This is a genomic window from Thauera humireducens (assembly GCF_001051995.2).
GTDB classification, from domain to species: Bacteria; Pseudomonadota; Gammaproteobacteria; order Burkholderiales; family Rhodocyclaceae; genus Thauera; species Thauera humireducens.
The window spans coordinates 4070061-4126355 of record NZ_CP014646.1; the positions used below are offsets into that span (position 1 = coordinate 4070061).

Consider the following 56295-nt stretch of genomic DNA (forward strand, 5'->3'; position numbering starts at 1 on the left):
GACAAGGGGAATTTCATGAGCAGTCCTTCGCAGGCCGTCCAGACCGATCCGCAGTTCAGTGCCGAGGAGCGCGCCGCCGTCTATCGGGCCATCCACACCCGGCGCGACGTGCGCGGCCAGTTCCTGCCCGACCCGATCCCGGACGAGGTGCTCGCGCGCGTGCTGACGGCCGCCCACCATGCACCGTCGGTCGGCTTCATGCAGCCGTGGGACTTCGTGCTGGTGCGCTCGCGCGAAGTGCGGCAGAAGATCCAAGCCGACTTCCGCGCCGCCCATGCCGAGGCTGAGCTGATGTTCGAGGAAGGCAAGCGCGACACCTATCGCAAGCTCAAGCTCGAGGGCATCCTCGAGGCGCCGGTCAACCTGTGCATCACCTGCGACCGCAGCCGCAACGGCCCGGTGGTGATCGGCCGCACCCACATCGGCGCGATGGACGTCTACAGCGCGGTGTGCGCGGTGCAGAACCTGTGGCTTGCCGCCCGCGCGGAGGGCCTGGGCGTGGGCTGGGTCAGCATCCTGCATCAGCAGACCCTGCGCGAGGCGCTCGGCATTCCGCAGGACATCGTGCCGATCGCCTATCTGTGCATCGGCTACGTCAGCCATTTCTATGACAAGCCCGAGCTGGAGTCGGCGGGCTGGCTCAAGCGCATGCCGCTGACCGAACTGCTGCACTTCGACGGCTGGCAGGGCAGGGCGGACGAGGCGGGCGAGCGGCTGGTCGACGAGATCGGGCGGGTGTGGCCGATCCTGAAGTAGGGGTTTCGACCGCGGCGGCCGTGCTCGACGCCTTGCCCTGGCAGCGGCTCAAGATTCAGTCGGATAGGGTGGCGAGGAAGTCGCCCCAGGCCTCGATCGGCAAGGGCCTGCCGAACAGGTAGCCCTGATAGAACTCGCAGCCGTGCAGCCGCAGGAACTCGCGTTGCGTCGGCGTCTCGACACCTTCGGCGATCGTCTCGAGGCCGAGTGCGTGGCTCATCGACAGGATGGCCAGCACGATGGTCTCGCTGCCTTCGTCCTCCGTCATGTCGCGGATGAAGGACTGGTCGATCTTGAGCTGGGCGAAGGGCAGGCGCTTGAGGTAGGACAGCGAGGAGTAGCCGGTGCCGAAATCGTCGAGTGCGAACTGGATGCCGAGCGTGCGCAACTGGTTCATGCGCGCCACGGTTTCGTCGAGATCCCCCAGGATCACGCTTTCGGTCAGCTCGAGCTTGAGCCGGCTCGGGTCGATGCCCGCGCCTTCGACCGTACGGCGCACCATGGCGAAGAAGTCCGCCTGGTGGAACTGCCGCGCGCTCACGTTGACCGCGATCGAAAGCTGGCGGGTTGCCGGCGCCTGTTGCCACTGCGCGATCTGTGCGCAGGCGGTGCTCAGCACCCACTGGCCGATCTGTACGATCAGGCCCGTGTCTTCGGCCAGCGGAATGAACTCGGCCGGCGAGATCATCTTGCCGTCGGTGCCTGGCCAGCGGATCAGCGCCTCGGCACCGGCGAGCCGGCCGTGGCGGTCGACCTGGGGTTGATAGACGAGGCGGAAGCTGCCGGCCTGCAGGGCTTCGCGCAGGCCGATTTCCATGCGTGCGTGGGCATCGACGACCGCCTGCATTTCCGGATTGAAGAAGCGGATGGCGTTGCGTCCTTCTTCCTTTGCCCGGTAGAGCGCGACTTCGGCCTGCTTGAGCAGCATCTCGGGTGCGACCGCCTTGCCGCGGAACAGGCTCACGCCGATGCTCAGGGTAGCGTAGTGAGGCTCGTCGCCGTTCTCGCCGAGTGCGTAGGGCGCATCGAGTTCGGCGTGCAGCTTCCGCGCGATGAGCTCCGCGCGCGCGATGGCGTCGTCCTGATTGTCGCCGATGTTCTCGATGACGATGGCGAAGTCGTCGTCGCCATGGCGGGCGACGGTGTCGTCCTCGCGCATGGCGGCGCGCAGGCGGTTGCCGAGTTCCTTCAGCAACTGGTCGCCGCTGGCATGGCCGCGCGAGTCGTTGAGTTGCTGGAAGCGGTCGACGTCGAGCAGCATCAGCATGCCCCAGGCTTCGCTGCGACCACTGCCGCGGATCGCCTGCTGCAGGCGGTCGCGCAGCAGGGCGCGGTTGGGGAGCCCGGTCAGCGCGTCGTAGTAGGCCAGCCGGTGCAGCAGCGCCTCGGACTGCTTGCGCTGGGTGATGTCTTCCTTGACCGCGACGTAGTGCGTGATGGTGCCGTCGGGCTGCTTGATCGGCGCGATCGTGGCCAGTTCGAGGTAGCTCGCGCCATCCTTGCGCGTGTTGTGGAACTCGCCGCGCCAGACCTCGCCCCGCAACAGCGTGGCCCACAACTCTTCATAGGTCTCGCGTGGCGTGAGGCCGGCATTGAGGATGCGCGGATTGCGGCCGATCGCTTCCTCGCGCGAGAAGCCGGTGATGCGGCAGAAGGCCTCGTTGACGTATTCGATGCGGGCGTTGGTACCGGTGATGACGATGCACTCCGGGCTCTGTTCGATCGCCATGGACAGCTGCCGCAGCTCGGCGTCGCGCCGTTCGATCTCGGTCGCCATGCGATCGATGCCGGCCGTCACCTCGTCCAGTTCGCGCACCGAGGTGCCCGTACCGATGCGCGTGCCGAGGCTACCGGCAGCGATGCGTGCGACCGCGTCGCGCACGCGGACGGCCCACACCTCGATCAGCTGGTAGATGTAGAGCCGCGCGAGCAGCGCAGACAGGATCGTCACCGCCGCCAGCAGGGCGAGGTGGAGCTGGAAGCGGCGGTCGACGGCGTCGAGTGACTGCTCGAGCGGGGCGCCGATCGTCATCAGGCCGCTGTCGGGCGCAAAGCCGGGTGCCGCGACACCGTACAGGCGCCGCATGCCGTCGAATCCGGGCAATTCGACAATCCCATTGCCTTCGGTCTGCGCCCGACGCAGCACGGCGAGCTGTTCGGGCGGGAGCACATGGTCGCGCCAGCGATCCGCATCAGGCTGGTGGGACAGGATCTTGCCTTCCATGCTGATCAGGCTGGCTTCCCAGCCCGGAGGCAGCTTGAAGTCGTCGATTAGCCGATCCACCCAGTCGAGCGAGATCGAGGCGAACAGCACGCCGCGCACCTCGCCCTGTGGTCCGTGCAGCGGGTAGCCGAACGCCATGCCCGGCTTGCCGGAGATGCGGCCGACGATGAATTCGCCGTAGGTGATGCCTCCGCCCCGCATGCCTGCCTGGAACCAGGCGCGATGGGCGACATTGATCGCCTCGCCCGTCGATTGTGCGCTGCAGAACAGGCTGCCGTCAGGCAGGGCTGCGCCGATGTTGGTGAAGTCGTCGCGCGATATCAGCAGGCGCTGGGCGATCTTGTCGCAACTCGTGCCGTCGAGCGACTGCAGGTCGTTCGACCGCGCCATGATCCGCAGCACGAACTCAACCATCTGATGGGCGCCGAGCGCTTCGCGCCGGGCGGCGGCGAGGCGCTGCTCGATCTCCGCATGTGCGCGCTCGACAGCCTGCGTGCGCCGTTCCTGGTAGTCGACTAGCACGAACAGGAAGAGCGGCAGCACGGCGAGACCGATGGTCAGCCAGAGTCGCAGGTGCAGCGAATTACGCGTCATCTCGTCCTTGGCATGGTTGGGTGGTCGGGGGCTGATTCAGGCACGGGGCGTCGCCAGCCCGCAATGTGCCCCAATTTGGGCAATCTGTCCCGTACGACGCTGGGGTGCTTGCCTAGTGCGTCACACTTCGCATCTTGCACCAAGGCGGTGGCTTTCGGCGGCGTCGTGTCTCTGCGATCGTCATAACGGCCATGCCCACAGCAGCATCGGCACCCCGACCGCCACCACTACGATCTCCAATGGCAGGCCCAGCTTCCAGTAGTCACCGAAGCCGAAACCGCCCGGGCCGAGGATCAGGGTGTTGTTCTGGTGGCCGATCGGCGTCAGGAAGGCGCACGATGCGCCGATGGCCACCGCCATCAGGAAGGCGTCGGCATTGACGCCCAGCGCGGAGGCGGTACCGATGGCGATCGGGCACATCACGGCGGCCGTGGCGGCGTTGTTCATCAGGTCGGACAGGCACATGGTGACGACGAGGATCAGGAGCAGGCCAGCGACGGCGTGGCCCTGCGCCACATTGTCCATCAGCAGGCGGGCGATCAGGTCGGCGGTGCCGGTCGCTTCCATTGCGCCCGCGACCGGGATCATGCTCGCTAGCAGCACGACGATGGGCCAGTCGATTGCGTCGTAGACCGCACGTGGCGGCACCGTGCTCAGGACCATCGAGGCGAGCACGCCGAGGGCGAACGCCACTGCCGCCGGCAGCACGTCGAAGGCGGCGACGACGATTGCCAGCACCATGATCGACACGGCTTCCCACGCCTTGCGCCGGTCGGGGATGTAGAGCTCGCGCGCGGCGAGCGGCACGCAGCCCTTGTCGGCAGCGAATTCCGCGATCGATTCGGGTGGTCCCTGCAACAGCAGCAGGTCGCCGGGCTGGATGGCGATCCTGCGCAGCCGCTTCATCGAGCGCCGTCCCTCGCGCGAGAGCGCCAGCAGATTGATGCCGTAGCGGGTGCGCAGCATGATGTCGGTGGCCGAACGCCCGGCGAGCGGCGAGCCGGGCAGTGCCGCAAGTTCCATCAGCACGATCTCGCCCGACTTCGCGGCGGGCGCCTTGTCTTCGTCCTCCTCCCTCTCGTCACCGGGCTTCGTTGCTGCCTGCGGGCCGGATTGCGTGCCCGCTTCAGGCCCGTCGGTCTTCTCCGGCTTGACGGCCTCCTCCAGCTTCAGGCCCAGGATGGACAGCACGTCCGGCAGCGAGTCGGCCTCGGCCTCGATCATCAGGATGTCGCCGGCGTGGACCATGCGTCCCGGATTGGCCGCGATGAGGCGGACTTCCTTGTGCACCACGCCGACGATCTGTGCGTCGACATCGGCGAGCGCCTCCTCGATCTCGCGCAGCCTCAAGCCGGCGGCCTTGCTGTCCTCGGGGACACGCACCTCGGTGATGTAGGCCCCCGATTCGAAGCCCTCGATGCCCGCCTGCTTGCGCGCCGGCACGAGCCGCCAGCCCACGAGCGCGACGAGCAGGATGCCGGCCAGGGCCACGGCGAGCCCGACCGGGGTGAAGTCGAACATGGCGAAGCCGCCCTGTCCGGCGGCGGCGCGGAAGCCCGACACGATGAGGTTGGGCGGGGTGCCGATCAGGGTCGTCATGCCGCCGAGGATGGTGCCGAAGGCCAGCGGCATCAGGATCTGCCCGGGCGCGAGCCCGAGCCGGTCGGACAGGTGGATTGCCACCGGCATCAGCAGGGCCATGGCGCCGACGTTGTTCATGACGCTCGACAGCAGCGCACCGAGGCCCATCAGCGCGGCGAGGCTGAGCGTGCGACCGGCCTTTGCCGGCAGGATGGCGCGCGCCAGCGCATCCACCGCGCCGGAAGTCTGCAGGCCGCGGCTCAGGACCAGCACGCAGGCGACGGTGATGACGGCGGGGTGCCCGAAGCCCGCGAACGCGTCGCCGGGCTCGACCAGGCCGCCGAGCACGCAGGCGAGGAGCGCACCGGCGGCCACCATGTCGTGCCGCCATCGGCCCCACAGGAAGGCGCCGACGGTCGCGGCCAGGATGGCGAGGATCAGCAGCTGCTCGGGTTTCATCGGCGCCTCGGGTGCTCATGGCGGGCGTAGGGGTGTTCCCGGCCCGCCGCTTCCCCGGGGCGCGCCTGCTTCCAATATAGATGCCCGGCGCATGCCGGGTAAATGACGAAAAGGCGGCCGGGGGCGATCGATGCCCCCGGGCGCGGGCTTACTCGGTATCGAAGCCCAGCAGGCGGCTGTCGATGATGCGGCGGGCAACCGCGTCGGGCACATTGGCTTCCCAGTCACCGCGGCCGCGGCGCAGGCCTTGCAGCACCTCGGTGACGTCGATATGCAGGTGGCCGTCGTCGTGCGGATGAACGGCCACGAGCTTCTTGTTGGTCACGAGGTGGGCGAGCAGGTGACGCAAGTTCTCGGGCACCTGGACGTTGTCGAGCGTGACCAGTTCGTCCGGCTGCGCGCCCGTCGGTCGTGAGGGATAGACGTACACGTGGGTGTTGTCGGGGAAAAGCTTGCCGAAGGCTTCGAGGATGCCGCCTTCCAGACCCTCGTAGTACTTCTCGTCGAACAGGAAGTTGAAGTCGCGCACCGACAGCACGATGCCGATCGGCTTCTGCGTGTAGCGCCGCAGGTAGGCACGCAGGCGGAAGAAGCGCACGTAGTCGGAGATCATCACCGTGTAGCCCTGCGAGGTGAGCAGGTCCACGCGGGCAAGGAAGTCGGCGCCGTCGACGTTGTCGCCGCTGATCAGCGAGTTCATCGTGATCTCGGCCAGCTGCAGGATGCTGGTCTCGTCGACCGCGGCGAGCTGGCTGAACTGCTTCAGGCCGGAGGCCATCATGTCCACATTGACGCAAGTCACCGGCTTGAAGCTGCCGCGCATCACCATCACCGGCTTGCGGTAGAACAGCTCGCCCGGCACCACGACCTCGCCGTCGGGGTTGAACACCACCGCGCGCGTCAGCCAGCTGCGGATCAGGTGCAGGTTCATCAGGCGGTTTTCCACTTCCTCGAAGTAGGGGCCGGAGAAGTGGATGAGGTCGACCTCGATGCGCTCGGGCGTGAGGCCGTCGCCCAGGCCCTCGACGATCCATTCGGGCTGGTCATGGTGGAAGAAGGCGCCGTGGATCAGGTTCACGCCGAGGATGCCGAGCGCCTCGGACTGCTGCGCGTTGGTGTCGTCGAGCATGCGCACGTGCAGGATGACGTCGCTCGGCGCCGCGCCCGGATGCAGCTGCAGGCGCACGCCGATCCAGCCGTGGCATTCGTTCTTCTGCTTGAAGCTGCGCGCGGTCACCGTCGCCGCGTAGGCGAAGAAGGTGGTGTTCTTCGGCCGGATGTGGGCGAGGCGGTCCACCACCTGGGTGAACTCCTTGTCCAGCATCTGCAGCAGGCGGGCGCGGCTGACGTAGCGGTCGACGTGGCCGTAGATGTCGTCGCTGACGGCCATGTCGTAGGCCGACATGGTCTTGGCGATGGTGCCGGCGGCGGCACCGACCTGGAAGAAGCGGCGGGCCACTTCCTGCCCGGCGCCGATCTCGACGATGGAACCGTACTTGAACTTGTCGAGGTTGACCGCCAGCGCCTTCTGGTCGGTGGTCAGGATGGTGTCGCGTTTGCGCATCGGTGCGTTCCTTGATGAGCGGGGCCGCGGGGCGGCCTTACTTGAGCTTGAAGCCGCGGTTGTGCAGCGCCTCGACCAGGCGGTCGCGTCCGGACAGCGTCTGTGGGCCGGCGATGCGCTTTGCCGAATGCACCGCCCAGGTGCCATGCACGTTCATCTGCTGTTCTTCGTAGAAGCGCGCCATGGTGGCGTTGTAGGCCTCGATGCCCGGTGCCTGGACCTCGAGCGAGTATTTCTCGTGGTGCAGCACCACCGACTGCGGCGGCCGCGGCTTGACTGCCGCGGGCTGGGCCGGGTCCGGGTGGCCGACGCACATGCCGAACACCGCGACCACGCCGGGCGGCAGGGCCAGCAGTTCGGCGACCTTCTCCGGCTGGTTGCGCATGCCACCGATGTAGACCGTGCCGAGGCCGAGCGACTCGGCCGCAGCGACCGCGTTCTGGGCCGCCAGCGCGGCGTCGATGACGCCGACGAGGAACATCTCGGTGTAGTCGAGCGCCTCCGCCGGACGGCCCGTCTTCTCGGCAAGATGGCGCAGACGGGCGAGATCGGCCAGCCACACCAGCTGCAGCGGCGCGTCCTTCACGTGCGCCTGGCCGCCGGCGCACTCGGCGAGCGCGGCACGGGTTGCCGGATCGCGCACGGCCACCACGCTCCATGCCTGCAGGTTGGAGGAGCTGGCAGCCGATTGTGCTGCGGCGATGATCGCGGCGAGTTCGTCGTCGGCGACGGGATCGGGCAGGTAGGCGCGTACCGAGCGGTGATCGAGCAGGTGGTCGATGAGCGGCGAGCTGGCCGCCCGAAGCGAAAGGCCGAGATCGCCATAGCGGGCGCGCAGGCGTTGCGGGTCGAGAGACATGAATCACTCCGGATGCTGCGGGAAAACCACAAGTATATTGGCGCAAGGCGACGCTTCGGCGATCCTCCCGCGGCAGGGGAAACGATTGCGTGCGCTGGTCGCCCCGCCGCGGCGGGTGCAAACGGGCAATGCGGATTTGATCTCGATGCAGGAATTACGTTAACGTCAACGTAATGTGGCGCCCGGCGGGCTTGTGCCCGTCCGGACGCCACCGGTTTCGATCACAACGAGGAGAGGGAATACCATGAGCGCTGTCGCCGAATTCATCGCCGCACGCGACTTCCTGTTGCAGCACCGCAGCGATTACGCCACTGCCTACGCCGGCTTCAAGTGGCCGAAGCTCAAGGAGTTCAACTGGGCGCTGGACTACTTCGACGCCATGGCCAGGGGCAACGACAACCCGGCGCTGTGGATCATCGAGGAGGATGGCCGCGAATCGAAACTGAGCTTCGCCGAGATGTCGGCGCGCTCGAACCGGGTCGCCAACTGGCTGCGCAAGCAGGGCGTCAAGCGCGGCGAGCGCATCCTGATCATGCTCGGCAACGAAGTGCCGCTGTGGGAAACCATGCTCGCCGCGATCAAGCTCGGCGCGGTGGTGATCCCGGCAACCACGCTGCTGACCCCCGAGGATCTGGTGGACCGCGTCGAGCGCGGCCAGGTCAAGCACGTGGTGATCGGCAAGGCCCACACCGACAAGTTCGAGAACCTGCCGGGCAGCTTCGGTCGCATCGCCGTGGGCGGCGCGCCCGCCGGCTGGAAGGCCTTCGAGGAGGCCGCGGCCGAATCCGACCAGTTCACCCCGGACGGCGTGACCCGCGTCGACGATCCGCTGCTGCTGTACTTCACCTCGGGCACCACCTCCAAGCCCAAGCTGGTGCTGCACACCCACCAGTCCTACCCGGTCGGCCACCTGTCGACGATGTACTGGATCGGCCTGAAGCCCAACGACCGCCACATGAACATCTCCTCGCCGGGCTGGGCCAAGCACGCCTGGAGCTGCTTCTTCGCGCCCTGGAACGCCGGCGCCTGCGTGTTCCTGTACAACTACAACCGCTTCAACGCCAAGGCTCTGCTCGACGTGCTGGTGAAGTACGAAGTCACCACCATGTGCGCGCCGCCGACCGTGTGGCGCATGCTGATCCAGCAGGATCTGGCCTCGGTCAAGACCAAGCTGCGCGAGCTGATCGGCGCCGGCGAACCGCTCAACCCCGAAGTCATCGAGCAGGTGCAGAAGGCCTGGGGCATCACCATCCGCGACGGCTTCGGCCAGACCGAGACCACTGCCGAGATCGGCAACACGCCCGACCAGCCGCTCAAGCCCGGCTCCATGGGTCGCCCGCTGCCCGGCTACAAGATCGCCCTGCTCGATGTGGACAGCAACCCGGTGACCGAGGGCGAGATCTCGCTGGTGCTCGGCGACAGCCGTCCGGTCGGCCTGATGGTGGGCTACTCGGGTGATCCGGCCAAGACCGCGGAAGTGATGCGCGATGGCCACTATCGCACCGGTGACGTCGCCAGCATCGACGAGGACGGCTACATCACCTACGTCGGCCGCGCCGACGACGTGTTCAAGGCCTCCGACTACCGCATCAGCCCCTTCGAGCTCGAGAGCGTGCTCATCGAGCACCCGGCGGTGGCCGAAGCTGCGGTGGTGCCGAGCCCGGATCCGGTGCGCCTGGCGGTGCCCAAGGCCTTCGTGATCCTGGTCGCCGGCCAGGAGCCGAGCAAGGAGCTCGCCAAGGACATCTTCGCCTTCACCCGCGAACGCCTGGCCCCGTACAAGCGCATCCGCCGCCTGTCCTTCGCCGATCTGCCCAAGACCATCTCGGGCAAGATCCGCCGCGTCGAGTTGCGCAAGGCCGAAGAGGCACGGGGCGAGAACGCGCGGGGCGAGCTGGAGTTCTTCGAGGAAGACTTCCCCGAGCTGAAGGGCTGATCGCGGCCCGCACAAGGGGGCGATGATGCGCCCCCGTACGGCCGGCATGCTGCTACAATGCCGGCTGTGGCGGGTCTCCCCGCATTGCAGCGCGGTGAACCTGGTCAGGGCCGGAAGGCAGCAGCCACAGCCGTTCCCTGCAAGTGCCGGGGGTCGGGCTCGCCACCCCGAATGCAACAAGCCGAAGGGCGCTCCGATGTGGGCGCCCTTCGGCTTTTCTGCGTGTCGTTCAAGCCTGGTCGTTCAGGCGAGCAGGCTGTCCATCAGCATCATCGCCACGAAGCCGACGATCAGGCCGCCAGTGGCCAGCGTCTCGTGGCCGCGACGGTGCGACTCGGGGATGATCTCGTGGCTCACCACGAACAGCATCGCGCCGGCCGCGCCCGCAAGGCCCCAGGGCAGGATCATCGCGGACGCCGACACCATCACCGAACCGGCGACCGCCGCGATCGGCTCCATCAGTCCGGACACCGCGGCGACGCCGAAGGCGAACAGGCGGCTGTAGCCGGCCGTCACCAGTGCGATGGCGACGATCAGGCCTTCGGGCACGTTCTGCAGCGAGATGCCGGTGGCGACGGCGTCGCCGCTACCCGCGCCAGTGCCGTTGAGACCGGACGCGACGCCGATCGCCAGGCCTTCGGGGATGTTATGCACCGCGATGGCGAACACGAACAGCCAGACCGCGGTGCCGGTGCGCGAGCCGTCGGGCGCATGCGAGTGGGGCAGGGCGCGATCCATCGTCAGCAACAGTGCAGCACCGATGGTGAGGCCCACGGCCACCAGCAGCGCCGCGCCGGTCTGCCCCATGCCTTGCGCCTGGGCGGCACCGAAAGCCGGCAGCAGCAGCGAGAACACGCTCGCAGCCAGCATCACGCCGGCGCCGAAGCCGAGCAGCATGCCTTGCGCACCGTCGCTGATCCTGCGCATCACCAGCAGCGGCACGGCGCCCAGAGCGGTAGCGGCGGCGGCCATGGCGCCGCCGGACAGCGCGCCGGACAGCGGCAGGTTGAAACCCTCCAGGCCGCGCGCGGCCTGCGCGAACAAGACCGCGAAACCGGTGAGCGCGATCAGCCAGCCGGCGAGCGCGCGCAGGGCGCCGGCCGGACTGGCGGGCAGGAAATGCAGGCGGGCGACTTTGGCAACCATGATCGGACTCCTTTCGATCTGCATACGTCACCACCGGTCGGGGCAACGCACGAATCAGTGATCCGAGTATGGAGTCCATCCGCCGATAGGGCAAATTGAAAGCTCGAAGTCGGTCGATAGGGCATCGGTATCGGGGCGCGTCAGCCGGGTCGCCGGTAGCCGCCCGCCACGCCGCGTGGCGACATCACGAATTGCCACAACTGGTTGCTGCGCGCGCGGAAGGTGCCGGCGCAGGCGAGCAGGTAATAGCGCCACATGCGGTAGAAGCGCTCGCCGTAGCGTGCGGCGAAGCGCGGCCAGGCCGCTTCGAAGCGGGCATGCCAGGCCATCAGCGTGCGGTCGTAGTCGGCGCCGAAGTTGTGCACGTCCTCGACGACGAAGCAATCCTCCGAGGCGTCGCAGACCTGGCCGAGCGAGGGCAGGTCGCCGTTGGGGAAGATGTAGCGATCGATCCACGGATCGGTCGGCGTGCGCCGGACGTTCTTGCCGATGGTGTGCAGCAGGAACAGACCCTCGTCCTCGAGACTGCGCCGGGCCATCTCGAAGAAGGCGCCCTGGTTTTTCGCGCCGACGTGCTCGAACATGCCCACCGAGGCGATGCAGTCGAAGCGTTCGCTGCCGCCACGGTTGAACTGGCGATAGTCCTGCAGCCGGAGGGTCACCGGCAGGCCGGTGCAGCGGGCCTGGCCGAACTCTGCCTGCTCGCGTGAGATCGTCAGGCCGACGCAGTTGACGCCGTAGTGTTCGGCGGCGAACTTCATCAGGCTGCCCCAGCCGCAGCCGATGTCGAGCAGCCGCATGCCGGGCCGCAGTTCGAGCTTGCGGCAGACGAGGTCGAGCTTGGCCGCCTGCGCGTCTTCCAGCGTATCGGCCGTGGCCCAGTAGCCGCAGGTGTAGGCCATGCTCGGGTCGAGCATGGCCTCGAAGAAATCGTTGCCAAGGTCGTAATGCACCTCGCCGACCTGCCAGGTGCGACGCAGGCTCTGCAGGTTGAACAGGCGCGCGCGCAGTCCCTGCACCATCAGCGCCGTGGTTCCCACCTTCTCGTCAAGGCGGGCGAGCAGCACGCGGGCGATGAATTCGTCGACCTGATCGCAATCCCACCAGCCCTCCATGTAGCTTTCGCCCAGGCCGAGGCTGCCGCGTGCCAGGATGCGTTCGGCGGTCTGAGGGTGGTGGATGCGCATGTCCCACGGGCGCTCGCCGTCGATCTCGATGTCGGCCTGGGCAAGCAAGCGGGCCATGGCGCGCAGCGCCGGATCCTGCTCCCTTGGCCTGAGGGGGCGGCGCGCGCCACTCTGGTGCGCGGGGCGTGGCTTGCGGGCGTGCGCTTCGCTGGGCTTGTGCATGCTCTCCATCCTGTACTCCCGGCCGTGTCAGGGTTTGAAGTCTGGAAGCGGAAGAAGGAGATCTTCGCCATCCAACTCCGCCCGGACGTCAAGCAGGAATCGGGCCGTTCCGTGCGTGCGGCGCGCGGCTCAGACGGTCAGGGCGAATTCGGCGCACACCGTGCACAGCAGATCGAACAGGGCGTCGATATCCCGGGTAGTCGGATTCATGTGCGGGGTCCTCCGTGCAATGCCGGATAGCGCCGGCTGACGACTGCAGCATAGGCAGCAGCGTCGGATAGATCCAATCGATACGCAGGATGTTCGAAATTGTCTTGAGCTATCGGGTAGGGGAACGGCGGGGCGACGATCGGCGCCGGACGCCCGTCAGGGCTCTGCTAGAATCGCCCGCCATGAGCTATCAGGTCCTTGCGCGCAAGTGGCGGCCGAAGTCCTTCGGCACGCTGGTCGGTCAGGAGCACGTCGTGCGGGCGCTGACGCACGCGCTCGCCACGGGCAGGCTGCACCACGCCTGGCTGTTTACCGGGACGCGCGGCGTGGGCAAGACCACGATCAGCCGCATCCTGGCCAAGGCGCTGAACTGCGAGACCGGCATCACGCCCGAGCCCTGTGGCGTCTGCGATGCCTGCCGCGCCATCGACGCCGACCGCTTTCCCGATTACGTGGAGATGGATGCCGCGTCCAACCGGGGCGTCGACGACATGGCGGCGCTGCTCGATAAGGCCGTGTATGCGCCGGTGCAGGGGCGCTACAAGGTCTACATGATCGACGAAGTGCACATGCTCACCGGTCACGCCTTCAACGCCATGCTGAAGACGCTGGAGGAACCGCCGGAGCATGTGAAGTTCATCCTCGCCACCACCGATCCGCAGAAGATTCCGGTGACGGTGCTGTCGCGCTGCCTGCAGTTCAACCTCAAGCAGATGCCGCCCGGCCATATTGTCGACCACCTGACGCGCATCCTACAGGCCGAGGAGGTGCCCTTCGAGCCCGGCGCGCTGCGCCACATCGCCAAGGCGGCCAACGGGTCGATGCGCGACGCGCTGTCGCTGCTCGACCAGTCGATCGCGCACGGCGCGGGCAAGGTCGAGGAGGAGCAGGTCACCCACATGCTGGGCACGGTCGGCGACGACCATCTGTACGCCGTGCTCGACGCACTCGCGGTCGGGAACGTGACCGACCTGCTCGCGGTGGCGGACGGCATGGAGGCGCGCAGCCTGTCTTTCGATGCCGCGCTGCAGTCGCTGGCGACGCTGGTGCATCGCATCGCGCTGGCGCAGTACGCGCCGGAGGCGATCGCAGACGAGGCCGAGCGGGCCCGCATCGGCTCCTATGCCGGCGCCTTCGATGCGGAGTTCCTGCAGCTCGCCTACCAGATCGCGATTCACGGCCGTGACGAGCTGCCGTTGGCGCCGGACGAATACACCGGCTTCACGATGACGTTGCTGCGCCTGCATGCATTCCGCCCCGATCAGCCTGCGGCGCTCGGCGGGCCCGGCGTCGCGCCGGCGGGGGGCGGTCAGGCACGCAGCCTGCCGGCCGCAGCGTCCGCAAGTCCGGGGGGAGCGCAGGGTGCGCTCCCGGGCGGGGCGAGGGCGTCGTCTGCGGTTCCCGCGGCGGAGGGCGGAAGTCCGGCGGTTGGCGTGCCTGCGCCACAGCCCGCTCGCGTAGATGTCTCCCCGCCTGCGGCCCCTGTGCCCGCTGCGCCGCTGGTCGAGAAGGCTGAGCCGGCGCCCGTCGTTCCCGCAGCGAGTGCGCCCGCGAAGGCCAGCGATAACGATGTGCCTCCTTGGGAGGACTTGCCGCCCGAGGCGTATGCAGACGATTACGGCGCGACAGCGGCTGCGCCCGCGCCCGTGCGGACCTTGCCTGAAGCCACGACACGCTCGCGCGGTCCTGAGCCGGCGCAGGCGACGGCTGCTGCTGACGTCGAGCCTCCTCCGGCGCTATCCGCGGCCGCTGTTGCCGCACCGCCGGTCGCTGTTCCCACCGTTGCCGGCCGGGCTTCGTCGGGCGGCGGTGGCGATGTCGCATCCCTGCTTGCAATGGGGGACTGGCGTGGCATCATCCGCGCGCTCGAACTCGGCGGGCTCGTGCGCGAGCTTGCCCAGCATTGCGAGTGGGTCGATTGCGTCGAGGACGAATTGCAGTTGCGCCTGTCGACGGCGCATCGCCATCTGCTGGACATGAACCGCGCTGCGGTCGACCGTCTGCAGGATCTGCTCGGTGGGGCCACGGGGCGTGCGATGCGTGTGCGCATCACTATCGGCGACATTGCCGGCGAGACGCCGGCCCAGCGCGACGAGATCGAGCGCCGCGCGCGCCATGCCGAGGCGGTCGCAGCGCTGGAAGCGGACCCCTTCGTGCGCGAACTCATCGAACGCTTCGATGCCACCCTCGTCGAAAACACCGTGAAGCCGCTTTGACGGCCGCGGCGCGACGGGCGTGGTGTCAAGACTCTTTTCAAACAGCTCAATAACCTGGAGTGTCCAAGATGATGAAAGGCGGAATCGCCGGGCTGATGAAGCAGGCCCAGCAGATGCAGGAAAACATGAAGAAGATGCAGGAGCAGCTTGCTTCGGTCGAGGTCGAGGGGCAGTCGGGCGCCGGCATGGTCAAGGTGCAGATGACCTGCAAGTACGATGTGCGCCGCGTCTCCATCGACGCGGCGGTGATGGACGACAAGGAGATGCTCGAGGACCTGGTCGCGGCGGCGCTGAACGATGCCGTGCGCAAGGTCGAGGCGACCACGCAGGAGAAGATGTCCGGCTTCACTTCCGGCCTGAATCTGCCGCCTGGCATGAAGCTGCCGTTCTGAGCCTGCAACGATGACGCCATCCAGCCTCGACGAATTGATCGAGGCCTTGCGTTGCCTGCCGAGCGTCGGCCCGAAATCCGCTCAGCGCATGGCCTACCATCTGCTGCAGCGCGACCAGCGGGGCGCTGCGCGGCTGGCGCACGCGCTGGCGCACGCGCTGGAGGTGCTGCGTCACTGCGAGCGCTGCAACAACTTCAGTGAGGAGGCCGTCTGCCCGCGCTGCGCCAATCCGCGGCGCGACGCCTCGCTGCTGTGTGTCGTCGAGATGCCGGCCGATCTGGCCATGATCGAGCAGACGCAGTCCTACAACGGGCTGTACTACGTGCTGATGGGGCGGCTCTCGCCGCTCGACGGCATCGGGCCGCGCGAGCTCAAGCTCGACAAGCTCATCGGTCGCGCGACCGACGGCAAGGTGCAGGAAGTCATTCTCGCCACCAACTTCACCAATGAAGGCGAGGCCACGGCGCATACGGTGGCGACGCTGCTGACCACGCGCGGGCTCAAGGTCAGTCGCCTGTCCCGCGGTGTGCCGGTCGGGGGCGAGCTCGAGCACACCGATACGGGCACCATTGCGCAGGCCCTGGTCGAGCGCCGCGCCGTGTAAGAAGGTTGCTGCGTCGCAGCATATCAGGCCGCTGCTGCGGCTTTCCGACGCGGGAATGCCGCCCGGAAAGCCTTGTTACGACTGGTGATCCGCCCTTCGTGCTTTCTCTGCTGCAGTGACTCCGTTATAATTCCGCAGTTATTTGTATCCGGGTCTTTCGTTTTCCTTTTTGGGAAGAGGGTCATGAGCGTTGATCAAAAGATGGACAGCAGCCGCCGCACCTTGCTGCTGGCAACGTCCGCCGCGGGCGGTGTTGCCGCCGTGGCAACGGCCGTGCCGTTCGTTGCCAGCCTGACGCCGTCCGAGCGTGCCAAGGCAGCCGGTGCGCCGGTCGAAGTGGATGTGGGTAAGCTCGCTCCGGGCGAGATGATGACTGTGGAGTGGCGCGGCAAGCCGGTGTGGATTCTGCGCCGTACGCCCGAGATGCTGGCTTCGCTTGAAAAGACGGACGGTAAGGTCAGCGACCCCGAGTCCGACAAGCCCATGCAGCCGGGCTACGCCAAGAACAAGCACCGCTCGATCAAGCCGGAATACCTGGTCGCGGTCGGTATCTGCACCCACCTCGGCTGTTCTCCGTCCGAGAAGTTCAAGATGGGCGCCGAGAGCGGCATGGGCGCTGACTGGCCCGGTGGTTTCCTGTGCCCCTGCCACGGCTCGATCTTTGATCTGGCTGGTCGCGTGTACAGCAGCATGCCCGCGCCGGACAACCTCGAGATTCCGCCGCACCAGTACCTCGCGGATACCACCATTCTTGTTGGCGAAGACGGGAAGGCATAAGCGATGACCACCAAATCCCAGGCTGTGCTGAACTGGATCGACGAGCGCTTCCCGCTGACGTCGTCCATCAAGGGGCACCTCACCGAGTACTACGCCCCGAAGAACTTCAACTTCTGGTATTTCTTCGGCTCGCTGGCGCTGTTGGTGCTGGTGATCCAGATCCTGACCGGTATCTTCCTGGTCATGCACTACAAGCCGGATGCCTCGCTGAACGCAGCGGGTGTGCCGGTGGCCTTCGCCAGCGTCGAGTACATCATGCGCGAGGTGCCGGGTGGCTGGCTCATCCGCTACCTGCACTCGACCGGTGCCTCGGCCTTCTTCGTCGTGGTCTACCTGCACATGTTCCGCGGCCTGCTCTACGGTTCCTACCGTAAGCCGCGCGAGCTGATCTGGATCTTCGGTACCCTGATCTTCCTGGTGCTGATGGCCGAAGCCTTCATGGGCTATCTGCTGCCGTGGGGGCAGATGTCCTTCTGGGGCGCCCAGGTCATCGTGAACCTGTTCTCGGCGATTCCGGTGATCGGCCCCGACCTGTCGCTGGTCATCCGCGGCGACTTCGTCGTGTCCGATGCCACGCTGAACCGCTTCTTCTCCTTCCACGTCATCGCCGTGCCGCTGGTGCTGATCGGTCTCGTCGCTGCGCACATCATCGCGCTGCACGAAGTCGGCTCCAACAACCCGGACGGTGTCGAGATCAAGAAGAAGAAGGATGCGAACGGCATTCCGCTGGACGGCATTCCCTTCCACCCGTACTACACGGTCAAGGATATCGTTGGCGTCGTGGCCTTCCTGTTCTTCTTCAGCGCGGTGGTGTTTTTCGCGCCGGAAGCGGGGGGGTACTTCCTCGAGTTCAACAACTTCCTGCCTGCCGACCCGCTGACGACGCCGCCTCACATTGCGCCGGTGTGGTATTTCACCCCCTTCTATTCCATCCTGCGTGCGGTCACCTACCCGCTGTTCGGGCTGGATGCGAAGTTCTGGGGTGTCGTGGCCATGGGCGCGTCGGTGGTGATCATCGCCTTCCTGCCCTGGCTGGACCGCAGCCCGGTGAAGTCGATCCGCTACAAGGGTCCGATCTTCAAGATCGCGCTGGTCATCTTCGTCATCTGCTTCTTCATCCTGGGCTACCTGGGCGTGCTGCCCCCGACCCCGGGTCGTACGCTGGTGTCGCAGATCTGCTCGGTGCTGTACTTCGCGTTCTTCCTGCTGATGCCGTGGTACAGCAAGCTCGACAAGTGCAAGGCCGAACCGGAAAGGGTGAACTTCAAATGAAAATGCGCGTGATCAATCTCATCAAGCGTGCGGCGGCGGTGCTGCTGTTCGCTCCGGCGGTGGCGCTGGCGGCAGGTGCTGCGGTGCACCTCGACAAGGCGCCGGTCAGCACCGATCCGGCAGCGCTGCAGCACGGCGCCAAGCTGTTCGTCAATTACTGTCTGAACTGCCACAGCGCCTCGTTCACGCGCTACAACCAGTTGCAGAACATCGGCCTGTCCGAGCAGATGATTCGCGACAACCTGATGTTCACCGGCGAGAAGGTGGGCGATCTGATGAAGATCGCGATGCAGCGTGAAGATGGCAAGGTGTGGTTCGGCAAGGCGCCGCCCGATCTGACGCTGGTTGCACGTGCGCGTGCTTCCGGTGACGGCAGCGGGGCCGACTGGCTGTACACCTACCTGCGCCAGTTCTACCGCGATCCGGCGCGCCCGACGGGCTGGAACAACGTGATCTTCGCGAACGTGGGCATGCCGCACGCGCTGTGGGAGCTACAGGGCGAACAGGTCGCCAAGATCACCCAGAACGCGGATGGCACGACCACGACCGTGCTCGAGCTCGCCAAGCCCGGCAAGCTGTCGGTCGAAGAGTACGACAAGTCGATCGCCGACCTCGTGTCCTTCCTGGTCTGGATGGGCGAGCCGGTCGCCGAGAAGCGCAAGTCGATCGGCACCTACGTGCTGATCTTCCTGGCGGGCCTGTTCGTGCTGTCGTACGCACTGAAGAAGAACTACTGGAAGGACATTCATTGATCGGAATGGCAACCGGCCGCGAGGCCTGTTGATGCAGTCCTGACCCAGACGCACCACGCGGAACCGCGTGGTGCGCTTTTGCTTTTGTATCCCCGGAGTGGCAACACCATGATGAACCTGTATTCCGGCACGACCGATCCCTTCAGCCATCGCTGCCGGATCGTCCTGTTCGAGAAGGGCATGGATTTCGAAGTCATCGACGTCGATCTCTACAACAAGCCCGAAGACATCGCCGTCATCAACCCCTACAACCGTGTGCCGGTGCTGGTCGACCGCGATCTCGTGCTGTACGAGTCGAACATCATCAACGAGTACATCGACGAGCGCTTCCCCCATCCGCAGCTGATGCCGCCCGACCCGATCATGCGTGCGCGTGCGCGGCAACTGCTGCACACCTTCGAGCACGAGCTGTTCTCGCACCTCGAAGCCCTGGAGGCCAACCAGAAGGGCGTGGAGAAGAGCCGCGCCCACGTGCGCGACCAGCTCACCCAGCTCGCACCGATCTTCACCAAGCAGAAGTTCATGCTGAGCGAGGAGTTCTCGATGCTCGACGTGGCCATCGCGCCGCTGCTGTGGCGCCTCGAGCACTACGGTATCGAGCTGCCGAAGGCGGCGGCGCCGCTGATGAAGTACGCCGAGCGCATTTTCAGCCGTCAGGGTTTCATCGACGCGCTGACGCCCTCCGAGAAGGTGATGCGTCGCTGACCTGCCAATCCCCGACGTCGCCGGCCGCGTCTCGCGGCCGCGGCGTCGCCTGCTGGAAGACACATGAGCACCGTATCGACCAAGCCTTACCTGATCCGCGCCATCTGGGAGTGGTGTGTCGATCAGGGCTTCACGCCCTACGTCGCCACGCTCGTGGACGCCCAGACGCGCGTCCCGCCGGGTTATGCACGTGACGGACAGATCGTGCTGAACCTGTCGCCCGATGCGACGGGGCAGTTGCAGATCGCGAACGATTTCATCACCTTCCAGGCCCGATTCGGTGGGGTCGCGCATTCGCTGGTGGTGCCGATTGCCAACGTGATCGCCGTCTATGCGCGCGAGAACGGGCAGGGCATGGCCTTCGAGACCGAGATCTCGGGCGAGGAGGCCGGCGTCGATGCGGATGAGCGGCCGGGCGAGATGCCCGACATCGTCGAGGACATGGCCGACGCGGCTGCCGCGGCAAAGGCCGAGGCGCCCTCGGGTGATGAGCCTCCGCGCCGTCCTCGTCCCTCCCACCTGACCGTCGTGAAGTGAGACACCCCATGGCCAGTCTTGAATGGAGCGAGAAGCTGGAAAACGGCCTCCCGCGCATGGATGACACGCACCGCGAGTTCGTCGAGCTGTACAACGTGGTCGCCAACGCCGGACCGGACGCGTTCCTCGCTGCCTACGATGCCTTCGTCGCGCACACCGAGGCCCACTTCGCCCAGGAGAACCGATGGATGGAGGCGGTGAATTTCCCGGGTTGCCATCGCGCCGAGCACGACCGTGTGCTGGCGGTGCTGCACGACATCCGCAAGCGCGTCGCTGCGGGTGACACCTTCTTCGCCAAGCGCCTGGTGCAGGAGTTGCCGGCCTGGTTCGACCATCACACCAACGGCATGGATGCCGCGCTGGCTTTCCATTTGCAGAGCGTTGGCTATGACGTCGACAGCGGTACGTTTGCGAATGCCGAAGGCGCCGTAGGGCAGGCCGCATCCGGTTGCGCCTGTGCGACGCTGACCGCCGAAAGCGACGCCGAGAAGAAGGCCTGCGCCTGATTCGCGCTGCCGCGTTGCTGCACGTGTTTCAATCCAGGAACGGAAAGACCACTGGCGGCCGCTGACCCTCGATCAGGGCGGTGAGCGCGGCGGCCGAGCCGCAGGCGAGCGTCCATCCCAGGGTGCCGTGGCCGGTATTCAACCACAGGTTGTCCAGCCGGCCGCGCCCGATCAGGGGCAGATTACCCGGCGTTGCGGGGCGTAATCCCGCCCATGGCGTCACCTGCGTTTCGTCGATCGCGCCCGGGAAATGGGTCCGCGCCCATTCGAGCAGCGGCTCGATGCGCTCGGGCCGGATCGTCGTGTCGAAGCCGGCGAGTTCGGCCGTTCCCGCCACGCGAAGGCGATCCCCCAGCCGCGAGCAGACGATCCGGCGCGATTCGTCGGTCAGGCTCACCACCGGCGCCCGGTCCGGTGCTGCAAGAGCGGCCGTGATCGAATAGCCCTTCACCGGATAGATCGGTACGCGTTGCCCCAACGGTCGCAGCAACCGGCCGCTGTAGCTGCCGAGGCACACGACGACCGCGTCGGCGCTCAGCATGCCCTTGCGCCCCTCGGCGTCGCGCACGTATGCGCCCTCGATGCGATTGCGGGTAACCGCCAGCCGCCGGATCTCGGTGTTCCAGTGCAGCAAGGCCCCCCTCGCTTCCAGCTGCGCGGCGAGCGCTTCGGTGAAGCGCTGTGCATTGCCGGATTCGTCGTCCGGAGCATACAAGCCGCCTGCGATCGCATCCGGCCGGCCCGCGAGCGCGGGCTCCAGGGCGAGGCATTCCTCGCGCGAGCGTACTTCCGCGGGAATGCCGAGCTTCTGCAGCGACGATGCGCGCATGGGGGCATGGGCGAATTCGCGTGCGGTGTGGAACAGATGCAGGATGCCGGCCGCGCGTTGCTCGTAGTCGATGCCGGTCGTTTCCCGCAGGGCACGCAGGCGTTCGCCGCTGAAGAGGGCGAGTGCGGCGATCGCCTCGGTGTTGCGGCGTGTGCGCCACGGCAGGCATTCGTGCAGGAAGGACAGCGCCCAGCGCCATTGCGCCGGGTCGAGGGAAGGGCGGACTTTCAGCGGCGCGTCCTCGCGCCCGAGCCAGCGCAGCGCGAGCCAGGGCGCAGCCGGATTGGCCCACGGTTCCGGATGACTGATCGAGATCTGGCCGCCGTTGGCAAAGCTTGTCTCGCGCCCGGCGCCGGGCTGGCGGTCGACGAGACTGACCTCGAAGCCCGCCTGTTGCAGGAACCAGGCGGTCGTGACGCCGGTGACGCCGGCGCCGAGAACCATGACGTGCATATGTCGGGGAGCGGTGGATGACGGCTGTACGAGTCGGGCCCCCGAGCGAGGTTCCCGCCGCAGCAGAGGCGCGATGATACCCCTACGGCCCGCGGCAGAAACACGTGGCGCGTTTTTTTGCCGTGCGTACGGCGCGTGGAACCGGGATAATTCGGCCTGTCAGACATCACACCGCATTCACGGAGTTCTCTCATGCGTCGCGTCACCCTCACCCAGTTCCTGATCGAGCAGCAACGCGCCGGTCGCATCACCGCCGACCTGCGCCTGCTGATCGAGGTCGTCGCCCGGGCGGTCAAGGCCATCAGCGTCAATGTGTCCAAGGGCGCGCTCGCCGGGGTGCTCGGCGAGGCCGGCACCGACAACGTGCAGGGCGAGGCGCAGAAGAAGCTGGATGTGATCGCCAACGAGATCCTGCTACAGGCCAACGAGTGGGGCGGTCACCTTGCGGCGATGGCCTCCGAGGAGGTCGAGACGGTGCACCAGATCCCCTTCGACTATCCGAAGGGCGGCTTCCTGCTGCTGTTCGATCCGCTCGATGGCTCGTCGAATATCGACGTCAATATCTCGGTCGGCACGATCTTCTCCGTATTGCGCAATCCGCCGGGGGGCGAGCAGCCGAATGAAGACAGCTTCCTGCAGCCGGGGCGCGAGCAGGTCGCCGCGGGCTATGCCGTCTATGGTCCGTCCACCCAGTTCGTGCTGACGGTCGGCCAGGGCGTGCATGCCTTCACGCTGGACCGCGAGATGGGCAGTTTCATCTACACGCACCCCTTCATGACCATCCCCGAGGAGACGCGCGAGTACGCGATCAATGCGTCGAATGCGCGTTTCTGGGAGAAGCCGGTGCAGCGCTACATCGACGAACTGCAACAGGGCAAGACGGGGCCGCGCGGTGTCGACTTCAACATGCGCTGGGTCGCGTCGATGGTGTCCGACGTGCATCGCATCCTCACCCGCGGTGGCATCTTCATGTACCCGATGGACGACAAGTGCCGCGACAAGGGCGGCAAGCTGCGCCTGATGTACGAGGCCAATCCGATGGCGATGCTGGTCGAGCAGGCAGGCGGGGCGGCCAGCACCGGTCGCGAGCGCATCCTCGACGTGCAGCCGCGCGAACTCCATCAGCGCGTGCCCGTGATCCTCGGTTCCAGGGCCGAGGTCGAGCGCGTGACCGAGTACCACCGCGAGACCTGATCGCGGCCGTATGCGCCCTTGGCGCGGTTTGGCTCTCCTGCTGATCAGCGGCGTGTTGGCCGCGCCCCTGTCGACTGCGGCGCAGCAGGCGCTCGACGTCGAGCTGGAAGCGCCCGAGGCGGTGCGCGGGCTGCTCGAGCGTCACGTGCGCCTGTTGCGACGCAGCGACGCGACGATGCCCGAGGCTGCTCCCGACCGAAGCGCGATGGCCCGCCGCGCCCGGCGCGAGGTCGGCGACCTGCTCGCCACCGAGGGCTACTTCACGCCGACGGTGCGCATCGATCGCAGCGAGGCCGGGCGCTGGGTGATCAAGGTGGACCCGGGGCCACGCACGACCATCGCTGAGGTGACAGTGGACTTCGATGGCGAGATCACGCGTGCTGCAGAGCAGGGCGGCGACGAGTATCTCGCCCGGCTGCGGGCGAGTTGGTCGCTGCCGCCGGGGGCGCCCTTCCGCCAGGCCGACTGGGATGCCGCCAAACAGCAGATGCTCGACAGCGTATCGGCGCGGCGCTATGCGGCGGCGCGCATGGTGGAGAGCCGCGCGGAGGTCGACCCGGAGCGCGCCACTGCCCGACTCCGCGTCCGCCTCGACAGCGGCCCCGCCTTCTATCTCGGAGCGCTCGAGGTCAGCGGACTGCAGGAACTGCCGGCGGACCTGGTGCAGCGCTACAGCCGCCTGCGGGTCGGCGAACCCTACGACCGCGAGGCCTTGCTGGCCTTCCAGACGGGGTTGCAGAACACGCCGCATTTCGCGTCGGTGATCGTCGATGTCGAGCGCGATCCGGCGCTCGCTGCCGCGGTGCCGGTGCGCGTGCAGGTCTCCGAGGCGCGTCCAAAGCGCCTCGCGTTCGGCGCGGGCGTTTCCAGCAACACCGGCCTGCGGGCGGAGGCGAGCTATCGCGACGTGAATCTGCTGCGCCGCGGCTGGGAGCTGTCGACCGGCCTGCGCCTGGAGCAGCGCCGCCAGTCTGCCTACGCCGACGTCTTCCTGCCCCCTTCGGGCAACCATCGCGACAGCGTGGGTGCCCTGGTCGACCGCAGCGACCTCGAAGGCCTGCTGGTGCATTCGCAAGCCGTCGGCGTCGCCCGCAACACGGTGCGGGGCAACATCGAGACCCAGCTTGCCCTGCGCCTGCAGCATGAGCAGTTGCGCCCCGAGGGGGGCGAGTCCCGCTCGAGCAACACGCTGACCGCGAACTGGACCTGGGTGCAGCGCGCCGTGGATGACCTGCTCGATCCGACGCGCGGCTACGTGCTCGAGTTCCAGATGGGCGGCGGCGCGGCGGTGGCGATCGCTGATCGCGACTTCGTTCGCCTTTACGGCCGCGCAGTGCGTTACCAGCCGGTGGGCGAGCGCGACGTGCTGATCCTGCGCGGCGAGGCAGGCGCGACCCTGGCCGATTCGCGCGAGGGCATTCCGCAGGACTTCCTGTTCCGTGCCGGCGGCGCGCAATCGGTGCGAGGCTATGCCTACCAGAGCCTGGGCGTCCGCGAAGGCGACGCGACGGTCGGCGGGCGCTACCTCGGCACCCTCAGTGCGGAGTACGTGCATTGGTTCCGCCCGCAGTGGGGTGCGGCATTGTTCGTCGATGCCGGGGATGCGGCGGACACGCGCGAAGACCTCGACTTCCGCACCGGCTACGGCGTCGGGGCGCGCTGGCGCAGTCCGGCGGGCCCGCTGGCGGTTGATCTGGCCTGGGGGCATGACGAGCGCCGGCTACGTCTGCACTTCGGCGTTGCCATCGCCTTCTGATGTCGAGCAGCCGGTCCGGTGCTGCAAGCATGCGGCGCGGGGGCGTCCGGATGGTCAACGTACCCCGAAGAGGAGTATGGTTTTCACAGGCGGGCCGGCATGACGTTTTCGGTGGAATCCCTCCAGCTGGCCGGCTGAACGACATTGTTCGCGCGAGGCACGCATGGAACGCCCACCCGGTCGTCGCACCTGTCTTTATGCCGCCGAGCAGTTGAACGCTGTTGTCGAGCGCATGGCACGGCAGGCCGCCGCGGTGCTGTATGGCTGCGAGCGCATTGCCGTCATTGGCCTGTTGCGCAGGGGTGCGCCGCTGGCCGACCGCATCACGGCCCTGATGGTCGAGCGTCATGGCCTCGCCCCGCCGCTGCGGCTCGATCTCAAGGTCAAGCGTTATGCCGACGATCTCGCCCTGCTGCATCCCGAGACGCAACTGCTCGAGGACCCCGCGCATGCAACGCTGGACCTTCAGGGGCGGAGCCTTCTGGTCGTCGACGACGTGCTCTACACCGGACATTCGCTGCTGCGGGTGCTGGGCTATCTGGCGCGCTGGTCACCGGCCGAGGTGCGTGTTGCGGTGCTGGCCGACCGTGGCGTCGCGCGCTTGCCGATGCGAGCGGATGTCGTCGGCCTTCGGCTCGACGTCGCGCCGACCGATGTCATCGAATGCAATGTGCCGCCCTATGAGTCGTCCTGGCGGATCGAACTGCTGCAGCCCGACGGGGGCGCCGGCAGTGCGGACGAAGCGCGTGGCGGCGTGTGAGGCGGGAGGCACGATGATCTTCCAGGACCGACTCGACGCCGCGCGGCAACTCGCCACGGCCTTGTCCGCCTATCGGGGGCAGAACCCGCTGGTGCTCGCGATTCCACGCGGCGCGGTGCCGATGGGTGCGGCACTCGCGGACGCACTGCAGGGCGAGTTGGACGTGGTACTGGTGCACAAGCTCGGTTCGCCCTGGAGCCCGGAGTATGCGATCGGCGCGATCGACGAAAGCGGCTGGTCCTTCATCTCCGACTCCTCCGAGGGCGACGAGGCCTGGCTGAAGGCCGAGCGCGAGCGTCGGCTCGAGGGGCTGCGCCAGCGCCGGGCCCTGTATTCGCCCGAGCGTCCGCCGATCGACCCGCGCGGGCGCGTGGTGATCGTCGTGGACGACGGCCTCGCCACCGGCGCGACGATGATCGCGGCGCTGCACGCCGTGCGCGCGCAGGCGCCGCAGAAACTGGTCTGCGCGGTGCCGGTCGCCGCCCCCGACAGCCTGAAGAAGGTCGAACCGCATGCGGATGAAGTCGTCTGCCTTCACGCCCCCTGGGATTTCCAGGCGGTCGGGCAGTTCTATGTGCATTTCGGCCAGGTCGAGGACGACGAGGTGGTCGCCTGTCTGCGCCAACGCCGCGAACGAGGCGCGTAGGCGCCGGGGTACGGCATGACTGGCGGAGCTTCGCGCATGGCGCCGACGTCGGCGTGCGGGGCGCCGGCGCGACGATGGCTGAAGCCGCCGCGGCGACGACCCGCGGCCTGCCTGCTGCGAGGGGGGTTTTCGCCAATGGTGGGGCTGGGCGCGATTTGCGAGCCTGATGCGGGTAGCGAGCGCGCGAAAGGGAGACTTGGACATGCAGCGTTCCGGGATCATCCACAAGACGCCGGCCGATCTGGCGGTGGCGCCCAACCTTGGCGATTACGCGGCGACCTGCGCCGCGTTCTCGTGGGACAACGCGCGCCAGGCGCTGGCCGGCCTGCCGGGCGGCGGGCTCAACATCGCCTACGAGGCGGTCGAGCGTCATGCGCAGGGGCCCTTGCACGATCGCACCGCGTTCCGTTTCCTGGGCGACGAATCGGTGCGCGATGTCAGCTTCGGCGAACCGGCGCGCCTGACCAGCCGCTTCGCCAATGTGTTGCGCACGCTCGGCGTGCAGCGTGGCGAGCGGGTGTTCGTGCTCACCGGTCGCATCCCCGAGCTGTACGTTGCGGTGCTCGGCGGCCTGAAGGCGGGCTGCGTCGTGTCGCCGCTGTTCTCGGCCTTCGGCCCGGAGCCGATCGCCACGCGCTTGAATATCGGCGAGGGCGCGGTGCTGGTCACCACCGACGGGCTCTATGCGCGCAAGGTGGCGAAAGTGCGCGACACGCTGCCCTCGCTGCGCCACGTGCTGGTCGTGGACGAGGAGGGCACGGCGGCCGGACTCGCCGGCACGCAGGATCTCGCCGCGCTGATGGCCGAGGCAGCCGAAGTCTTCGACACCGAGCCGACGCAGGCCGAGGACCTTGCGCTGCTGCACTTCACCAGCGGCACCACCGGCACGCCCAAGGGCGCGATGCACGTGCATGGCGCGGTGGTGACGCACTGGGCGACGGGGCGTTATGCGCTCGATCTCCACCCCGACGACGTCTTCTGGTGCACCGCCGATCCGGGCTGGGTCACCGGCACGTCCTACGGCATCATCGCGCCGCTGCTGCACGGCGTGACCTCGATCGTCGACATGGCCGAGTTCGACGCGGAGCGCTGGTATCGCATCCTGCAGGCGCAGCGGGTCACGGTGTGGTACACCGCGCCGACGGCAATCCGCATGCTGATGAAGGCCGGCCCGGAGCTTGCGCGCGGCTTGCGCTTCCCGCAGCTGCGCTTCGTTGCCAGCGTCGGCGAACCGCTGAACCCGGAGGCGGTGTGGTGGGGGCTGGAGGTGCTCGGCAAGCCGATTCACGACAACTGGTGGCAGACCGAGACCGGCGGCATCATGATCGCCAACCTGCCCGCGCTCGACATCAAGCCCGGCTCGATGGGCAAGCCGCTGCCCGGCGTGGAGGCCGCCATCGTGCGCCAGCGCGAGGACGGTTCGGTGGCGCTGATCGATGCGCCGGACGAGGAGGGCGAGCTGGCGCTCAGGCGCGGCTGGCCGTCGATGCTGCGCGGCTACCTCAACAACCCGGAGCGCTACCGCAAGTGCTTCGCCGGCGACTGGTACCTGAGCGGCGATCTCGCGCGGCGCGATGCCGACGGCTACTACTGGTTCGTCGGTCGCAGTGACGATGTGATCAAGTCCGCCGGCCACCTGATCGGTCCGTTCGAGGTCGAGAGTGCGCTGATGGAGCACCCGGCGGTGGCCGAGGCCGACGTCATCGGCAAGCCCGACGAGATGGTGGGCGAAGTGGTCAAGGCCTTCGTCTCACTGAAGAAGGGCGTCGAGGCCTCGGACGCCTTGCGCCGGGAACTGCTCGGCCATGCGCGCAAGAAGCTGGGTGCCGTCGTCGCGCCGAAGGAGATCGACTTCCTGCCGGTGCTGCCGCGCACGCGCAGCGGCAAGATCATGCGCCGGCTGCTGAAGGCGCGCGAGCTCGGCCTGCCCGAAGGCGACACCTCGACGCTGGAGGCCGGCGCATGAAGACACGCCAGCCAACCCAGCGCCGCCCCGCTGCGGGCGAACCGCTGCGCCTGCTGGCAGACATGCTGCGCATCCGCCGCATGGAGGAGAAGTGCGCCGAGCTCTACGGTGCCGGCAAGATCCGCGGCTTCCTGCATCTCTACATTGGCGAGGAGGCCTGTGCCACCGGGGCGATGCATGCACTGGCCGAGCAGGACAGGGTGGTCGCCACCTACCGCGAGCACGGCCACGCGCTGCTGCGCGGCGTGCCGATGGACGCGATCATGGCCGAGATGTACGGCAAGGCCTCGGGCTGCTCGCGCGGGCGCGGCGGCTCGATGCACCTGTTCGACGTTTCGCGCCACTTCTACGGCGGCATCGCCATCGTCGGTGGCGGATTGCCGCTGGCCGCCGGGCTGGCGCTGGCGGACCAGCTGCAGGGCAATCCCATGTGACGGCCTGCTTCTTCGGCGAAGGCGCGATTGCCGAAGGCGCGTTCCACGAAGCGATGAATCTCGCCGCGCTATGGGCCTTGCCGCTGCTGTTCTGCTGCGAGAACAACCTGTATGCGATGGGCACTGCGCTGTCGCGCTCGGAGTCGCAGACCGACCTGTGCGCCAAGGCTGCGAGCTACAACATGGACGGCTTCCGCGTCGATGGCATGGACGTGCGCGCGGTATTCGAGACCGTCAGGCGGGCGGCGAGGCAGGTGCGCGCGTCGGGCAGACCTGCCTTCGTCGAGCTGCAGACCTACCGTTTCCGCGCCCATTCGATGTTCGACCCCGAGTTGTACCGCGACAAGGCCGAGGTCGAGCAATGGAAGACGCGCGGCCCTATCCACAGTTTCTCGGCGCAGCTGAAAGCCGAAGGCCTGTTGACCGAGGACGCCTTTCTCGCGCTCGATGCGGCGGCGCAGGCCGAGATCGATGCCGCGGTCGCCTTCGCCGAGGCCGCGCCCTGGGAGCCGGAGGCGGACCTGCTGAAGGACGTGCATGGGCCGGCGGCGATCGCGCACGGCGGCCGGCGATGAAGATCAGTTACCGCGAGGCGCTGCGTGAGGCCCTGCGCGAGGCGCTGGCGCAGGATTCGCGCGTGTTCCTGATGGGCGAGGACGTGGGGCGCTACGGCGGCACCTACGCGGTGTCGAAGGGCCTGCTGGAAGAGTTCGGGCCGGATCGCATCCGCGACACGCCCTTGTCCGAGCTCGGCTTCATGGGGGCCGGCGTGGGTGCTGCGCTGGGCGGCATGCGGCCGATCGTCGAGATCATGACGATCAACTTCAGCCTGCTGGCGCTGGACCAGATCGTCAACAGCGCGGCACTGCTGCGCCACATGTCCGGCGGGCAGTGCGCGGTGCCGCTGGTGATCCGCATGGCGACCGGCGCTGGCCGCCAGCTCGCCGCCCAACATTCACACAGCCTGGAGAACTGGTACGCCCACATCCCCGGCATTCGCGTGCTGGCGCCGGCGACCGTCGCCGACGCGCGCGGCATGCTCGCGCCCGCCCTGGCCGACCCCGACCCGGTGGTCATTTTCGAGCACGCCCAGCTCTACAGCCAGGAAGACGCGCTGCCGGCCGAGCGGGTCTGGCGCGCCTGCGACATCTCGCGCGCGGCCGTGCGGCGTGCGGGTACCCGGGCGAGCCTGATCACCTATGGCGGCTGCCTGCCCAAGGCGATGCAGGCCGCGGACGCGCTGGCTGCCGTGGGCATCGACGTCGAGGTGCTCGATCTGCGCCCGCTGGACCTGGACACCATCGCTGCGTCGGTGCGCAGGACGCACCGCGTGGTGGTGGTCGATGAAGGCTGGAAGACCGGCAGCCTTGCGGCCGAGATCGTCGCGCGCATTGCCGAGGACTGCCTGTACGACCTCGACGCCCCGCCGCGGCGGGTGTGCAGCGTGGAGGTACCCATCCCCTACGCCCGGCACATGGAGGCAGCGGCGCTGCCGCAGACGGCGCAGATCGTCGCCGCGGTGAAGGAGATGCTGAATGTTTGAGTTCAAGCTGCCCTCGCTCGGCGCCGACATGGACGAAGGCAAGCTGCTGGAGTGGCGCGTCAAGCCCGGCGACAAGGTGAAGAAGGGCCAGGTCGTCGCGGTGGTCGACACCTCGAAGGCCGCGGTCGATGTCGAGATCTGGCAGGACGGCACGGTGTTCGAGCTGCTGATCGAACCCGGCACCCGCCTGCCGGTCGGCAGCGTGATGGCGACGCTGCTCGAGGAGGGCGAGTCCGCGCCAACGCGCAAGCCGCTCACCGCGCGTGGCGCGCGGAAGGGCGAGGCACGCCGCCGGGCGACCCCTCCAGCAGCGGTGGCCGCCGAGGTGGGCGTCGCCCCGCCCGCTGTCGAGCCGGCGCTGGCGGGGCGCGCTCGCGTGTCGCCGGCTGCACGCAAGCGCGCGGACGCGTTGGGGATCGACATCGTCCGCGTCGCCGGTTCCGGCCCCGGGGGCGTGGTCACGCTGGCCGACATCGAACATGCGGCCGCCACGCGCACGGTGACCGCAGTGGCGGTGCCCGCCGAGGTCATGGCGGCGCGCCAGGCCGAGATGCGAAGGACCATCGCCGCGGCGATGAGCCGCTCCAAGCGCGAGATTCCGCACTACTACCTGTTCGAGACCATCCCCCTCGCACGTGCGAGCGAGTGGCTGACTGCCACGAATGCTGACCGCCCGATCACCGAGCGCATCCTCATGGCTGCGTTGTTTCTGAAGGCGGTCGCAATCGCGCTGAAAGGTTTTCCCGAGCTCAACGGCTTCTACCGCAACGAGCGTTTCGAGCCCGCGGACGCGGTACATGCCGGCGTGGCGATTTCCCTGCGCGGCGGTGGGCTTGTCGCGCCGGCCCTCCACGATGTCGGCAGCAAGCCCCTGCCGGTGCTGATGCGCGAGCTGTCGGATCTGGTGAGGCGCACCCGCGCCGGCTCGCTGCGCAGTTCGGAGATGAGCGATCCCACGATCACCGTCACCAACCTGGGCGAGCAGGGCGTCGAAGCGGTGCTGGGCGTGATCTATCCGCCGCAGGTGGCGCTCGTCGGTTTCGGGCGCGTCGCGCCGCGACCCGTCGTGGATGAAGCTGATGGCATACTGCAGGTGGTGCCGACCGTCACCGCCAGCCTTGCGGCCGACCACCGCGTCTCGGACGGTCACCGCGGCGCCCTGTTCCTTGGCGCGTTGCGCGAGTTGCTGCAGCATCCCAGGGATCTCTGAAACCGACCGCGCGAGAGCGTCGCCATGAACGACACCGAACTGCTTGCCGTCCTCATCGAAACGCTGCAGTCCATCGCCCCTGAAGTCGATGGCAGCGGGTTGCGCCCGGACCGCCCCCTGCGCCAGCAGGTGGATCTGGACTCGATGGACTGGCTGAACTTCCTGATCGGCCTCTCCGAGCGGCTCAAGGTCAGCATCCCCGAGGCCGACTATCGGCGCCTGGTCACGCTGGCCGACCTGGTGGCCTATCTGCAGGGGCGGATGACTTGCTAGTTCGCACTCGTGTTGGTCGACAACGCTCCGGCTCCAGGCGCCCATGAACTTCCTCGCCCATGCCCTGCTTGCCGGTGAAGAACCCGCCCTGATCGTCGGTGGCGTGGTCGGCGACTGGATCAAGGGAACGCTGCCCGGCGTCCTGCCTGTCGACCTTGCGCGCGGCGTCGCGCTGCATCGCGCGATCGACGTGTTCGCCGAGACGCATCCTGCCTTCTGTAGGAGCCGGACGCGAGTCTCTACCTCGCGGCGGCGCTATGCAGGTGTGCTCGTCGACATCTTTTACGACCACCTGCTCGCACGTGCATGGGAGGCACATCATGACAGGCCGCTGGATGACTACTGCGCCCGGGTGTACGCGCACATAGGCGGCCGCCTGCAGGACCTGCCGCCTGCGGCGCGACCCGCGCTGTCGATGATGGCGCGCGAAGGCTGGCTTCAGAGCTACACGAGGATCGAAGGCATTGCAGACGTCCTGGCGAGGATGTCGCTGCGTGCGCGACAGCCAAATCCCATCGCGCAGGCCGAGCTGGAGTTCATCGCCGACGAAACGGGATTTGCCGATGACTTTGCGTGCTGGTTGCCGGAGGCTCAGGCCTTCGTCCGGAACTGGCTGCATCGACGGGAAACGCCCGATTCGGCGTAGCCCGTCGCAGAGATCGGAGGCCGTCCTGCGCAATACGTATGCCGTCGCATTGGCCGGGGATGACAATTGTCAAATTCCGCGGTCGGAAGCGTGCAATAGTTCCTTAACTGCAGCAAAATACTTGGTGCGTCATTCAGCGGGCCGCGTCGCCGTAAGCAAGGCATCATGCGGCTCCCGGGTGCCGGCCCGCGCCATTGGAAACTGATCATGACAAGTACCGGCTCTTACGATTTCGATGCCTTGAACGACGCAGCGTTTCAGACCGAACGCCTGCGCCAGCAGGCAATGGCGGTGCGGGGTATCGAAGCCTCGATCCTGCGCTCAGCCGGCATTCAGGCGGGACACGACGTGCTGGAAATCGGCAGTGGGCCGGGTTACGTTTCGGACCTGTTGAGCGAGCTCGCACCCGACGGCAGCCTTCATGCGGTGGAGCCGAACGCGGCCCTGTTGAAGCAGCTGCCGGAGAACGTCAAGAAGCCGCCGGCACGAGGTCTTCATCCGCATCAGGCCTATGGCAACGCGCTCCCACTGGCCGATGCGTCCATTGATTTCGGGTATGCACGCTTCGTGCTGCAACATGTGCCCGGTCCGCAGGCTGTGGTCGACGAGGTCTTTCGCGTACTGCGACCTGGTGGTGTGTTCTGTGCGGTCGATTCGGACGACGGCCTGGTCATCTTCCATCCCGAGGAGCCGCGCGTGACCGAGGTGATGCAGTCGGCGCAGGCTGTGCAGCACACGCAAGGCGGCGATCGCTTCATCGGCCGCAAACTACCCGGGATGATGCGGCATGCGGGTTTCTCGAACGTGAAGGCCCGCGTCATGTCGCTGACCAGCACCGAGTTGCCCTTTGGCGTCCTCTTCAACATCCTGCTGGGTTACAAGGCGTCCCTGCTTGGTGAGAGTGTCGACGCGCGCAAACTCTATGAGGATCTGGCGGCAGATGTCGCGGCCGGGCGCCGTCTGGTGGCGGCCGGCGTGTTCATCGTGTCCGGACAGAAGAATGTATGACATCGAAGCGGATCAGGAACAGGAACTGAGCATGGAGACGATTTATTTCAGCTTCGAGGAAGTTTTGCCCGGCACGTCGGCGTATGAGCGTTATCTCGAAGCGCGCTACGAGATCTTCTGCGAGGAGCTCGGGCGTGTCGAGCCGCCAAATGCGATGTCGAGCAACGGCAAACCGATCGAGACGGACCAGTACGATCCGTACAGCCGTCATTTCCTGGCGACGCACAAGCCGACACAGACCGTTGCGGGTTTCGTCCGCGTCATCCTGCCCAATTTGCACGGACTCAACGTCACGCCCCGCTACACGATCGATCGTCCTCTGCCGTATGCGGATGCGAGGGATGACAACACTGGCGAAATCTCGCGAATGGCTATCGCCCCGCATTTCCGTCGGCGGCATGCTGACCAGGGCAAGATTCAGGGCAGTCCCGAAGAGGAAATGTCCGGTAAGCGGGAGGGTGCTCGCCGTCACCAGCCCGAACTCGTGCTCGGGATGTACCGTGAGGTGTATCAACTCTGCCGGCAACTGGGTATCGACTACTGCGTGGCTGCGATGGACAGCCATTTCAGCCGCTTGCTTGTCGCCCTCGGGTTTCCCTTTGTCCCCGTTGGGCCTGTCAATGAGGCGGTGAGCCCTCCGCGTCGCGTCTTCCTGATCAGCGCACTGGAAATGGAGCGCAGTCTGGGGGAGAGGGAGGCCTCTTTGCTTGAATTCATGCGGGCCGGCGGGGAGACAAGACCGGCAGGCTAGCGCGATTTCACGCGGAGATCGTGATCTGTTTCACGAAGTGTTTTACATTTCAGTCAAAGCTATGAGAGCGCTGCTTCGGTATCTTTGCCGGAATTGATGGCATGCGCAGAGACCGTGTGGAGGTCGACGTACCAGTGGAGGAAGTATGGCTTTTCAGAACGTCGAGTACCTGATTGTCAGCCCGGGTTCAGGGGCGTATCAGGACTACCTCGCGTTGCGCCATGCGGTGTTTTGCAGAGAGCTGAAACGCATCCCTTCGTCCGCGGGGAGTACGTTCGAAACCGATGAGTTCGATGTTCACAGTCTCCATATCTTCTGCCGCGCTCGCAGCACGGGCGAGGCTCTTGCCTGCTCGCGCCTGATCCTTCCCGGACCCAAGGGGCTCAATGTCAGCGCCCGGTATTCGCTGCAACTGGTTGATGGCGTGCCGCTGGATCGTGTGGGAGAGGTCGGGCGCTTGACGCTGGCTCCTGCCCTGCGCCGAGTGCGCGGCAACGGCTTGATCCAACCCTGGGGCGCGCGTGAGGCAGGAGAAAGTCAGGGCCGGGGTGGCTTCGTTGGCTCGCGACGTTTCGGAGCACTTGTTACGCTTGGTCTGTACAGGGAGATCTTTCGCCTGATGGGGCGTTACGGGATTACCCACTGCTTCGCTGCGATGGAGCCGTCACTGGCTCGCCTCTATGGGCGGCTGGGGTTTCCGTTCTCCCCAGCGGGGCCGGCTCGTCAGGATGTGTATCCTGCGAGGCAGCCGTATCTGATCGACCTCCAGCACGCACGAGCGGTGCTTGCTGGGCGTAATGCGAATCTCTATTCGTTCATGATTGGCGGAGATGAACTGGCGTTGCCGCTCGGCGGCGGGGGTGTCCGTGTGGAGCCGGCGCTTCCCTCTGCGCCGTTGTTCGTGTCCTTGGTGGAGCGCGTTGTGGTTTGAAACGGATTGTCGGCCTGTCGTGTGCGACTATTGCGATCTCTGTCGGCGATAACAGGCTTCAAAAATAGAAAAAGCTGCTCAGCATCGCTGCGCAGCTTTTTTTCTTGAGCGTCCGGCGGGGGACACACTTCGTGAGACTTGGGATTGCGCCGGAGTCGTCGCCTGTCCAAGGTAGACTTGGGACGACTCCGGCTTCGGAAGAGCTCTAGCTCAGACGGTCTTTTTGAAGCGACGCGCGGCGCCGAGTCCGAAGAGACCAACACCGAGCAGTGCCAGCACGCTCGGCTCAGGAACACGGTTGAACGAAACGCTGCCATCCAAGGTGGAGGTGCGGGTCCACCGATTGGTGCCCGGAATTTGCGTCGGAAGTAGCGGATCAACGTTCGAGTCAATCCGAGCGTTGATGGCTACCGTCAGCGAGCTCCAGTCCGTTGCAGTCGGGAAGAAGAACGAACCCGGATCGACGAACGAGACAGAAGCGAAGATGATGGCGTTTCCGACCGTGCCGCCACTGTCGAGAATTTTCAGGGTCATCAGCAGTTTCTCTCCGAGATCGGAGGTGTCGCCATCGACGTTGTTGTCGTTATAGACGTTGATGGTCCCGCTTGTGTACCTCGCGAGGATTCCGCCCATTCCGTCGTTGAACGCGACTTTCCCTACGAGGTCGTTGTAGCTGAAACGTAACTGATGGAAGGTGCCGACACCTTCGTTAGCTTCTACGCCGCCGATGGCATTGGCATTGCTGTCTAGATAGCTCGATACGGTACCGAAGCCAGAGTCGAGTACGGAGTCGCCGACGGTAATGCCCGCAAATCCATCATCGTCGGTGAAGACAGACGTCGCTGACCAGTTGATCCCCAACTGATGAATGAGGGAGGTGTAGCCGTCTGTCGGGACAATGGCAGGGAGTTGGCTCACGTCAATCGCCGGCGAAGTGTCGAAGTTATTGACGTTGATGTAGAAGGGTTCGGCCATGGCGGCACCCGACGCAAACATCGACGAAGCGGCCAGTACTGCAGCGAAATTGTTGAGTTTCATGATTAGACTCCTGGTTGTGTGGGCTTTGGTCGCTTCTGCGTTTGCCCCCGCGGGTCGATAAGCATGATTTGTGCCCGAATCCTTTAGCGTTGAAAAAACAATTGGATAGGAGCGTAGGTTCAACAATGTTTGTGGGCGGTGTAAAGAATGCCGACACTTGGGCGCCATGATCGGTAGGGTAGTTTGCGCGTCTGCATATTTTGGGGCTCGCCCTTGTAATGCAGCGGGCTCTGCGAAAAGATGGCGCCAACTTACGCACACTGGAGAATCATTTTGAGCGCCTTCAACTACGACGAAGCCTTCAGCCGCAATCTCGGCGTCGTCAGTCCCGATCAACATCAACGCCTGTGCAATGCCACGGTGGCGATTGCCGGCATGGGGGGGGTCGGGGGCGATTATCTGATCAGCCTGGTGCGAGCGGGCGTTGGCGGCTTTCACCTCGCCGAGTTCGACGAATTCGAGCTGGTCAACTTCAATCGTCAGTATGGCGCCAACATGGGCACGATCGGGCGGCGGAAGCTCGATGTCATGGTCGAGTATGCCTTGCAGATCAATCCCGCGCTGCGCATCAAGACCTTCCCGGAAGGGATCTCCACGGGGAATATCGACGCGTTCTTGGCCGGTGTGGATCTGGCGATCGATGCGGTGGATGCATTCGCGGTGGATATGCATCCGTTGTTGATCAATGCGGCAAGTGCGCGCGGGCTGGCGACAGTGGCAGCGGTCCCGTTGGGGTTGGGTGCGGGGGTGCTGGCTTTTGGTCCGGAGGGCATGCCGTATGCGGATTATTTTGCGATCACCCCGGACATGAGCGAGGACGAGAAGATCGTGCAGTTCATGCTCGGCTTCGCGCCCGAGATGTACCACCTGAAATATCTGGATCCGAAGTTCATCAACCTGAAGGCGCGCAAGGGGCCGAGTTCGGTGGCGGGATGCAAGCTGTGCACCGGCTTCATCACGACGCAGGCGCTGGTTGCGTTGCTGCACCCTGAAGAACTGCGCTGCGTGCCGTGGTACACCTACCTCGATGCGCGCCTCGGGCGTTTCCGCCACCGCCGCCTGTGGTTGGGCAACCGCAACCCGCTGCAGCGGATCAAGAGCTTCGTCGCGAAGAAACGGCTCGAGAAGCTGAGCCCGACCGCGTGAGCGCGGAATCCGGCAGCCTGCGCCGGGTGTGTGGGTTAGAATCGGCCTCGCATGCCGGTGCATGGCTCGGCTGCTTGATCTGGAGGGGGTGATGTTGACTGGAACAGGCAGGCTGTCTGGCGGTTGTCTGGCCCGGGCATTGGCGTTTTTCGTGTCGGGATTCCTGCTGGCCGGCGCCGCGATGGCGGACGAAGCCGGCATGGCGCTGGCTCAGCGTGTCTATGACCGCCTCGATGGCGACGACGCCACGTCCGCGGTCACCATGGCGCTCGTCGAGGAGGGGCGCAGCCCGCGGTTGAGGTCGATGCTGCTGTACCGGCGCAGCGCCCCGGAGGGCGAGGTGTCCACCCTGATCCGCTTCACCGAACCGGCAGACATCGAGGGCACCGGCCTGCTGACGATAGACGCGGCCGACGGCGCTTCGAACCAGTGGATCTACCTGCCCGCCATGCAGCGCGTCCGCCGGGTGGACTCGAACCGCAAGGGCGGCCGCTTCGTTAACTCGGACTACTACTACGAGGACTTGCGCGACCGCAAACCAAGCATGGACGAACACCGTCTGCTGGGTCGCGAGGTCGTCGACGGCGTGGAGTGCGATGTGCTCGAGAGCATTCCGGTCGAGGCGGGCAATTCGGTCTACAAGCGGCGCGTGAGCTGGATCGATCCCGCGTCCCATCTGCCCTTGCGGATCGATTTCTTCGAGAAGGATCCGCAGGCGCCCAGCAAGCGGCTGCGGGTGGAGCGGCGGGAGCAGGTTCAGGGCTACTGGACGGTGATGGACAGCACGCTCACCGACCTGGGCAGCGGGCATCAGACGCGCCTGACGGTGCGCAGCATCGCCTACGATCGGAGCCTGCCCGAACGTCTGTTCAGCTCGAAGGCGCTCGAGGACGAGCGCATGGAACGAGAGTTCCGCCCTTGATGGTGCCGGTTTCGGGCGTGATGGCGAAAAGAACAACAATGCGGGAGTGTGAGATGCGTTTCATGTTTGAGCGGCGACGTCGTGCCATGGCGGCCTGCATGCTGGCGCTGGGCCTGACATCGACGTCGAAGTTGCATGCCGATGGTCTGAGCGTGCGTGCCGAGTCGCTGCGACTGGAAGTGGGTGGCTTCACCGATGATCCGGGATCCTCCGGGGCCGGCCTGTTGCGCGGGGCGGTCAGCGCCAAGGGCGGCAGTGGGGACCTGGAGTACGCGCTAGGCATGCGTTTCGACGTGCTGACGCAGTTCGGCGGCCGTGATTTCAACCGCGCGCGAGGCGACTACACCGAGAACTATCTTCGCTGGCGCGGAGATGACCTGCGGCTGACGATTGGCACGCAGAACATCATGTGGGGCCGGGTGGACGAGATCTCGCCGATCGATCGCATGAGTCGGGCCGACCTGACGCGCGCGGTGCTCGACAAGCTGCCTGAACGCCGGCGTGCGGTGCCTGCGCTGCGAGCGGAACACTTCGGCGAGGACTACAAGCTCGATGCAGTGCTGCTGCCGGCTTTCGACGACGCCGTGATGCCGCATCGCGACAGCGTCTGGCACCCCGTCGATGTGCGCCGCGGCCGGATTTTCGGCATCGGTACCTTCCCGGCACTGGTCGGCGTGCGCGTTCGCGAGGCCGACAACGACAGCAGTGGCGGCGGCGGGCTGCGTTTCACCCGTGAAGCGGATGGCATGGACTACGGCCTGAGCATCCAGCGCGTGCGCCAGTCGCAGCCCTATTACAAGCTGATGGGTGGCACGCTGCAGGCGGTTCATCCCTACAGCACCACGGTGGGGGCCGAGTTCGAGACCGAGCGCGGCGGCGCCACGTGGCGCATGGAGGCCGCATGGACGAGTGACGTGCCGCTCACGACACGGCGCTTCGGCTACCGCACGGCGCCCGGTTACGACGTGGTGATCGGGGCTGAGCTGTTCCCGGGTGACGGCGAGACTCGCCTGACGCTCCAGCTTGCCGCCCACCGGGTGATGACCGATGAGGCGGTGCTCGACCGGACCGAGGTCTACGCCCTCACGGGCGAGATCGAGCATCCGTTCGCGCTCGGTCGCTGGCGGGCCGATCTGCGCTTCGTTGCGGGGCTGGGCACACGCGATTTCTACCTGAATCCGCGCCTCACCTACACCGGTATCGACCAGCATGAAATCTTCGTCGCTGCTCACCTGTTCAGTGGCGCCGAGCAGACCCTGGGCGGCTTCTACGAGCGCAACGACAGCGTGTCGGTGGGCTGGCAGGCCTCGTTCTGAGGCGGCAGGGTGAGCGAGTGAGGGAAATCGGTTCGCGTCCATGCTGAGGTCCTGGCTGCAACGCATCCTGCTGCGCGTGACGCAACCCCAGCTGCTTCGCAGGCGGCCGGCGATGGCGATCATCCTGATCATCCATCTGATCTGCGGTGCGCTGCTGCTCCGTCTCGAACTCAACAATGCCCCCGAGCTCTACTTTCCGTCGGATGCGCCGGCGACGGTGCTGGAACGCGAACTGCGGGCGGAGTTTCCGAACGACGAGATCCTCATCGCCCTGTTCGAGGGTGACGATCTTTACTCGTCCGAAGTGCTCGGCGCGCTCGACCGCGTCGCCGGGCGCATGGAAGCGCACCCCGATGTCGATCGGGTGTTCTCCGTCACTCGGGTCGATCACATTGCAGGCAGTGCGGACGGCTTCGTCGTCGAGCCCCTGATCGATCCGGAACGGCTGGACGAGGGGACGGCCGATGAGCGCTTGCAGCGTGTGCTGGCCGACCGCTTCATGCCCGGCTGGCTTGCCTCGCGCGACGGCAAGGTGCTCGCATTGGTGGTGCGCACGCACAAACTGCAGGAGAGCCGGCAGCGCCAGTCCGTAGAACAGGCGCTCTACGATGCGGTGGGCGAGGAGGCTGTGGATGAGCGGCTGACCGCGGTGGCCGGTACGGTGGCGCTCGATGCTGCGCAACTGTGCTCGATGGTGCGCGACACGCTCGTCTTCACGCCGCTGGTGATGGGTCTGGGCCTGGCGCTGCTTTACTGGGTGGTCGGGCGCATCGTGCCGATCGTGATCGGCGCTGTGGCGATGAGCACCGTGGTGATCGCCTGCGTCGGCTTGATCGCGGCTCTCGGGCTGCCGTACACCCTGGTCACCGCGATGATCCCGACCTTGCTGTCCGCCTACACGGTCGGCAATCTCCTGCATCTCTACGCGGCGCTGAAGCGCATGCGGGATGCCGGTTTCCGGCGCCCCAAGCGCGTGGTGTTCGCGCTGCAGAGCGTGCATTCGCCGGCGATGTTCAACGTGTTGACCACGGCCGCCGGCATGATCAGCCTAGTGCTGGTGCCGATCCCGCCGATCCAGGTGTTCGGTGCGATCAGCGCGGTCGGTGTCGTGGTCATCTACTTCGTGGTGTTCTACCTCGTGCCGCCGCTGCTGGTGAAGTACGACCGTGGGCCGTGGCCCAAGAGCGGGGGCGGGTTTGCGTGGACCAAGCGCATCTCCTATGCGTTTGCGAGCTTCGGCATGCGCCGCGCGGGCTGGGTGGTTGGCGGTGCCGTTGTACTGGCTGTCGCGGCGATTCCGCTTGCGCTGAAGGTGCAGGCAGAGTCCGATCTGCTGAAGTTCTTCACCGCATCGCATCCGTTGACCCAGTCGACGGACAGGGTGGAGCGAACCTTGGTGGGGGTCACCGCGCTGGAGATCGTCATCGACGGGCCGGGGCGCGATGCCTTCAAGGATGCGAAGCGGCTGCAGGCGATCAAGGCCCTGCAGATGCAGGTCGAGGCGCTGCCCGAGGTCGATCGCAGTCTGTCGATGATGGATATCGTCGAGGAGATGCATTGGGCCTTCAACGAGGAGGACGAGGCTTTCCGTCGCCTGCCTGACGACGACCGCCTGCTCAGCCAGCTTCTCCTGATCTATGACGGCCGCGACCTGCAGGAACTGGTGAACAACGAGTACCAGCGCATGCGCATCCTGCTCAACGTGAACGTGCATGGCGCGAACGAAATCCAGGGGGTCATCGATCGCATCGAGGCCCTGATCGCGACGGTGGATGATCCTGCGCTGAAGTGGGAGCTGGCGGGGTACGGCCGCCTGTTTGCCGACCAGGAGGACCTGCTCGTCGTCGGCCAGTTGCATAGTTTCCTGGGCGCGTTCGGCCAGATCTTCCTGATCATGTTCCTGCTGTGGCGCTCGTTGCCGGCGGCGGTGATCGGCATGATTCCCAACCTCGCTCCGCTGTTCTTCGTGTTCACGCTGATGGGGGGCACCGGTATTCCGCTGGACATGGCGACGGTGCTGATCGCGGGGGTCGTGCTGGGCATCACGGTGGATGACACCATCCACCTTTTCCACAACTACCTGGCGCGCCGGGAGCAGGGGCGCAGCGTCGTGTTCTCGGTCGCGCGCAGCTTCGAAGCCTCGGGGCGCGCGGTGGTGGCGATTTCGCTGCTGCTGGTGTCGCAGTTCCTGCTGTTGGGTACGTCGAGCTTCGTCCCGACCTCCAACTTCGGTCTGCTCACGGCCACCGGCCTGCTGGCGGGACAGTTGATGGAGCTGCTGATGCTGCCCGCGCTGCTCGTGCTGTGGGGCCGGTTCAGGACGCGACACCGCTTCCTGTCGGCCTGAGACTGGGGGACGGCCGCCTGCCGGTGGAGTTTCAGCCGCGCATCGGGCGCTGCGGACTGCAGGGCCCGATGCGCGCCTTCAGCGTAGGACCATGTTGTCGCGATGGACGACTTCGGGTTCGTCGACGTAGCCCAGCAGCGTCTCGATTTCCCCCGTCGGCTTGCGTGCGATGCGGCGGCATTCGGTGGCGCTGTAGTTGACCAGGCCGCGCGCGACTTCCTCGCCGTCCGCGGTACGGCAGGCGACCGCCGCGCCGCGCTCGAAATCGCCGCGCACTGCAACGACGCCAACCGGCAACAGGCTACGTCCGCTCTTCAGCGCGGCGACGGCACCGTCGTCGATGACGAGATCGCCTGCGAGCTGGAGATGGTCGGCGAGCCATTGCTTGCGCGCCTGCAGCGGGCTGCTGGTCGCATAGAGTAGGGTACCGAGGGCCTCGCCGGCGGCGAGGCGCAGCAGCGGATCCTGCTCGCGCCCGCTGGCAATGCAGGTGTGCGCACCACTGCGGGCGGCGCGCTGGGCGGCGCGGATCTTGGTGATCATGCCGCCCTTGCTGATGCCGGTGCCGGCGTCGCCCGCCATGGACTCGTACTGTCGGTCCTCGGCGCGGCCTTCGGAGATCAGCGTCGCCGCCGGGTCCTTGCGCGGGTCGGCGGTGTACAGGCCTTGCTGGTCGGTCAGGATGATCAGCGCATCGGCTTCGATCAGGTTGGCGACCAGCGCGCCCAGGGTGTCGTTGTCGCCGAACTTGATCTCGTCGGTGACCACGGTGTCGTTCTCGTTGATGATCGGCACGACGCCGAGTTCGAGCAGGGTGGTGAGCGTGCTGCGGGCGTTGAGGTAGCGGGTGCGGTCGGCCAGGTCCTCGTGCGTCAGCAGGATCTGCGCGGTGTGCAGGCCGTGGCGCGAGAAGGCCTTTTCATAGGCCTCCACCAGCCCCATCTGGCCGACGGCTGCGGCAGCCTGCAGCCTGCTCATCTCCTGGGGGCGCTTGCTCCAGCCCAGACGTTGCATGCCGGCGGCGATGGCGCCGGAAGAAACGAGGGTCACCTCGCGGCCTTCCGTGCGCAGCGCAGCGATCTGCCTCGCCCAGTCGTCCAGTGCGTCCTTGTCGAGTCCGGCGCCGTTATTGGTGACGAGTGCGCTGCCGACCTTGACGACGAGGCGGCGGGCGTTGCGGATCTTGGTTCTCATCTGGGCTGCAAACCTTGGGTCAACAGGGGTCAATGCGGGGGTCAATGCGTTTGTGTCCGCCGCCCCCTGCGCGGCCGGATGGACGCCGCGCAGGGGGCGGCGGAGAGGTCAGCGCAATTCGTCGCCGGATGCGTCCTCGGGCAGGTCGTCCTCGTCCAGGGCTTCGGCTTCGTACGCTGCATCCGCGGCGGCGCGCTCGGCCTCGATCGCTGCAAGACGGGCCGTCTCGGCGGCCAGGCGCTCTGCACGTTCGGCTTCGATGCGGGCGCGTTCGGCGTCGAGGAAATCCTGGATCGCGAAGACGAGCGCCTTCGTGCCCTCGGCCTTCAGCGCGGAGATCTCGAAGTGCCGTTCCACCGGGCCGTAGGCCTCGAGAAACGCGGCAACACGCTCGGCGCGTTCTTCCTCGGGAATCAGGTCGAGCTTGTTCAGCGCCAGCCAGCGCGGCTTGTTGTAGAGCGCCTCGTCGTATTTGCGCAGTTCCTCGACGATGGCCTTGGCGTCGGCGACCGGGTCGGCCTCGGGGTCGAAGGGGGCGAGGTCGACCAGGTGCAGCAGCACATGGGTACGCTGCAAGTGACGCAGAAACTGGTGGCCCAGGCCGGCGCCTTCGGCCGCGCCCTCGATCAGGCCGGGGATGTCGGCGATGACGAAGCTGCGGTTCTCGGACGTGCGGACCACGCCCAGGTTGGGTGCGAGCGTGGTGAAGGGGTAATCCGCGACCTTCGGCTTGGCTGCCGACACGCTGCGGATGAAGGTGGACTTGCCGGCGTTGGGCATGCCCAGCAGGCCGACGTCCGCGAGGATCTTCAGCTCGAGGTGCAGGCTGAACTGCTCGCCTGGTTGGCCCATGGTCTTCTTGCGCGGAGCGCGATTGACGCTGGACTTGAAGTGGATGTTGCCCAGGCCGCCACGGCCGCCTCGGGCGATCAGGACTTTCTTGCCGTCCTCGTCGAGGTCGGCGATCAGCTCCTCGGTCTCGAGGTTGCGGATCACCGTACCCACCGGGAAGCGCAGCGTGATGTCGTCGCCGCCCTTGCCATAGCAGTCGCGGCTGCCGCCGTTCTCGCCGCGTTCGGCGCGGAAGCTGCGGGTGTAGCGGTAGTCGATCAGGGTGTTGAGGTTGCGGTCGGCCACTGCGTAAACGCTGCCGCCTCGCCCGCCGTCGCCGCCACTGGGGCCGCCCTTGGGAATGAACTTCTCGCGGCGGAAGGTGGCCGCGCCGTTGCCGCCGTCGCCGGCGAAGACTTCGATGCGGGCTTCGTCAAAAAACTTCATGCCTGATCAACCTTGATCCAAAAATGAAAAAGCCCTACCGCAAGGATAGGGCTTTTGTACTGCAAAAGCGCGTGGCGCCAGTGATCAGGCCGCTTCGGGCACGATGATCACGGTGCGGCGCTTCGACGGGCCCTTGACCGCAAACTGTACAACGCCATCCTTCAGCGCGAACAGCGTGTGATCCTTGCCGATGCCGACGTTGTCGCCCGGGTGATATTCGGTGCCGCGCTGGCGAACGATGATGTTGCCGGCGAGCACGAACTGGCCACCGTAGCGCTTCACGCCGAGGCGTTTCGATTCCGAGTCGCGGCCGTTGCGCGAACTACCGCCAGCTTTTTTGTGTGCCATGTCGGATTACCCCCTACGCCTTAGGCCGAGATCGCTTCGATGCGAAGCTCGGTGTAGTTCTGACGATGCCCCTGGTGCTTCTGGTAGTGCTTGCGGCGGCGCATCTTGAAAATCTTGATCTTGTCGTGACGGCCGTGCGAAACCACGGTCGCCTTGACGGAAGCTCCGGCGACCACCGGCGTGCCGATCTTCACGGACTCGCCTTCACCGACCATGAAAACCTGGTCGATGGTGATTTCGGAACCCACGTCGGCCGGTATCTGTTCTACCTTGATCTTTTCGCCAGCGGCAACGCGATACTGCTTGCCACCGGTTTTTATCACCGCGTACATGGTGTTGCTCCAGTTGATGGGTTTGCAAAGAATCGCGCACTCTAACTGGCGGGGTCCCGAAAGTCAATGCCAATCAGCAGCATACGCTTCTTGTCCGCCAGCGCAAGGCAGGTTGCGAGCCGTTGCCCAGGCGCTCAAGTGGGCGTCGCGGCTGGCGGCTTGTGCAGCAATGCCCTGAGTGCCTGCTGTTCGGTGCGGTAGGCGGCGATGTCAGCGATGCGCGGCCACAGGCCATCGCGTTCCATGGCGTCGATCACCTGCTTCTTGAGACCGCAGAAGGCGATCGACTGGCCTTGGGCGTGAAAGCGCTCGATCAGCCCGGCGAGCGTGTAGAGCCCGGTCGCATCGATCTCGTTGATGCCGGCCGCCGACACCAGCACGGTCCGCACGTCGGGCTGTGCCCGCGCGGCGCGTAGCAGTCCGTCCTCGAAGGAGGCGGCGGTGACGAAGGTCAGCGGGCTGTCGAAGCGAACGATCACGACCCGCGGATCGGGGTGGGTGAGCCCGAAGCGGTGAAGGTCGCGGTAGGTGCCGTCCGGGTGAAGGCCGAGCTGGACGACGCGCGGTTGCATGCTGCGATAGACCATCAGGGCCAGCGTCAGGATCAGACCGGTGAAGATGCCGTTCTGGATGTTGGGCGCAAATGCCAGCGTCGCAATGAAGGTAAGGATCGCGCTGATGCCATCGTCCCGGTTGGCGCGCCACGCGCGTCGCAACACCTTGAGGTCGATCAGGCCGCTGACTGCCTGCAGGATCACGGCGGCGAGCACGGGTTTGGGCAGGTGCCAGAGCAGGGGTGTGAGGTAGAGCAGCACGATGAGCACGATCGCTGCCGTCACCACGGACGACAGCCCGGTGCGCGCTTCGCTGGCGTAGTTGAGCGCCGAGCGCGAGAACGAGGCGCTGACGGGCATGCCGCTGGTGAAGGCGGCGGCGACCTTGCCCAGGCCCTGGCCGATCAACTCCTGATCCTGGTCCCAGGGTTGGCGGGTACGGCCGGAGATCAGCTTGGCGCTCGACGCGGCTTCCATGAAGCTGACCATCGCGACCACGAAGGCGGCTGGCAGCAGCGTCATGGCAAGCTCGGGCCGCAAGGGTGGCAGGCTGAGTGCTGGCAGCGACTGCGGAATGTGGCCGATCACGTCGCCGCCGCCCGCCTCGAATCCCAGCAGCGCCGACGCCGCAGTGCTTGCCGCGACCACGATCGGCACGCCTGGCAGGCGTGGTGCGAGGCGTTTCATCGTCAGCAAGGCCCCCAGGGTGCCGAGGCCGAAGGCGACCGAGGCCGCGTGGAGGTCGCGGTTGTCGGTCAGCATGTGTACCACGCCCATCACCAGGTGTTCGTCCTGCGCGAGGGCGATGCCGAACAGCGCGGGAATCTGCGTCAGGCAGATGATCAGCGCCGCTGCGTTCACGAAACCCATCAGAACAGGCATCGACAGCAGGTTCAGCAGCCAGCCCAGGCGCAGGACGCCCAGTGCGAGCTGGATGAGTCCGGACAACAGTGCAAGCAGCAGGGCGAGTCCGATCAGGCGCTCGGGGTCGCCTCCTGCAAGCGGCAGGAGGCTGGCGCCGACGAGCAGGCCGGTGAGGGCGACAGGGCCGGTGGACAGTTGGCCGCAGGAACCGAACAGTGCGGCGACCACGGCGGGTAGCAGGGCGGCATACAGGCCGACCTGCGGCGGCAGTCCCGCGAGTTTGGCGTAGGCCAGCGCCTGGGGAATCATGACCAGAGCGACGGTCAAGCCTGCCAGCAGATCGCCGCGCAGCCCGCCATCCGCCCAGTGCCGCGGCCAGGCGAGTGCGGGGAGAATTCTTTCTGGGCGTAAGCGCGCGGTCATCGGAAGGGAGCAACGGATCGATGGGCGCCATGGTAGCAAATGCGCGCATGCGACCTGCTGACGCCCCAGTTTGGGTCTGGTCGTGAAATCCGTCACGCGGGTCCGCAGGCAGGGCGCGCCGCTGCGGGTTTCGGTCGTGCGCTGGCTTGGGCGGTTGGTATGATCCCGTCACCGTCATCCATGCATCTCAAATGGCATTCTCTGCTGAAACCTGTGTCGCCATGCATATCGGCGACCGCGCCGAACAACAGGACCGCGTAGGGCTGTTCGCTCATCCGAAGAGGCCGGGTGTCATGCTCGCCGTCCTGGCGGATGGCATGGGCGGGCATAGCGGCGGGGCAATGGCGGCCGAGCAGGTCATCATGCGCGCGAAGCAGAATCTCGAAGTGTATGCGCCCGGACACGAGACGCCGCAGGAGTTGTTGTCGAGCGTCATCGACGAAGCGCATGTCGTCATCAAGCTCACGCGCTTTACCAGCGAGAAGGACCCGCACAGCACGGCCGTGACATTCCTGATGGAGCAGGGCAGAGCGTATTGGGCGCATTGCGGGGATTCACGCATCTACCACTTCCGCGGCACCGAGACGGTGTCGCGCAGCGGCGACCATTCGCTCGTCGGCGAATTGATGCGCAAGGGGCGCCTCGACGAAGAGGGGTCACTGAGGCATCCGCAGCGCAACGTGCTGTTGTCCTGTCTCGGCAGCGAGAGAGAGCCGAGGGTCGACTACGGCATGCTCGAGTCCCCCGATGCCGGCGATGCCTTCCTGCTGTGCTCCGACGGGCTGTGGGCCTACTTTACCGACGTCGAACTGGCTTCGACCATCCAGTCCGCGCCGCCGCGTGAGGCGGCCGAGCGCCTGATCGCCATGGCGCGCGAGCGCGCGGGCGGGGCGGGCGACAACATCTCCCTGATCATCGTCAAGCTCGTGCCCCTCGCCAGCGCTGCGCGCTGAGTGCAGGGGCTTCCTCCCGGGGCGCGGTCCTGCGGGAAGGTGTTCGCTCGCGCTCGCAGGCCTGCAGGCGGCTTCCCCTTATACCGTCAAGATTATTGCCGGCTGATCGAATGCCGGTAATATGGCCGACGCGCCGGCCATCACACAATGGGCAGGGAGATATAACGACAAGTGGCTCCCGGCGCGAAATTCAGGTGAAGACGGCTTTCGAGCCATTGATCAAACAGGGAGGAACAGCCCATGCCTCTGACCATCGGAGTGCTAGCGGAGACTGCTTCCGGCGAACGACGCCTGTCGGTCGTACCGGATGTCGTGAAGAAGTATCTGGGCCTGGGGGCCCGGGTGGTGTTGCAACAGGGCGCGGGAGTGCCGGCGCACTTTCCGGACGCGGTGTTTGCGGACGTGACGTTTGCCGCGAGTGCGGCCGAGGTGTGCGCGCAGTCGGACGTGGTGTTCTGCGTGCAACCGCCGACCGAGGACGTGATTGCGCAGCTGAAGCCGGGCAGCGTGCTGCTGGGCATGCTGCAGCCGTGGGCGAGCGCCGCGCGCGCGCGCCAGCTGGCCGAAGGCCAGATCACTGCGTTCGCGCTCGAACTCCTGCCGCGCATCTCGCGCGCGCAGAGCATGGATGCGCTGTCCTCGCAGGGCGCGGTGGCGGGCTACGAGTGCGCGCTGATCGCCGCCGACCATAGTCCGAAGTTCTTCCCGATGCTCACCTACGCCGCCGGCACGATCCGCCCGGCCAAGGTGCTGGTGATCGGCTGTGGCGTGGCGGGTCTGCAGACCATCGCCACCGCGCGGCGCATCGGCGCCATGGTCGAGGCCTACGACGTGCGGCCCGAGACGCGCGAGCAGGCCGAGTCGCTGGGCGCCAAGTTCGTCGACACCGGCGTGTCGGCGGCGGGCACGGGCGGCTACGCGCGCGAGCTCACCGACGAGGAGAAGGCCAGGCAGGCCGAGCGCCTGGCCAAGGCCGTCGCCCAGTGCGATGCGCTCATCACCACCGCGGCGATTCCGGGCAAGCCCGCGCCGCGCATCATCACCGCCGAGATGGTGGCGAAGATGAAGCCGGGCGCGGTCGTCGTCGACATGGCGGCCGAGACCGGCGGCAACGTCGAAGGCACGGTGGCGGGCGAGAAGGTCTGGATCCACGACGTGCTCGTGATCGGGCCGGTCAACATCCCCAGCCGCATGCCGGTGCATGCGTCCGAGATGTACGCCAAGAACCTGTTCAACTTCATCTCGCCCTTCATCCAGGACGGCGCGCTCGCGCTCGACTGGGACGACGAGGTGATGGCCGGTGCCTGTCTCACGCACGCGGGCGAGTGCGCCACGCCGGCGTCAAGCAGGTCCTCGGGCTGTAAAGGGAGAACGATCATGGAAGGAATTGCAGCGCTGTATATCTTCATGCTGGCCGCGTTCACGGGATACGAAGTGATCTCGCGCGTGCCGGTGATCCTGCACACGCCGCTGATGTCGGGCTCGAACTTCGTGCACGGCGTGGTGCTGGTGGGGGCGATGGTGGTGCTCGGCCACGCCGACCCGGACGATCCGGTGCAGCTTCTCATCGGTTTCGTCGCGGTGTTCCTCGGTGCGGCCAACGCCGCGGGCGGCTACGTCGTCACCGAGCGCATGCTGGCGATGTTCAAGGGTGGCAACAAGAAGGAAGGGGGCGCATAAATGGTCAACGGATTCATTCAGGCGTCCTACTTTGCGGTCGCGGTGGTGTTCATCCTGGGGCTGAAGGCGATGAGCTCGCCGGTCACGGCGCGAAAGGGCATCGTGTGGGCGGGCTACGCGATGGTCGCGGCGACGGTGGTGACCTTCTTCACGCCCGAGCTGAACAACGTCGGGCTGATGGTGCTGGCCATCGTGTCGGGCGGGGCGGTGGCGTGGTGGAGCGGCAAGACGGTGAAGATGACCGACATGCCGCAGATGGTCGCCATCTACAACGGCATGGGCGGCGGGGCGGCGGCGGCGATCGCCGCGCTCGAGTTCGCCCGCGGCGAGGTGCATGGCCCGGTGGTGGCCACGCTGGCGGTGCTCGGTGCGCTGATCGGCTCGGTGGCCTTCTCCGGCTCGTGCATCGCCTACGCCAAGCTGCAGGGCATCATGAAGAACGCTTACCGGCTGCCGCAGCAGAACCTGGTGAACATCGCGCTCGCCGCGGTCACCGCGCTGCTGGGCCTGGCGATCATCGTGTCGGATGCGCCCGCGTCGGTGCTCATCGTGCTGTTCTTCGTGCTGGCGCTGGCGCTGGGGGTGGTGCTGACCAGCCCGATCGGCGGGGCCGACATGCCGGTGGTGATCTCGCTGCTGAATGCCTTCACCGGACTGGCGGTGGGCTTCGAGGGCTACGTGCTGGGCAACCCGGCGCTGATCGTGGCGGGCATCGTGGTGGGCGCCTCGGGCACGCTGCTCACGCAGCTGATGGCCAAGGCGATGAACCGGCCGATCTCCAACGTCATCTTCACACCGCTGAGCGGCGCGGCCGCGGGCGGCGAAGGCGAGGCGATCGAAGGCACGATGAAGGAGTTCTCCGCGCTCGACGCCGCCTCGGTGATGCGCTACGCGAGCAAGGTCATCATCGTGCCGGGCTACGGCATGGCGGTGGCCGGGGCGCAGCACAAGGTGTGGGAGATGGCGCAGCTGCTCGAAGAGGGCGGCGTGGAGGTCGTCTTCGCGATCCACCCGGTGGCCGGGCGCATGCCGGGCCACATGAACGTGCTGCTGGCCGAGGCCGGGGTGCCCTACGACAAGATCTTCGATCTGGAGGAGATCAACGCCGACTTCCCGCAGGCGGACGTGGCGCTGGTGATCGGGGCGAACGACGTGGTCAATCCGGTGGCGCGCACCGACAAGACGAGCCCGATCTACGGCATGCCGATCCTGAACGTGGACATGGCGCAGAACGTGATCGTCGTCAAGCGCGGCAAGGGCGCAGGTTACTCGGGCATCGAGAATGCGCTGTTCTACAAGGACAACTGCCGCATGCTCTACGGCAGCGCGCAGCAGGCCATCGGCGAGGTGATCACCCACGTCAAGGCGCTGGAGGCCTGATCCTGTAACCGCCGGCCGTCAGGCTGGCGGGAAGGGCTCAAGCTTAGGTACGATCGGGCCGTAATCGGAGGCATCTTTCCTCCGGTTGCGGCCCGATGTCATTTCTGCGTGCTCTGATTCTTGTCGCCCTGTTGGGCGCGTCTGCCGTTCAGGCCCAGCAGGGCGGGCAGCCGGCCGCGCCCGCCGCCCGCGATGTGGAGCCGGTCAAGCTGCCCGCCGTCCCAGAGTGGCGCCGGACGGACAATTACCGCTTTCCGGCCATCGGCAGGACGGTCGCAGACATGCAGAACCTGGCGTACGCGATGCAGTTGCGCGATTACTGCGCAGACCGCCGCGTGAGCGACGATTTCGTGCGCGAACAGTTGACGCGCTTCGGCCGCCTGACCGGGCGCGACGAAACCTGCGCCAGCTTGATGGACTACTGAATGGCCGCGCGCAGGCTGCGTGCGAAGGCCTGTGCGTCGAGCGGCGGCCCGAACAACGGTCCCTGCTGCAGGTGGCAGTCGAGCGCGCACAGGAAGTCCTGCTGGGCGCGGGTTTCGACGCCGCGTGCAAAGACCTCGAGCCCCAGTGTCGCAGCCATGCCTGCCATCGCCTCCACCACTGCTTCGCATTCCTCGTCACGACCGACACCGCGCACCAGGTCAGGATCGAGCTTCACCGCCTTGAGCGGATAGCGCTTCAGGCGCCGGATGGAAGACATGCCGCGGCCGAAGTCGTCGATCGCGAGCCGGACACCCATTGCCGACAACGTCGTCATTGTCTGCAACAGGGAGGGGCTGTCCGTCTCCAGGATTCGCTCGTCGAGATCGAGCTCCAGGCGGTCGGGGGCGAGATTGCTGTTCTCGAGTACGAGGCGGACGCATTCCGCAAAGTCGCCGTGCAACAGTTGTTCGGTGGCGACGTTCACGGTCAGTCGCGGAGGCTGTCGACCGGCAGGGCCCGCGGGCCACAGGCGACCATAGCGGCAAGCGGTGTTCAGGACCCAGTCGCCGAGGCGCGCGATCAGCTGCGGGTCGCGGAGCGCACCCTTGAAGCGGCCGAAGGGGATCAGGCCCAGTTCGGGGTGCTGCCAGCGCAGCAAGGCCTCGCCGGCGCACAGTCGCCCGGAGCGGGTCTCGACGAGCGGCTGAAAGTGCAGGGTGAGGTTGCCGTTGTCCAGCGCCGAGCGCAGACCGGTTTCAAAAGCATCCAGCCCCGACTGCCAGGCGGTGCCCTCGAGCATGCGCGTGCCAGGCAGGGCAGACCGTAGCTGGCTGGACTCGATGTGCGAGGCGAAGTGCTGCGACGTCGGGTCTGCCGCGAGTTGTCCGAGCCGCTGCGGGTGTGTGCCAGCCGGGCTGAGAATGAGGGCGTGCAGGCCCGGGCGCAGGCGCGGAGCGCACAACACCTGGAGCTCGCGCGTGCCGCCTTCGGGTAAGGCGACGGTGATCAGGCTGCGGCGCTCGCCCTGGATCAGCAGCCGGGCGCGCACGTCGAGGAAGGCTTCTTCCGTCGGGAACAGCGCGCTGAGCGAGCGGCCGGCAACCTGTCGATAGTCACGTCCGAGCAGGTGGCAGGCGGCACCGTTGGCGTCGAGGATGAACTCGTCGCCGGTGATGATCAGGCCTTCGTCGATGAGCTCGAGAAGTGCGAGATAGACGCCAGCCTCCGCGCCTTCGGAAAGGTCGGGTACGAAGGGTTCGGCAGGAGATGGCGCGCCGGGCGGGCGTCCTGGAATGTTCACGGGCGGCGAATTCTCGAAGGATGTTCAGGATCTACGGCAACGATCCGAGAATACTTTACGCCACTGCGCCGCCGATGATCGAATAAGCCGCCCCGAATGCCCTATTTCCGGCCCAGGCCTCCAAGCAACACCGCAATGGGGCGTTGCGGGCGGCGCAGTGGATCGGGTTTGCCCTGCGCTGCCAGCGTGGGCTGGAGCTCGGGTGGAGGGGGCGAACCCGTTGCCGCTGTGGGTTCGTAGGGCTTGCTGAAGTCGAAGCCGTCCGCCGCGATGGGCGACTTATGCCGCGAGGGGCGCGTGCCGACCGGGCCCGGCGCACGCCCGCTGCTGGCGCGCGGCGTACGGGGCGACTCCTCGGCCGGGGTGGAGGCCGGCCGCCGGGAACGCGAGCGGCTGCCCGCCTCGAAGAACTCCGGCTCGGGGTCGAAGCCGGGCACGACTTCCTGTGGAATCTCGAGCTTGATCAGCTTCTGGATCTCGGCGAGGCGGTGCTTTTCTTCCGCGCACACGAGCGACACCGCGTTGCCCTGATGGCCGGCCCGGCCGGTACGGCCGATGCGGTGCACATAGTCTTCGGCCGTGTGCGGCAGCTCGAAGTTGATCACATACGGCAGTTCGTCGATGTCGATACCGCGTGCCGCCACGTCGGTGGCGACCAGTACGCGCAGCTTGCCGCTCTTGAAAGCCTCGAGTGTTTCGGTGCGTTGTTGCTGCCCCTTGTCGCCGTGGATGGCGTCGGCGGAGATGCCGTGGCGTTCGAGGAAGTGCGCAAGCCGGCCACAGGCGAGCTTGGTGTCGACGAATACCAGCGCCTGGGTGTCGGGCTGGTGGCGCAGGAGATGCGCCAGCAGGTTGCGCTTCATACCTGATGACACCGGATGCACGCGGTGGGTGATCGTCTCCGACACCATGTTGCGGCGAGCGACCTCGATCAGCTGCGGGTTCTTCAGCATCTGGTCGGCGAGTTTCTTGATCTCGTCGGAGAAGGTGGCCGAGAACAGCAGGCTCTGGCGATTGGCCGGCAGCAAGGCGAGGATGCGCTTGATGTCGGGAATGAAGCCCATGTCGAGCATGCGGTCGGCTTCGTCGAGCACCAGCACTTCGACCTGGGACAGGTTGATCGATTTCTGTTCGACGTGATCCAGCAGGCGGCCCGGTGTGGCGATGACCACCTCGATGCCGCGGCGCAGCTCGGCCTGCTGGGGCTTGATGTCGACCCCGCCATAGACGCAGATCGAGCGCAGCGGCAGATGCTTGCTGTAGGTCTTGACTGACTCGTAGACCTGCATCGCCAGCTCGCGCGTGGGCGCGAGGATCAATGCGCGCGTGGCGTGGCGTGCCGGCGAGGTGCTGGTGTTGGCGTGGCGGGCGATGCGGTGCAGCAGCGGCAGGGTGAAACCGGCCGTCTTGCCCGTGCCCGTCTGGGCGCCGCCCATGACATCGTGGCCGGCAATGACGGTGGGGATGGCCTGGCGCTGGATCGGCGTCGGCTCGGTATAACCGGCGTCGGCGACGGCCTTGAGAAGTTCGGGTATGAGGCCGAGATCGGCGAAACTCATGGGTGCCTTTGGGGTGGACGCGGTCGACAGCCGACCGCCGGATTGCGGAAACCCGGATTATACACAGCACACAAAACCGTTACGGGACAGGGGCTTCGCACATGCCAGCGCTCCCTTCCCCTGTGCGCTCAGCGTTTGAGCGTGAGGAAGGCCGTGACCTCCTCGCGGTCGTGGTACAGGTGCTTGATCCGCAGGTCGAAGGGGCCGACGCTGTTGAGCCGCTTGCGGATCAGCTCGCGGCATTGCTCCACCGCCTCGAGCCGCCGCTTCATCGGCAGCTTGAGGTTGAAGACGGTGTAGCGGCAACGTCCGGTGGCGATCCACTCGGCCATCAGGGAGGCGATGCGCGAGGGCTGTTCGACCATGTCGCACACCATCCAGTCCACCGCGCGCTGAGGGCGCCAGGTGAAGCCGTCGGCCTTCAGGTGCTCCACCATCTCGGTCGCCATCACGCTGTCGCGCAGCGGACCGTTGTCGATGGCAGTGACGCGCAGGCCGCGATGCACCAGCTGCCAGGTCCAGCCGCCCGGGGCCGCGCCCAGGTCGACCGCGCGCTGGCCGGCGCGCAGGATGCTCTCGCGCTCGTTGTCATCGAGCAGGGTCATGAAGGCCTCGGCGAGCTTCATCGTCGAGCGGCTGGGGGCGTTCGAGGGCATGCGCAGGCGCGGGATGCCCATCGGCCACGGCGCGCACTGGTCGCTCTGTCCGGCGGCCAGCCAGGCCGTGGTGGCGTCGGTGAACAGCACGTGCAGCACGGGCAGGCCGGTGCGGCTGCTGCGCAGGCAGCCGGCCTTCTCGAGTGCCTTGGTCAGGGGTTCGGTAAAGCGCTTGCAGAAACCGGAACGCTGCTTGGCTTCATCGGTGTCCGGGGTTTCGAGCACCACGCTGCAGAAGCGTTGTCCCGAGGCCTTTACGGCTTCGACGATGGGGGTGGCGCGATCGCGCTCGGGCAACTCCTCGACGCGTGCGAACCACGGCAGCAGCTGGCGGGCGAAGCAGGGGCGGCGCCAGTCCGTGGCGTTGCCGAAGCTGCCCAGCGGCGTGGGTTCGAAGGTCTCGAAGACGACGTAGCCGGTATCGGGCTGGGCGCGCACGTAGCCGATCAGGCCGGCTTCGGCTGCGAGGTCGTCGAGCTCTCCGGCCAGTTCCTTCTCGAAGCCGGCGCGGCAATAGCCGATCAGGCCCGAGCTCAGCAGGCCGGCGGCGGGGGTGTGTTGATTCATCGGGATGGGGCGCGTGGGCGCGATAGGATGGCGGGGCCCGGTTCGACGGGCGAGGCTGCCGATGATAAGCCGCCGCGACCGCGCAGGCGAGCGCGGATGTGTTCGTCAGCGTGTCGCGGGCTTGGGTGTGTCGTTGGCCGCCGTGCCGTTCGTCGGTGCGGGCGCAGTCCTGGCTTCGCTCGGGACGAGCTTGGACGGCACGATGTCGAGCTTGTGTTCCATCATGTAGTCGTTCATGTCGCGCCATCCGGCGAAGACCGCGGCCTTGTCGGCTGCGGTGTTGAGGGTGTAGCAATCTTCGAGCGAGCGTCCCGAGTGGCGGCATGCGCCGCCGATGGCGCGCCCTTCGGCCTCCTTCGCCGCAGCTTCGCGCGCGGGGTTCGGGAGTTCGAGCAGGTCGGCGAGCATGTCGCAGCCGCCCAGCGCGGGCAGCAGGGCAATGAGGACGATCGCGTGCAGCAACGGCAGGAAGGGCGTGGGGCGCATGGGGTCGGACCGGATGAGGGCTTGAGGGGTATAACGGCAGGGCCGCGGGGATCTTGAAGAGGCGTCCGGCGCGGCGGCGTCGCGGCGCAATCGTCACGGATGTTACAACTGAGACCTCTCAAGGCAAGGCGCCCGCACTATAATCCGCGCGTCCGATTATGGGCGCCTGCCCGACCTCTCTTATCAAGCGGCATCTCCATGAATATTCAGCGTTTCAAGACGGTCGTTGCATCCCTCGCTGCCATCGCGACGGGCTGCGCTCTGGCGCCTGTCGTACAGGCGAGCGCCGAGCAGCAGATCCAGCTCTACCATCGTTTGCCCGAATCGAAGGCCACTGCGGTGAAGGAGCTCGTCGAGCGCTTCAATGCGCAGGCGAAGGGGGTCAAGGTCGTCCTGTCCGATGCGGATTGGCGCAGTGGTTCGCCCCATCTGCTGATCCTCGAGGGCGAGGACGAGGAGAGCTTCGTTGCCGGCAAGCCGCGCTACAAGCCCCTGCATGCGCTGATGAAGGAAGCCAAGGTGCCGCTGCAGACCTTGCGTCCGCCGGCGATGATGACGCGCACGCCCGTCGATGCGAAGGGGCAGTTGCTCGCGCTGCCGGTGGGCCTGTCGACGCCGGTGCTGTTCCTCAACCGCGATGCGCTGCGCAAGGCGGGCGTCAATCCCGATACCGCGCCGGTCGCGACC

49 protein-coding genes, 1 other RNA gene and 2 pseudogenes (1 of these 52 cut by a window edge) are annotated in these 56295 nt (G+C 66.6%); 35 read left to right on the top strand and 17 right to left on the bottom strand.

The features are described 5' to 3' along the window. The first annotated feature begins 15 nt into the window (after window positions 1–15). Window positions 16–756 carry a 5,6-dimethylbenzimidazole synthase gene (bluB, locus tag AC731_RS18905; RefSeq protein WP_048708450.1) on the top strand — a complete coding sequence of 247 codons (741 nt, stop codon included), beginning with the start codon at window positions 16–18 and terminating at the stop codon, window positions 754–756. A 55-nt stretch (window positions 757–811) separates the two neighbouring features. On the opposite strand, the gene AC731_RS18910 is transcribed toward bluB, so the two are convergent. The 4 genes from AC731_RS18910 to AC731_RS18925 form a co-directional block, all read right to left on the bottom strand. Next, window positions 812–3574 carry a bifunctional diguanylate cyclase/phosphodiesterase gene (locus tag AC731_RS18910; protein ID WP_048708452.1) on the bottom strand — a complete coding sequence of 921 codons (2763 nt, stop codon included), beginning with the start codon at window positions 3572–3574 and terminating at the stop codon, window positions 812–814. A 180-nt stretch (window positions 3575–3754) separates the two neighbouring features. Continuing rightward, window positions 3755–5614, bottom strand: coding sequence for an SLC13 family permease (locus tag AC731_RS18915; protein ID WP_048708454.1), 1860 nt, complete (start codon window positions 5612–5614; stop codon window positions 3755–3757). A gap of 148 nt (window positions 5615–5762) precedes the next feature. Beyond that, window positions 5763–7178: a hypothetical protein gene (locus AC731_RS18920; protein ID WP_048708455.1), complete on the bottom strand. Its 1416-nt coding sequence runs from the start codon at window positions 7176–7178 to the stop codon at window positions 5763–5765. Window positions 7179–7215: 37 nt separating this feature from the next. After that, complete coding sequence (locus tag AC731_RS18925; RefSeq protein WP_048708457.1) at window positions 7216–8037, bottom strand: NADPH-dependent oxidoreductase; 822 nt, start codon at window positions 8035–8037, stop codon at window positions 7216–7218. Between the two features lie 244 nt (window positions 8038–8281). Here AC731_RS18925 and AC731_RS18930 point away from each other — a divergent pair, with 244 nt between their 5' ends. Together AC731_RS18930 and ffs are read left to right on the top strand one after the other, a co-directional pair. Next, window positions 8282–9973, top strand: a complete 1692-nt coding sequence (locus tag AC731_RS18930; RefSeq protein ID WP_004259177.1) for an AMP-binding protein — start codon at window positions 8282–8284, stop codon at window positions 9971–9973. Between the two features lie 68 nt (window positions 9974–10041). Then, an RNA gene (gene ffs / locus AC731_RS18935) (signal recognition particle sRNA small type) lies at window positions 10042–10140 on the top strand. 76 nt (window positions 10141–10216) lie between these two features. On the opposite strand, the gene AC731_RS18940 is transcribed toward ffs, so the two are convergent. After that, entirely contained in the window at window positions 10217–11119 is a 903-nt protein-coding gene (locus AC731_RS18940; protein WP_048708459.1) for a ZIP family metal transporter, read from the bottom strand. A 140-nt stretch (window positions 11120–11259) separates the two neighbouring features. Then, the gene (cfa, locus tag AC731_RS18945) at window positions 11260–12468 is read right to left on the bottom strand and encodes a cyclopropane fatty acyl phospholipid synthase (protein WP_205626613.1); all 1209 of its coding nucleotides are present in this window, start codon (window positions 12466–12468) and stop codon (window positions 11260–11262) included. A gap of 392 nt (window positions 12469–12860) precedes the next feature. Between cfa and dnaX the strand changes: the two genes are divergently transcribed. From dnaX to AC731_RS18990, 9 genes are all read left to right on the top strand, one after another. Then, entirely contained in the window at window positions 12861–14894 is a 2034-nt protein-coding gene (gene dnaX / locus AC731_RS18950) for a DNA polymerase III subunit gamma/tau (protein WP_048708462.1), read from the top strand. Between the two features lie 68 nt (window positions 14895–14962). Beyond that, window positions 14963–15286: a YbaB/EbfC family nucleoid-associated protein gene (locus tag AC731_RS18955; protein ID WP_048708463.1), complete on the top strand. Its 324-nt coding sequence runs from the start codon at window positions 14963–14965 to the stop codon at window positions 15284–15286. 10 nt (window positions 15287–15296) lie between these two features. Then, a complete protein-coding gene (recR, locus tag AC731_RS18960) occupies window positions 15297–15890 on the top strand; it encodes a recombination mediator RecR (RefSeq protein WP_038011490.1) in 594 nt (197 codons plus the stop codon). A 183-nt stretch (window positions 15891–16073) separates the two neighbouring features. Further along, window positions 16074–16667, top strand: a complete 594-nt coding sequence (gene petA, locus AC731_RS18965; RefSeq protein WP_004259156.1) for a ubiquinol-cytochrome c reductase iron-sulfur subunit — start codon at window positions 16074–16076, stop codon at window positions 16665–16667. A gap of 3 nt (window positions 16668–16670) precedes the next feature. After that, entirely contained in the window at window positions 16671–17939 is a 1269-nt protein-coding gene (locus AC731_RS18970; RefSeq protein ID WP_048708466.1) for a cytochrome b, read from the top strand. Then, window positions 17936–18691, top strand: a complete 756-nt coding sequence (locus tag AC731_RS18975; RefSeq protein WP_004259154.1) for a cytochrome c1 — start codon at window positions 17936–17938, stop codon at window positions 18689–18691. The genes AC731_RS18970 and AC731_RS18975 overlap by 4 nt, the downstream gene beginning before the upstream one ends. A gap of 108 nt (window positions 18692–18799) precedes the next feature. Beyond that, window positions 18800–19396 carry a glutathione S-transferase N-terminal domain-containing protein gene (locus AC731_RS18980; protein ID WP_048708468.1) on the top strand — a complete coding sequence of 199 codons (597 nt, stop codon included), beginning with the start codon at window positions 18800–18802 and terminating at the stop codon, window positions 19394–19396. Between the two features lie 63 nt (window positions 19397–19459). Further along, a complete protein-coding gene (locus tag AC731_RS18985; RefSeq protein ID WP_048708470.1) occupies window positions 19460–19933 on the top strand; it encodes a ClpXP protease specificity-enhancing factor in 474 nt (157 codons plus the stop codon). Between the two features lie 8 nt (window positions 19934–19941). Beyond that, window positions 19942–20439, top strand: a complete 498-nt coding sequence (locus AC731_RS18990) for a hemerythrin domain-containing protein (RefSeq protein ID WP_048708471.1) — start codon at window positions 19942–19944, stop codon at window positions 20437–20439. Between the two features lie 28 nt (window positions 20440–20467). Here AC731_RS18990 and AC731_RS18995 read toward each other — a convergent pair whose 3' ends face one another. Next, the gene (locus AC731_RS18995; RefSeq protein ID WP_048708472.1) at window positions 20468–21721 is read right to left on the bottom strand and encodes a D-amino acid dehydrogenase; all 1254 of its coding nucleotides are present in this window, start codon (window positions 21719–21721) and stop codon (window positions 20468–20470) included. A 192-nt stretch (window positions 21722–21913) separates the two neighbouring features. On the opposite strand from AC731_RS18995, the gene AC731_RS19000 reads away from it, so the two are divergent. The 13 genes and pseudogenes from AC731_RS19000 (at window position 21914) to AC731_RS19060 (ending at window position 34839) form a co-directional block, all read left to right on the top strand. Then, the gene (locus AC731_RS19000) at window positions 21914–22915 is read left to right on the top strand and encodes a class 1 fructose-bisphosphatase (RefSeq protein WP_048708473.1); all 1002 of its coding nucleotides are present in this window, start codon (window positions 21914–21916) and stop codon (window positions 22913–22915) included. 10 nt (window positions 22916–22925) lie between these two features. Further along, complete coding sequence (locus AC731_RS19005) at window positions 22926–24671, top strand: autotransporter assembly complex protein TamA (protein ID WP_004259117.1); 1746 nt, start codon at window positions 22926–22928, stop codon at window positions 24669–24671. A 163-nt stretch (window positions 24672–24834) separates the two neighbouring features. After that, window positions 24835–25431 carry a bifunctional pyr operon transcriptional regulator/uracil phosphoribosyltransferase PyrR gene (locus tag AC731_RS19010; protein WP_048708475.1) on the top strand — a complete coding sequence of 199 codons (597 nt, stop codon included), beginning with the start codon at window positions 24835–24837 and terminating at the stop codon, window positions 25429–25431. A gap of 13 nt (window positions 25432–25444) precedes the next feature. Beyond that, a complete protein-coding gene (locus AC731_RS19015; RefSeq protein ID WP_048708477.1) occupies window positions 25445–26077 on the top strand; it encodes a phosphoribosyltransferase in 633 nt (210 codons plus the stop codon). Window positions 26078–26279: 202 nt separating this feature from the next. Beyond that, window positions 26280–28043 carry an acetate--CoA ligase gene (acsA, locus tag AC731_RS19020; protein WP_048708478.1) on the top strand — a complete coding sequence of 588 codons (1764 nt, stop codon included), beginning with the start codon at window positions 26280–26282 and terminating at the stop codon, window positions 28041–28043. A gap of 80 nt (window positions 28044–28123) precedes the next feature. After that, window positions 28124–29052 (top strand): annotated as a pseudogene (gene pdhA / locus AC731_RS19025) (pyruvate dehydrogenase (acetyl-transferring) E1 component subunit alpha). Then, complete coding sequence (locus AC731_RS19030; protein ID WP_048708480.1) at window positions 29049–30020, top strand: alpha-ketoacid dehydrogenase subunit beta; 972 nt, start codon at window positions 29049–29051, stop codon at window positions 30018–30020. The pseudogene pdhA and the gene AC731_RS19030 overlap by 4 nt, the downstream one beginning before the upstream one ends. Further along, on the top strand, window positions 30013–31230 hold the full coding sequence (locus tag AC731_RS19035; RefSeq protein WP_048708482.1) for a dihydrolipoamide acetyltransferase family protein: 1218 nt from the start codon (window positions 30013–30015) through the stop codon (window positions 31228–31230). Before AC731_RS19030 ends, AC731_RS19035 begins: the two co-directional genes overlap by 8 nt. Before the next feature lie 24 nt (window positions 31231–31254). Beyond that, entirely contained in the window at window positions 31255–31503 is a 249-nt protein-coding gene (locus tag AC731_RS19040) for an acyl carrier protein (RefSeq protein WP_048708484.1), read from the top strand. A gap of 43 nt (window positions 31504–31546) precedes the next feature. After that, window positions 31547–32149 carry an acyl carrier protein phosphodiesterase gene (locus AC731_RS19045; protein ID WP_048708486.1) on the top strand — a complete coding sequence of 201 codons (603 nt, stop codon included), beginning with the start codon at window positions 31547–31549 and terminating at the stop codon, window positions 32147–32149. Window positions 32150–32314: 165 nt separating this feature from the next. Then, a complete protein-coding gene (locus tag AC731_RS19050) occupies window positions 32315–33157 on the top strand; it encodes a methyltransferase domain-containing protein (protein WP_237266569.1) in 843 nt (280 codons plus the stop codon). Next, entirely contained in the window at window positions 33150–33908 is a 759-nt protein-coding gene (locus AC731_RS19055) for a PEP-CTERM/exosortase system-associated acyltransferase (RefSeq protein ID WP_048708490.1), read from the top strand. The genes AC731_RS19050 and AC731_RS19055 overlap by 8 nt, the downstream gene beginning before the upstream one ends. Before the next feature lie 145 nt (window positions 33909–34053). Next, window positions 34054–34839: a GNAT family N-acyltransferase gene (locus AC731_RS19060; RefSeq protein ID WP_048708492.1), complete on the top strand. Its 786-nt coding sequence runs from the start codon at window positions 34054–34056 to the stop codon at window positions 34837–34839. Window positions 34840–35049: 210 nt separating this feature from the next. Here the strand turns inward: AC731_RS19060 and AC731_RS19065 are convergent, their stop codons facing one another. Continuing rightward, window positions 35050–35877, bottom strand: a complete 828-nt coding sequence (locus AC731_RS19065; RefSeq protein WP_048708494.1) for a PEP-CTERM sorting domain-containing protein — start codon at window positions 35875–35877, stop codon at window positions 35050–35052. Window positions 35878–36150: 273 nt separating this feature from the next. On the opposite strand from AC731_RS19065, the gene AC731_RS19070 reads away from it, so the two are divergent. The 4 genes from AC731_RS19070 to AC731_RS19085 all read left to right on the top strand — a co-directional run bounded on the left by AC731_RS19070 (window position 36151) and on the right by AC731_RS19085 (window position 41608). Then, window positions 36151–37023: a ThiF family adenylyltransferase gene (locus tag AC731_RS19070; RefSeq protein WP_082794377.1), complete on the top strand. Its 873-nt coding sequence runs from the start codon at window positions 36151–36153 to the stop codon at window positions 37021–37023. Between the two features lie 151 nt (window positions 37024–37174). After that, a complete protein-coding gene (locus AC731_RS19075; RefSeq protein WP_237266570.1) occupies window positions 37175–37945 on the top strand; it encodes an outer membrane lipoprotein-sorting protein in 771 nt (256 codons plus the stop codon). A 53-nt stretch (window positions 37946–37998) separates the two neighbouring features. After that, window positions 37999–39261: a DUF1302 family protein gene (locus AC731_RS19080; RefSeq protein WP_048708497.1), complete on the top strand. Its 1263-nt coding sequence runs from the start codon at window positions 37999–38001 to the stop codon at window positions 39259–39261. Window positions 39262–39301: 40 nt separating this feature from the next. Continuing rightward, window positions 39302–41608, top strand: a complete 2307-nt coding sequence (locus AC731_RS19085; RefSeq protein ID WP_048708498.1) for an efflux RND transporter permease subunit — start codon at window positions 39302–39304, stop codon at window positions 41606–41608. A gap of 78 nt (window positions 41609–41686) precedes the next feature. Here AC731_RS19085 and proB read toward each other — a convergent pair whose 3' ends face one another. The 5 genes from proB to AC731_RS19110 form a co-directional block, all read right to left on the bottom strand. Further along, window positions 41687–42802 (bottom strand): glutamate 5-kinase, encoded by a 1116-nt coding sequence (proB, locus tag AC731_RS19090; RefSeq protein ID WP_048708500.1) that lies wholly within the window; start codon window positions 42800–42802, stop codon window positions 41687–41689. 108 nt (window positions 42803–42910) lie between these two features. Beyond that, complete coding sequence (cgtA, locus tag AC731_RS19095; protein ID WP_004259051.1) at window positions 42911–44080, bottom strand: Obg family GTPase CgtA; 1170 nt, start codon at window positions 44078–44080, stop codon at window positions 42911–42913. Window positions 44081–44164: 84 nt separating this feature from the next. Next, a complete protein-coding gene (gene rpmA, locus AC731_RS19100; protein WP_004259048.1) occupies window positions 44165–44428 on the bottom strand; it encodes a 50S ribosomal protein L27 in 264 nt (87 codons plus the stop codon). 20 nt (window positions 44429–44448) lie between these two features. Further along, complete coding sequence (gene rplU, locus AC731_RS19105; protein ID WP_004259044.1) at window positions 44449–44760, bottom strand: 50S ribosomal protein L21; 312 nt, start codon at window positions 44758–44760, stop codon at window positions 44449–44451. 134 nt (window positions 44761–44894) lie between these two features. Next, window positions 44895–46601 carry a SulP family inorganic anion transporter gene (locus AC731_RS19110; protein ID WP_048708502.1) on the bottom strand — a complete coding sequence of 569 codons (1707 nt, stop codon included), beginning with the start codon at window positions 46599–46601 and terminating at the stop codon, window positions 44895–44897. A gap of 191 nt (window positions 46602–46792) precedes the next feature. Between AC731_RS19110 and AC731_RS19115 the strand changes: the two genes are divergently transcribed. The 5 genes and pseudogenes from AC731_RS19115 to AC731_RS19135 all read left to right on the top strand — a co-directional run bounded on the left by AC731_RS19115 (window position 46793) and on the right by AC731_RS19135 (window position 51039). Next, window positions 46793–47554 carry a PP2C family protein-serine/threonine phosphatase gene (locus tag AC731_RS19115; protein ID WP_038011482.1) on the top strand — a complete coding sequence of 254 codons (762 nt, stop codon included), beginning with the start codon at window positions 46793–46795 and terminating at the stop codon, window positions 47552–47554. A gap of 240 nt (window positions 47555–47794) precedes the next feature. Further along, window positions 47795–48918 (top strand): annotated as a pseudogene (locus AC731_RS19120) (NAD(P) transhydrogenase subunit alpha). A 13-nt stretch (window positions 48919–48931) separates the two neighbouring features. Further along, window positions 48932–49234 (top strand): NAD(P) transhydrogenase subunit alpha part 2, encoded by a 303-nt coding sequence (locus AC731_RS20180; RefSeq protein ID WP_004259024.1) that lies wholly within the window; start codon window positions 48932–48934, stop codon window positions 49232–49234. Beyond that, a complete protein-coding gene (locus AC731_RS19130; protein WP_048708506.1) occupies window positions 49235–50614 on the top strand; it encodes an NAD(P)(+) transhydrogenase (Re/Si-specific) subunit beta in 1380 nt (459 codons plus the stop codon). A 95-nt stretch (window positions 50615–50709) separates the two neighbouring features. Then, entirely contained in the window at window positions 50710–51039 is a 330-nt protein-coding gene (locus AC731_RS19135; protein WP_048708507.1) for a hypothetical protein, read from the top strand. Here AC731_RS19135 and AC731_RS19140 read toward each other — a convergent pair. The 4 genes from AC731_RS19140 to AC731_RS19155 all read right to left on the bottom strand — a co-directional run bounded on the left by AC731_RS19140 (window position 51033) and on the right by AC731_RS19155 (window position 55608). Then, window positions 51033–52340, bottom strand: a complete 1308-nt coding sequence (locus AC731_RS19140; protein WP_048708508.1) for an EAL domain-containing protein — start codon at window positions 52338–52340, stop codon at window positions 51033–51035. The two genes, AC731_RS19135 and AC731_RS19140, sit on opposite strands and share 7 nt — an antisense overlap. Before the next feature lie 101 nt (window positions 52341–52441). After that, complete coding sequence (locus AC731_RS19145; RefSeq protein ID WP_048708510.1) at window positions 52442–53899, bottom strand: DEAD/DEAH box helicase; 1458 nt, start codon at window positions 53897–53899, stop codon at window positions 52442–52444. 128 nt (window positions 53900–54027) lie between these two features. Continuing rightward, on the bottom strand, window positions 54028–55122 hold the full coding sequence (rlmM, locus tag AC731_RS19150) for a 23S rRNA (cytidine(2498)-2'-O)-methyltransferase RlmM (protein ID WP_004259011.1): 1095 nt from the start codon (window positions 55120–55122) through the stop codon (window positions 54028–54030). A 105-nt stretch (window positions 55123–55227) separates the two neighbouring features. Then, entirely contained in the window at window positions 55228–55608 is a 381-nt protein-coding gene (locus AC731_RS19155) for a hypothetical protein (RefSeq protein ID WP_004259009.1), read from the bottom strand. 198 nt (window positions 55609–55806) lie between these two features. Between AC731_RS19155 and AC731_RS19160 the strand changes: the two genes are divergently transcribed. Continuing rightward, a protein-coding gene (locus AC731_RS19160; protein ID WP_004259006.1) for an extracellular solute-binding protein crosses the window boundary here: on the top strand, window positions 55807–56295 show its start. 774 nt of this gene lie beyond the right edge of the window; the window shows 489 of its 1263 coding nt (coding positions 1–489); its start codon is at window positions 55807–55809; its stop codon lies beyond the right edge, outside the window.

What these genes read in the sequence shown, in the direction of transcription:
- bluB (WP_048708450.1), top strand. Translation starts at nt 16, where the DNA reads ATGAGCAGTCCTTCGCAGGCCGTCCAGACCGATCCGCAGTTCAGTGCC.
- AC731_RS18910 (WP_048708452.1), bottom strand. Translation starts at nt 3,574, where the DNA reads ATGACGCGTAATTCGCTGCACCTGCGACTCTGGCTGACCATCGGTCTC.
- AC731_RS18915 (WP_048708454.1), bottom strand. Translation starts at nt 5,614, where the DNA reads ATGAAACCCGAGCAGCTGCTGATCCTCGCCATCCTGGCCGCGACCGTC.
- AC731_RS18920 (WP_048708455.1), bottom strand. Translation starts at nt 7,178, where the DNA reads ATGCGCAAACGCGACACCATCCTGACCACCGACCAGAAGGCGCTGGCG.
- AC731_RS18925 (WP_048708457.1), bottom strand. Translation starts at nt 8,037, where the DNA reads ATGTCTCTCGACCCGCAACGCCTGCGCGCCCGCTATGGCGATCTCGGC.
- AC731_RS18930 (WP_004259177.1), top strand. Translation starts at nt 8,282, where the DNA reads ATGAGCGCTGTCGCCGAATTCATCGCCGCACGCGACTTCCTGTTGCAG.
- AC731_RS18940 (WP_048708459.1), bottom strand. Translation starts at nt 11,119, where the DNA reads ATGGTTGCCAAAGTCGCCCGCCTGCATTTCCTGCCCGCCAGTCCGGCC.
- cfa (WP_205626613.1), bottom strand. Translation starts at nt 12,468, where the DNA reads ATGCACAAGCCCAGCGAAGCGCACGCCCGCAAGCCACGCCCCGCGCAC.
- dnaX (WP_048708462.1), top strand. Translation starts at nt 12,861, where the DNA reads ATGAGCTATCAGGTCCTTGCGCGCAAGTGGCGGCCGAAGTCCTTCGGC.
- AC731_RS18955 (WP_048708463.1), top strand. Translation starts at nt 14,963, where the DNA reads ATGATGAAAGGCGGAATCGCCGGGCTGATGAAGCAGGCCCAGCAGATG.
- recR (WP_038011490.1), top strand. Translation starts at nt 15,297, where the DNA reads ATGACGCCATCCAGCCTCGACGAATTGATCGAGGCCTTGCGTTGCCTG.
- petA (WP_004259156.1), top strand. Translation starts at nt 16,074, where the DNA reads ATGAGCGTTGATCAAAAGATGGACAGCAGCCGCCGCACCTTGCTGCTG.
- AC731_RS18970 (WP_048708466.1), top strand. Translation starts at nt 16,671, where the DNA reads ATGACCACCAAATCCCAGGCTGTGCTGAACTGGATCGACGAGCGCTTC.
- AC731_RS18975 (WP_004259154.1), top strand. Translation starts at nt 17,936, where the DNA reads ATGAAAATGCGCGTGATCAATCTCATCAAGCGTGCGGCGGCGGTGCTG.
- AC731_RS18980 (WP_048708468.1), top strand. Translation starts at nt 18,800, where the DNA reads ATGATGAACCTGTATTCCGGCACGACCGATCCCTTCAGCCATCGCTGC.
- AC731_RS18985 (WP_048708470.1), top strand. Translation starts at nt 19,460, where the DNA reads ATGAGCACCGTATCGACCAAGCCTTACCTGATCCGCGCCATCTGGGAG.
- AC731_RS18990 (WP_048708471.1), top strand. Translation starts at nt 19,942, where the DNA reads ATGGCCAGTCTTGAATGGAGCGAGAAGCTGGAAAACGGCCTCCCGCGC.
- AC731_RS18995 (WP_048708472.1), bottom strand. Translation starts at nt 21,721, where the DNA reads ATGCACGTCATGGTTCTCGGCGCCGGCGTCACCGGCGTCACGACCGCC.
- AC731_RS19000 (WP_048708473.1), top strand. Translation starts at nt 21,914, where the DNA reads ATGCGTCGCGTCACCCTCACCCAGTTCCTGATCGAGCAGCAACGCGCC.
- AC731_RS19005 (WP_004259117.1), top strand. Translation starts at nt 22,926, where the DNA reads ATGCGCCCTTGGCGCGGTTTGGCTCTCCTGCTGATCAGCGGCGTGTTG.
- AC731_RS19010 (WP_048708475.1), top strand. Translation starts at nt 24,835, where the DNA reads ATGGAACGCCCACCCGGTCGTCGCACCTGTCTTTATGCCGCCGAGCAG.
- AC731_RS19015 (WP_048708477.1), top strand. Translation starts at nt 25,445, where the DNA reads ATGATCTTCCAGGACCGACTCGACGCCGCGCGGCAACTCGCCACGGCC.
- acsA (WP_048708478.1), top strand. Translation starts at nt 26,280, where the DNA reads ATGCAGCGTTCCGGGATCATCCACAAGACGCCGGCCGATCTGGCGGTG.
- AC731_RS19030 (WP_048708480.1), top strand. Translation starts at nt 29,049, where the DNA reads ATGAAGATCAGTTACCGCGAGGCGCTGCGTGAGGCCCTGCGCGAGGCG.
- AC731_RS19035 (WP_048708482.1), top strand. Translation starts at nt 30,013, where the DNA reads ATGTTTGAGTTCAAGCTGCCCTCGCTCGGCGCCGACATGGACGAAGGC.
- AC731_RS19040 (WP_048708484.1), top strand. Translation starts at nt 31,255, where the DNA reads ATGAACGACACCGAACTGCTTGCCGTCCTCATCGAAACGCTGCAGTCC.
- AC731_RS19045 (WP_048708486.1), top strand. Translation starts at nt 31,547, where the DNA reads ATGAACTTCCTCGCCCATGCCCTGCTTGCCGGTGAAGAACCCGCCCTG.
- AC731_RS19050 (WP_237266569.1), top strand. Translation starts at nt 32,315, where the DNA reads ATGCGGCTCCCGGGTGCCGGCCCGCGCCATTGGAAACTGATCATGACA.
- AC731_RS19055 (WP_048708490.1), top strand. Translation starts at nt 33,150, where the DNA reads ATGTATGACATCGAAGCGGATCAGGAACAGGAACTGAGCATGGAGACG.
- AC731_RS19060 (WP_048708492.1), top strand. Translation starts at nt 34,054, where the DNA reads ATGGCTTTTCAGAACGTCGAGTACCTGATTGTCAGCCCGGGTTCAGGG.
- AC731_RS19065 (WP_048708494.1), bottom strand. Translation starts at nt 35,877, where the DNA reads ATGAAACTCAACAATTTCGCTGCAGTACTGGCCGCTTCGTCGATGTTT.
- AC731_RS19080 (WP_048708497.1), top strand. Translation starts at nt 37,999, where the DNA reads ATGCGTTTCATGTTTGAGCGGCGACGTCGTGCCATGGCGGCCTGCATG.
- AC731_RS19085 (WP_048708498.1), top strand. Translation starts at nt 39,302, where the DNA reads ATGCTGAGGTCCTGGCTGCAACGCATCCTGCTGCGCGTGACGCAACCC.
- proB (WP_048708500.1), bottom strand. Translation starts at nt 42,802, where the DNA reads ATGAGAACCAAGATCCGCAACGCCCGCCGCCTCGTCGTCAAGGTCGGC.
- cgtA (WP_004259051.1), bottom strand. Translation starts at nt 44,080, where the DNA reads ATGAAGTTTTTTGACGAAGCCCGCATCGAAGTCTTCGCCGGCGACGGC.
- rpmA (WP_004259048.1), bottom strand. Translation starts at nt 44,428, where the DNA reads ATGGCACACAAAAAAGCTGGCGGTAGTTCGCGCAACGGCCGCGACTCG.
- rplU (WP_004259044.1), bottom strand. Translation starts at nt 44,760, where the DNA reads ATGTACGCGGTGATAAAAACCGGTGGCAAGCAGTATCGCGTTGCCGCT.
- AC731_RS19110 (WP_048708502.1), bottom strand. Translation starts at nt 46,601, where the DNA reads ATGACCGCGCGCTTACGCCCAGAAAGAATTCTCCCCGCACTCGCCTGG.
- AC731_RS19115 (WP_038011482.1), top strand. Translation starts at nt 46,793, where the DNA reads ATGGCATTCTCTGCTGAAACCTGTGTCGCCATGCATATCGGCGACCGC.
- AC731_RS20180 (WP_004259024.1), top strand. Translation starts at nt 48,932, where the DNA reads ATGGAAGGAATTGCAGCGCTGTATATCTTCATGCTGGCCGCGTTCACG.
- AC731_RS19130 (WP_048708506.1), top strand. Translation starts at nt 49,235, where the DNA reads ATGGTCAACGGATTCATTCAGGCGTCCTACTTTGCGGTCGCGGTGGTG.
- AC731_RS19135 (WP_048708507.1), top strand. Translation starts at nt 50,710, where the DNA reads ATGTCATTTCTGCGTGCTCTGATTCTTGTCGCCCTGTTGGGCGCGTCT.
- AC731_RS19145 (WP_048708510.1), bottom strand. Translation starts at nt 53,899, where the DNA reads ATGAGTTTCGCCGATCTCGGCCTCATACCCGAACTTCTCAAGGCCGTC.
- rlmM (WP_004259011.1), bottom strand. Translation starts at nt 55,122, where the DNA reads ATGAATCAACACACCCCCGCCGCCGGCCTGCTGAGCTCGGGCCTGATC.
- AC731_RS19155 (WP_004259009.1), bottom strand. Translation starts at nt 55,608, where the DNA reads ATGCGCCCCACGCCCTTCCTGCCGTTGCTGCACGCGATCGTCCTCATT.